This is a genomic window from Pseudovibrio sp. Ad13 (assembly GCF_001623225.1).
In the GTDB taxonomy this organism is placed as follows: domain Bacteria; phylum Pseudomonadota; class Alphaproteobacteria; order Rhizobiales; family Stappiaceae; genus Pseudovibrio.
In genome coordinates this window covers 692,060-737,290 of record NZ_LMCC01000013.1, presented here as the reverse complement: position 1 = coordinate 737,290, position 45,231 = coordinate 692,060, and the positions used below count along the sequence as shown (strand labels likewise).

37 protein-coding genes and 1 pseudogene (1 of these 38 running past the window's edge) are annotated in these 45,231 nt (G+C 50.5%); 22 read left to right on the top strand and 16 right to left on the bottom strand.

The genetic code is table 11. The features are described 5' to 3' along the window. Positions 1 to 866, top strand: an 866-nt coding sequence (locus PsAD13_RS17060) for an HlyD family type I secretion periplasmic adaptor subunit (protein ID WP_063318913.1), incomplete at its 5' end; no start/stop codon positions are given. Between the two features lie 113 nt (positions 867 to 979). Here PsAD13_RS17060 and PsAD13_RS17055 read toward each other — a convergent pair. The 3 genes from PsAD13_RS17055 to PsAD13_RS17045 all read right to left on the bottom strand — a co-directional run bounded on the left by PsAD13_RS17055 (position 980) and on the right by PsAD13_RS17045 (position 7,512). Then, positions 980 to 1,612 carry a tyrosine-type recombinase/integrase gene (locus PsAD13_RS17055; protein ID WP_063286833.1) on the bottom strand — a complete coding sequence of 211 codons (633 nt, stop codon included), beginning with the start codon at positions 1,610 to 1,612 and terminating at the stop codon, positions 980 to 982. 419 nt (positions 1,613 to 2,031) lie between these two features. Next, positions 2,032 to 6,351, bottom strand: coding sequence for a hypothetical protein (locus tag PsAD13_RS17050; protein ID WP_063318912.1), 4,320 nt, complete (start codon positions 6,349 to 6,351; stop codon positions 2,032 to 2,034). 864 nt (positions 6,352 to 7,215) lie between these two features. Next, a complete protein-coding gene (locus PsAD13_RS17045; RefSeq protein WP_206599776.1) occupies positions 7,216 to 7,512 on the bottom strand; it encodes a helix-turn-helix transcriptional regulator in 297 nt (98 codons plus the stop codon). Between the two features lie 52 nt (positions 7,513 to 7,564). Here PsAD13_RS17045 and PsAD13_RS17040 point away from each other — a divergent pair. After that, a pseudogene (locus tag PsAD13_RS17040) lies at positions 7,565 to 8,182 on the top strand (IS6 family transposase). On the opposite strand, the gene PsAD13_RS27840 reads toward PsAD13_RS17040, so the two are convergent. Both PsAD13_RS27840 and PsAD13_RS27835 read right to left on the bottom strand, forming a co-directional pair. Next, positions 8,154 to 8,759, bottom strand: a complete 606-nt coding sequence (locus PsAD13_RS27840; RefSeq protein ID WP_084404746.1) for an IS630 family transposase — start codon at positions 8,757 to 8,759, stop codon at positions 8,154 to 8,156. The pseudogene PsAD13_RS17040 and the gene PsAD13_RS27840 overlap by 29 nt on opposite strands. Further along, positions 8,726 to 9,112: a hypothetical protein gene (locus tag PsAD13_RS27835; RefSeq protein WP_057461539.1), complete on the bottom strand. Its 387-nt coding sequence runs from the start codon at positions 9,110 to 9,112 to the stop codon at positions 8,726 to 8,728. The genes PsAD13_RS27840 and PsAD13_RS27835 overlap by 34 nt, the downstream gene beginning before the upstream one ends. Before the next feature lie 851 nt (positions 9,113 to 9,963). Here PsAD13_RS27835 and PsAD13_RS17020 point away from each other — a divergent pair. Beyond that, entirely contained in the window at positions 9,964 to 10,335 is a 372-nt protein-coding gene (locus PsAD13_RS17020) for a hypothetical protein (protein ID WP_063318910.1), read from the top strand. A gap of 695 nt (positions 10,336 to 11,030) precedes the next feature. On the opposite strand, the gene PsAD13_RS17015 is transcribed toward PsAD13_RS17020, so the two are convergent. Continuing rightward, positions 11,031 to 15,182, bottom strand: coding sequence for a VCBS domain-containing protein (locus PsAD13_RS17015; RefSeq protein ID WP_084404745.1), 4,152 nt, complete (start codon positions 15,180 to 15,182; stop codon positions 11,031 to 11,033). 460 nt (positions 15,183 to 15,642) lie between these two features. On the opposite strand from PsAD13_RS17015, the gene PsAD13_RS17010 reads away from it, so the two are divergent. Next, complete coding sequence (locus tag PsAD13_RS17010) at positions 15,643 to 16,665, top strand: prolyl oligopeptidase family serine peptidase (protein ID WP_063318908.1); 1,023 nt, start codon at positions 15,643 to 15,645, stop codon at positions 16,663 to 16,665. Between the two features lie 416 nt (positions 16,666 to 17,081). Beyond that, a complete protein-coding gene (locus PsAD13_RS17005; protein ID WP_063318907.1) occupies positions 17,082 to 17,756 on the top strand; it encodes an HAD-IA family hydrolase in 675 nt (224 codons plus the stop codon). 361 nt (positions 17,757 to 18,117) lie between these two features. Here the strand turns inward: PsAD13_RS17005 and PsAD13_RS17000 are convergent, their stop codons facing one another. After that, a complete protein-coding gene (locus PsAD13_RS17000; protein ID WP_057466196.1) occupies positions 18,118 to 18,471 on the bottom strand; it encodes a YbaN family protein in 354 nt (117 codons plus the stop codon). 279 nt (positions 18,472 to 18,750) lie between these two features. Between PsAD13_RS17000 and PsAD13_RS16995 the strand changes: the two genes are divergently transcribed. Beyond that, positions 18,751 to 19,500 (top strand): DUF502 domain-containing protein, encoded by a 750-nt coding sequence (locus PsAD13_RS16995; protein ID WP_063318941.1) that lies wholly within the window; start codon positions 18,751 to 18,753, stop codon positions 19,498 to 19,500. A gap of 1 nt (position 19,501) precedes the next feature. On the opposite strand, the gene recG is transcribed toward PsAD13_RS16995, so the two are convergent. After that, on the bottom strand, positions 19,502 to 21,604 hold the full coding sequence (recG, locus tag PsAD13_RS16990) for an ATP-dependent DNA helicase RecG (protein ID WP_063318906.1): 2,103 nt from the start codon (positions 21,602 to 21,604) through the stop codon (positions 19,502 to 19,504). A gap of 177 nt (positions 21,605 to 21,781) precedes the next feature. Between recG and PsAD13_RS16985 the strand changes: the two genes are divergently transcribed. The 10 genes from PsAD13_RS16985 to lipA all read left to right on the top strand — a co-directional run bounded on the left by PsAD13_RS16985 (position 21,782) and on the right by lipA (position 34,138). Beyond that, positions 21,782 to 22,087 carry a succinate dehydrogenase assembly factor 2 gene (locus PsAD13_RS16985; RefSeq protein WP_063318940.1) on the top strand — a complete coding sequence of 102 codons (306 nt, stop codon included), beginning with the start codon at positions 21,782 to 21,784 and terminating at the stop codon, positions 22,085 to 22,087. An 83-nt stretch (positions 22,088 to 22,170) separates the two neighbouring features. Beyond that, positions 22,171 to 25,659, top strand: a complete 3,489-nt coding sequence (gene mfd / locus PsAD13_RS16980; RefSeq protein ID WP_063318905.1) for a transcription-repair coupling factor — start codon at positions 22,171 to 22,173, stop codon at positions 25,657 to 25,659. Positions 25,660 to 25,914: 255 nt separating this feature from the next. Beyond that, a complete protein-coding gene (locus PsAD13_RS16975) occupies positions 25,915 to 26,181 on the top strand; it encodes a septum formation initiator family protein (protein WP_063318904.1) in 267 nt (88 codons plus the stop codon). Positions 26,182 to 26,366: 185 nt separating this feature from the next. Then, entirely contained in the window at positions 26,367 to 27,416 is a 1,050-nt protein-coding gene (gene pdhA, locus PsAD13_RS16970) for a pyruvate dehydrogenase (acetyl-transferring) E1 component subunit alpha (protein WP_063290883.1), read from the top strand. Between the two features lie 17 nt (positions 27,417 to 27,433). Next, complete coding sequence (locus PsAD13_RS16965) at positions 27,434 to 28,828, top strand: pyruvate dehydrogenase complex E1 component subunit beta (RefSeq protein WP_063318903.1); 1,395 nt, start codon at positions 27,434 to 27,436, stop codon at positions 28,826 to 28,828. A gap of 16 nt (positions 28,829 to 28,844) precedes the next feature. After that, positions 28,845 to 30,179: a pyruvate dehydrogenase complex dihydrolipoamide acetyltransferase gene (locus PsAD13_RS16960; RefSeq protein WP_063318902.1), complete on the top strand. Its 1,335-nt coding sequence runs from the start codon at positions 28,845 to 28,847 to the stop codon at positions 30,177 to 30,179. 117 nt (positions 30,180 to 30,296) lie between these two features. Next, the gene (locus PsAD13_RS16955) at positions 30,297 to 31,160 is read left to right on the top strand and encodes an N-acetylglucosaminyltransferase (protein WP_063318901.1); all 864 of its coding nucleotides are present in this window, start codon (positions 30,297 to 30,299) and stop codon (positions 31,158 to 31,160) included. 24 nt (positions 31,161 to 31,184) lie between these two features. Beyond that, positions 31,185 to 32,627: a dihydrolipoyl dehydrogenase gene (gene lpdA / locus PsAD13_RS16950; protein WP_063318900.1), complete on the top strand. Its 1,443-nt coding sequence runs from the start codon at positions 31,185 to 31,187 to the stop codon at positions 32,625 to 32,627. 93 nt (positions 32,628 to 32,720) lie between these two features. After that, positions 32,721 to 32,990 carry a hypothetical protein gene (locus tag PsAD13_RS16945; protein WP_244271761.1) on the top strand — a complete coding sequence of 90 codons (270 nt, stop codon included), beginning with the start codon at positions 32,721 to 32,723 and terminating at the stop codon, positions 32,988 to 32,990. Positions 32,991 to 33,142: 152 nt separating this feature from the next. Beyond that, positions 33,143 to 34,138 (top strand): lipoyl synthase, encoded by a 996-nt coding sequence (gene lipA, locus PsAD13_RS16940; RefSeq protein ID WP_057466208.1) that lies wholly within the window; start codon positions 33,143 to 33,145, stop codon positions 34,136 to 34,138. Positions 34,139 to 34,218: 80 nt separating this feature from the next. Here the strand turns inward: lipA and PsAD13_RS16935 are convergent, their stop codons facing one another. Beyond that, the gene (locus tag PsAD13_RS16935) at positions 34,219 to 35,133 is read right to left on the bottom strand and encodes an EamA family transporter (protein WP_063318899.1); all 915 of its coding nucleotides are present in this window, start codon (positions 35,131 to 35,133) and stop codon (positions 34,219 to 34,221) included. Positions 35,134 to 35,253: 120 nt separating this feature from the next. On the opposite strand from PsAD13_RS16935, the gene PsAD13_RS27380 reads away from it, so the two are divergent. After that, positions 35,254 to 35,829 (top strand): Ada metal-binding domain-containing protein, encoded by a 576-nt coding sequence (locus PsAD13_RS27380; protein WP_084404742.1) that lies wholly within the window; start codon positions 35,254 to 35,256, stop codon positions 35,827 to 35,829. A gap of 37 nt (positions 35,830 to 35,866) precedes the next feature. Here the strand turns inward: PsAD13_RS27380 and PsAD13_RS16930 are convergent, their stop codons facing one another. Then, the gene (locus PsAD13_RS16930) at positions 35,867 to 36,658 is read right to left on the bottom strand and encodes a crotonase/enoyl-CoA hydratase family protein (protein ID WP_063318898.1); all 792 of its coding nucleotides are present in this window, start codon (positions 36,656 to 36,658) and stop codon (positions 35,867 to 35,869) included. Between the two features lie 79 nt (positions 36,659 to 36,737). On the opposite strand from PsAD13_RS16930, the gene PsAD13_RS16925 reads away from it, so the two are divergent. After that, entirely contained in the window at positions 36,738 to 37,319 is a 582-nt protein-coding gene (locus PsAD13_RS16925; protein ID WP_063318897.1) for a TetR/AcrR family transcriptional regulator, read from the top strand. A 53-nt stretch (positions 37,320 to 37,372) separates the two neighbouring features. Here PsAD13_RS16925 and PsAD13_RS16920 read toward each other — a convergent pair whose 3' ends face one another. Then, the gene (locus PsAD13_RS16920; protein ID WP_063318896.1) at positions 37,373 to 38,326 is read right to left on the bottom strand and encodes an alpha/beta fold hydrolase; all 954 of its coding nucleotides are present in this window, start codon (positions 38,324 to 38,326) and stop codon (positions 37,373 to 37,375) included. A gap of 258 nt (positions 38,327 to 38,584) precedes the next feature. Here PsAD13_RS16920 and PsAD13_RS16915 point away from each other — a divergent pair, with 258 nt between their 5' ends. After that, positions 38,585 to 39,037, top strand: a complete 453-nt coding sequence (locus PsAD13_RS16915) for a type II toxin-antitoxin system RatA family toxin (RefSeq protein ID WP_082597188.1) — start codon at positions 38,585 to 38,587, stop codon at positions 39,035 to 39,037. Between the two features lie 93 nt (positions 39,038 to 39,130). On the opposite strand, the gene PsAD13_RS16910 is transcribed toward PsAD13_RS16915, so the two are convergent. The 5 genes from PsAD13_RS16910 to PsAD13_RS16890 form a co-directional block, all read right to left on the bottom strand. Then, positions 39,131 to 39,355: a hypothetical protein gene (locus tag PsAD13_RS16910; protein ID WP_063318895.1), complete on the bottom strand. Its 225-nt coding sequence runs from the start codon at positions 39,353 to 39,355 to the stop codon at positions 39,131 to 39,133. 179 nt (positions 39,356 to 39,534) lie between these two features. After that, entirely contained in the window at positions 39,535 to 40,011 is a 477-nt protein-coding gene (locus PsAD13_RS16905) for a hypothetical protein (protein ID WP_063318894.1), read from the bottom strand. Between the two features lie 456 nt (positions 40,012 to 40,467). Beyond that, positions 40,468 to 40,980 carry a hypothetical protein gene (locus PsAD13_RS16900; protein WP_208980785.1) on the bottom strand — a complete coding sequence of 171 codons (513 nt, stop codon included), beginning with the start codon at positions 40,978 to 40,980 and terminating at the stop codon, positions 40,468 to 40,470. Positions 40,981 to 41,096: 116 nt separating this feature from the next. Further along, positions 41,097 to 41,597: a CinA family protein gene (locus PsAD13_RS16895; RefSeq protein ID WP_063288840.1), complete on the bottom strand. Its 501-nt coding sequence runs from the start codon at positions 41,595 to 41,597 to the stop codon at positions 41,097 to 41,099. Positions 41,598 to 41,628: 31 nt separating this feature from the next. Then, positions 41,629 to 42,843 (bottom strand): bifunctional 2-C-methyl-D-erythritol 4-phosphate cytidylyltransferase/2-C-methyl-D-erythritol 2,4-cyclodiphosphate synthase, encoded by a 1,215-nt coding sequence (locus PsAD13_RS16890; protein ID WP_193775957.1) that lies wholly within the window; start codon positions 42,841 to 42,843, stop codon positions 41,629 to 41,631. A gap of 229 nt (positions 42,844 to 43,072) precedes the next feature. Between PsAD13_RS16890 and dusB the strand changes: the two genes are divergently transcribed. The 3 genes in view from dusB to ntrC are tightly spaced (at most 4 nt apart) and all read left to right on the top strand, a layout consistent with a single transcriptional unit that may run on beyond the window. Beyond that, positions 43,073 to 44,068, top strand: coding sequence for a tRNA dihydrouridine synthase DusB (dusB, locus tag PsAD13_RS16885; protein ID WP_063318893.1), 996 nt, complete (start codon positions 43,073 to 43,075; stop codon positions 44,066 to 44,068). Continuing rightward, positions 44,068 to 45,216 carry a nitrogen regulation protein NR(II) gene (locus PsAD13_RS16880; RefSeq protein ID WP_082597189.1) on the top strand — a complete coding sequence of 383 codons (1,149 nt, stop codon included), beginning with the start codon at positions 44,068 to 44,070 and terminating at the stop codon, positions 45,214 to 45,216. Before dusB ends, PsAD13_RS16880 begins: the two co-directional genes overlap by 1 nt. 4 nt (positions 45,217 to 45,220) lie before the next feature. Beyond that, positions 45,221 to 45,231 carry the start of a nitrogen regulation protein NR(I) gene (gene ntrC / locus PsAD13_RS16875; protein WP_057466218.1) on the top strand. Its footprint extends 1,429 nt past the window's final position, so only the first 11 of its 1,440 coding nucleotides appear in the window; it begins with the start codon at positions 45,221 to 45,223; the stop codon falls past the right edge of the window.

The following is a 45,231-nucleotide window of genomic DNA, read 5'->3' as shown; positions in this document are numbered from 1 at the left end:
TTGCTGCTCGTCAGCAGGGCATCAAGGGCCGCAAGAAGCAGCTTGGCGAGCAGATTGCTCAGCTGGAGCAGCAGATTGAAGGCCTAAAGGTGCAGCGCGATGCGAAAGCCGAAAGCATTGATCTTGTCACGCAGCAACTCGCCGACTTTGCTTCTCTTTTGGAAAAGCGCCTGATCAACGCCTCTCAGGTCACCGCCATCAAGCGGGAACGGGCCGAGCTGGTTGGTGATCGTGGCGGGCTGATCTCTCAGGTCGCTCAGACCAAGGAAGCCATCAGCGAAAAGCGCGTGCAGATCCTGCAGCTGGACGAAGAGTTTTTGGAAAAAGTTCTGTCTGACCTGCAAAACATCCGCTCACAGATTGCCGAGCTAGAAGAGCAGGAAGTGGCCGCACAGGACCGCCTGAAGCGCATTGACATCCGCGCACCGCAATCCGGTTATGTGCATCAGCTCAACGTTCATACCGTTGGCGGCGTGATCGCTCCGGGTGACACGCTCATGCTGGTGGTGCCGGAAGACAGTGATCTGGTGATTGAAAGCCGTGTTCAACCGGTTGATGTGGATCAGCTGCAAGTGGGACAGGACGCCTATGTGCGCCTTGCTGCCTTCGATCAGCGCACCACACCTGAGCTGGGCGCAGCTGTGCTCAACGTCTCTCCAGATCTGACCCGCGATGAGGTCACCGGCGAGCCGTTCTATCTGGCACGTCTGAAGATCCTGGAAAGCGAAATGCCAAAGCTGAACGGCCAGACCCTCGTCCCGGGCATGCCCGTCGAAGGCTTCATCCAAACCGGCGAACGAACAGTCCTCTCCTACTTCATTAAACCCATGCAAGACCAAATCGCGCATGCGCTCAAGGAGAAGTAAGGCGGATATACAGAAAATAGCTGGAACATACAGAGAGAAGGCAATCAGTTTATAGGCATCTGGTCAAACACTAAAAGAGGATTTGGAGCTGCTCCCTTCCAGCTCCTTGTCTTCTAAATATCGATCTTCTCTGAAAGCGAGAGTGCATCCTCAAGATCGATACCTAGGTATCTGACAGTACTGTCCATCTTAGTGTGGCCAAGAAGAAGCTGCACTGCACGAAGATTACCTGTCTTCTTGTAGATCTGCGCAACTTTGGTTCTACGCATTGAGTGTGTGCCGTAAGAACTTGGTTCTAGCCCGATTGATAAAACCCACTCTTTCAGCATTCGACCATACTGTCGCGTCGAAATGTGCGGCCTGTCATGAAACCGACCAGGCCATAAATACTCTGACCCGATCATTTCTGGACTGTCTATCCATTTTGACAAGGCTGATCTGGTTCCTTCCATGAGTTCGAACTGAACAGGCTTACCGGTCTTACTCTGTATTATTGAAGTGCGCTCTTTCACTCGTCCTGCAGTAAAGACATCGACAACCTTAAGACGTACAAGGTCACACCCTCTGAGTTTGCTATCGATTGCTGTATTGAACAAAGCTAGCTCACGTACTTTGCCTGCAAGCTCAAGGCGAACACGAATGGCCCAAACGTGCTTTGGTAGCAAAGGGCGCTTTTGCCCGACAATCCTGCCACGATTCCAGGCTGGTTTTACTGGTCGGATCATAGGAAGGTTTGTAATGGTCATAACAGCTCCTCCATGCCATCCCTCAACCACCACATCGAACCGATTTTACTGCATGTAGAAGACGGTTTTGAGATCTAGATCTACAGACGTGGCAGAGTAGTAATATGCTCTGAGGATGAGCTTAGACTTCAATGAGCAAACGACATCTGTTTTGAACGTCAAAGTCTTTAGCTAGTTGGCATTGCTATGAAGTGGGCCACAAACGAACCTTAGGCCTATTCAATCTTTGGTTGAGACAGGCTCGCTTTGGTGATGAGGAGTTTTGTGTTTTGCAAGCTGGTATTGGAGAAAATTGCGTTTGAAAACTCTCCTAGAAAGCATGTCGGATCGTACCGCACAGAACAAGATCTAGATAAGCGCAATGTGTCGCCGTGAAACTACATTAAGAACGCTGATGTGCTTTCTCCGAATAATCAAAACTATTTCTTCACTTTCTTGCGCGTAAAAGTTTCTTTCAACTTCTCCCGTTTTGATTTGAACAAGTCCTGCAAAGCGGCGAGGGCTTTTTCGACGTTAGCAACATCTCCGCGAGCTTCTTTCACTCTGTCCGCTTTAATTGATACCTGAATGTGGGAGAGGCTTTGCCGTGCTTTTTCGTGCTGCGCTTGGAACAGATTAAGCTTCTTCTGTGATTTGAGCGTATTCTGTTTCTCACTCAGTTTCTTAAGGGTTTCTACCGAAATACTGTAAAACTCTTTAAGACGCTCAAACTCCTGAGCGGTAAAACGGCCGAGTTTGTAAAGCTTCTTTCCTTTATCAATACGGGTTTGGCCCTTAAGCAGCAGTTTCTCGCAGCCGGTGAAATCTCTGTTGATCAAACATATCTGGAGGTCTTTGATGATCTCGCTCAGTTCACTCACAAGCTGTTCAAAGGTTTCTCGTTCATAAGGGTCCTTAAACTCATTGACCTGATCACTCATAGTCGTGAGTTCATCTCGCAACGTACCAATCCGGCTGGCAAATATTGTCGTCTTCTGATCTTCCGTTTCCGCTGCTGCTTCCGGATTTCTCGCTGCAACTGCTTTGATTTCATCCAGACTGGTTTTCATCACCTGAATTTGAACATCGATCACCTCAAAGCTGCGTCCGGGGTCTACCGCTTTGCCGGTCTCAAGAGAGGTAAGTGTCTCTTCTGCTGCGTTATAGGCGGTATCAAGTTGCTTCAAGTGCTTCCTAGCCACTGGATCTGCTTCAGCGATGTGCTCAACCTCATTGCGAAGATGATAGACAGAGAGCAACTCTTGTCTGGCCTTCGCAATCCGCGCAATCAACTTGTCGCTTTCTGAAGGCTCTACTTTTTTCTCTTCCGGCTCAAGGCCCAGATCACCATTCAGTGTGAGAATAGCCTCCATTACATCCAGCGTGCTCTCGATGTCATCCAGATGGGTGTCACAATCGAGCTGAGTTGACGTCTCTACCATCTGCGAGGCTGTTTTCAGCAAGTTGTTCGCGAGCTTATCACTCTCCATGAATTTTTTCAGCTCAGTTTCATTGCCAAGCAGACTGTCAGCACGACTGCCCAGCAGAGAATACCGAGTGCTCAGATCTGTGACATTGAGGGAATATTGACTTCGTAGATCCTGTAGGCCGGTAAGGACACCCTCAACTGCAGTGTTAAGCTCAGAAATCGCGCCCTCAATCGCATCGATCTGAAGTTTTGCAACCTCCACATCACGATTCATGACTGCCGTCTTCAAGCCAGTCACCGCTGCCGCTCCCTTACTGTGAGCCGCTTCTGTTTCCGTTAGATCCACACCCCAGTCCACAGCCTCATTCAGCTTTGCAATGCCGATATCAAATCGAGATTGGTGATAGGAAATGCTATCCTTCAAAGACTTCAATAGATTCTCTTTGATCTCCTCAGAGGTCTTAAAGATCTTTTGCATCAATGTGAGTCCGGCTTTTGCTTCTGTCATGAAGACCTTCAGTTGAGGCAATATCTCGAAAGCCTGAACGTCATCTTGGTCAGCTAAACCCTCTGCTTTATCAAGGCTTTGCAGAGTAGATTGATGCGCCGCATTCATGTCGGAAATCTTCTCGGGCATCAGATTAGGAGACCAGATGAGATTGGCTCTCTCAATACCTTCCCGAAGGCGCTTCATATCATTGAGAATCCTGATCACTTTCCGCTCTTCCTGATCAAAGATCGGAGGATCGAGAACTTCTGTCTTTCCGCCATCCACAGACTTGGTTGATTTTGTTTTGAAAATGCTCTGCAACTGCCCATAAAGCGTATACGCGCTTGTTAGAGCAAGCTGTAGATCTGGAATGACTTCATCTTCATCCTCAGTATCCCGTTCAGCGATATCCAGTACATCTGCCGTAAGCTGTTTTGCTTCTTTCAGGATGCCATCGAACTCAACCAGAACCTCATTCTCCAGCGTTGTACGCCACTTGGCCTCGGCCTCATTCAACCCTTTTTGAAGCTTCGCCAAATTGGCAAGCAACTTCACAAGCGTTTTTTGAGAGGTATCGTCATCTCTAACCAGGGCTTCAGAGACATTTAAGTCCGCCGGATCTTCTGGCTGAGGCACTGAGGCAGGTTCATAACTCTCTGGCGTTGCCTTCTTGCCTTTTCTCAAACCTTTAGGTTTAACAAAACAGGCCTCCATATTGGCCAGAGCCAGAGGCAGCTGCGCCAGAATTTCTCTTGCGTCTTTAACACGCCCAGCATTTAGCAGTGCTTCTGCTTCAAAAACAATTTCACCTGCAGCTGTGTTGTAACTGAGAAAATCTGCCGCCTGCCTATCATAGGCAATTTCCCGGCGGCGCTCATAAAGCGCTGCGATTTTGGACTGAGCCTCAACAATATCCGCCATGAACAGATTAACTTTGGCAGATGTGTCTACCCCTCGCTCAAAGGCAACCACCATGCCATCCAAGGCAATCTGAGCATTTTCCTTATGATCGGCGGCTTCCTCCACTTTGTTCGCACCAATGGCTTCATCTGCATCATCAAGGAACTGCTTTGTCTTTTGTGAAAAGTTCTCGAATATCTTGAGTTCTTCATTATCGGTGAAGTCACCAGTATGTGCGGCTAACTTGTCATAATCCGCACGCAACATTGCGATCTTCTTGGCCAGCTTCCCAGCTGCTCCACCTTGGTCCTGCTCTGGCGTGAACTGCACAAAGTCCTGTACACGAAACATCAAGTTGTTAAGGGGCCGACGCGCTTGCGTAATCTGCCCGTCAGCCGCAACAAGTTCTCCAGCTTGTACATGGTGTTCTGCGGTTTTGACAAAAAAGTCAAAGTCCGTCATTTGCTTGGAGAAGCGCTTGAAGGATCTTTGATATTGCTCATTTTCTTGAGCAAGAGCCTGTAACTCAGGAAAAAGGTCGTAAGCAGGCTTTGCAGCGATTTTGAGTTGCTCAACTTGGTCAAAGGCTATGTTTGTTGCAGAAACGGTCTCCTGCCGGATTTCCTCCAGTTTCTTAAGACTGCTTCTGGCCTTATCATTCTTTGCAGCTGCATTCTGGTTTTCACCATGAATAAGGTCAGTTTGTGCGTTTTTCGTCAAAGACATAACATTTTTGAACTCATGCTCAAATTGCTTAACGTTGGATCCACCGGCCTCGACTTTACTTTTGTCTTTGAAAATTTGCTCGGCTTGCCGACGGATTGTCGTCGTTTCTTTGAAAAGTAGTTTTTGCTCAGGATCTTTCAGCTTCGTTTCATCAATACTATCATCCGTTTCGTCACCCAGATCCGGATTTAAGATTTTACGCAAGACAAATCGCTGCATATTCGCTTGATGATCTTCCGCTTCTGTAATGAACTTTTCGACACCAACATAGTCTGCCTTTTGAACTGCTGAGTTCGCCTGACTGAGCGCTTTCTGAGCTGCTTCATGCTCCACATCAAACCATTTTAAGAACAACTTTGAATCTTCAACCACGCCTCTGTTTTCAGCCGTTTTGCTCACATCCCGTTCAACAAGTGACAGCTTGAGCATAGTCGCGTTCAGACGCGAGTCTGCGTCCCGCTTACCTGCCCGCACGGCTGCTGCCAGATCATTTTTACGTGATTGAGTGCGGTCCAGCGCCTCCTCAGCCATTTCTGGTTTTGGAATATTGATACCCGTATTGACGTCACGAAGCGCTTCTCGCGCGATTGCATAGGCTTTATCAACCTCATCAACATTGACGTCAGATTTTACTAGGGCAGCGCGCTCACCATAAAGGATCTCCAACTCTGAGTTGAGTTTAGCAGACTGGGCACGCAAGCCTGTAAGGATCTCATCCATTGATTTGTTGGCTTTATGTGCCAGAAGCTCAACATCCCCATAAAGAGTGTAGGCCTCTAGAATGCCAGCCTCAAGTTTCTCGACTTTCCCTTCATCAGCTCCCTTGGAGGAAAGAGCTGAGTGTTGCGCACCGAGTACATGTACAAAATCAGAGAACTTGGTTTTTACGTTTTCAAACTGGGCTTTATATGGGCCATTGGGAACAGTTTCGCCGAGTTTGTCGGCATGTCCTATTTTGGGTACCAGCCTCGTAATTTCTGTCGCTAGAACATTACGTTTATCTGTCCAGCTTGCTTCTTCTTCGAGGTCAAACAGTGGAATTTCGTAGAACACGTCACCATCTGCGTCATCTCCATTCTCAACGGTCTGAGATGATGGTTCCGGCTCCTTGGGAGATCCTTTGGCATTGATCTCCTGCATCATTCCAATGATCCAGGCCTCTACTTGTGGATCCTGAGACTCATTTTCCTGATCTTCAAACCTAACCTTACCCATCAAGACACTCCATCCAGTCACTCGAAATGGTCTTATGACTTTATTTTCTATCGAGTATGAGTGCCTTTGTAGTAAATCTACTACACCTGTCTTGTTATTGGTGAATACATTACAGTAATTTCATGAGTTTTTTTCTTTACTTGTGCTAAAATTTTCTTTGTCTTGTTGCATTGGGTGGTTGCACAGGCTCAGGACTCTGATGCCTTTTCATTTTGTGCCAAGTTATAAGGTTATCTCGATGCAGATGATTAGGCCTTTTAGGTTTATATCATTCAGCACAGACAATAGTTTGATACTCAGGCAAAACAGCAGTTCAACTTGAATACGGTATCTTCGCTCATCTGACGATCTGATTCCGGAGTAATTTAACGCGGGTGGGAGTTGTATGACATCAGAAACAGTGGCGGAAATGGGCAAAAATACTATTCTAGTGCTAGCTGCTAGATTGGCCAGTTCCAGACTGTATAATATCGACCTAAAGTTGAGAACTCTCACCGATAGAGATTACATCGAGTCAAATCGAATGGCAGCTAATGGTCAATTTGGCATCGGCACTCAACTAGGAAGGTCGCCAACAAACACTTCAGTCTCACAAACAAGCTAGAGGATGTTGGTTGGTGCCCACGAACACTATTGAGTTGACGATCACTTTCTTAGTTCTCCTATGTGTTTAGCCCGCTTGTTTGGCATATCGCGGCCATTCCATGATGACCGATCTTAAATGCTCAGTATCATCAAAGGTGCAAACAGAGCTGAACCTTCTTGACGATGGCGAGTTTGATCTTTCCAAGCTAACTGGCATATCCTGGGTTCTCTCCTCCAATTTTGAGTGAAACGAAAAAGCAATGTGCAACTGGAGGGTACTTATCGCCGCACTCGTTTACGTTTGGGTTTATCGATAACATCTTCAATAGATCGTGGGATTTTGTTCTTGAATAATGTTTCGAAACCGTCTTCTGCATCCAAGGCAAAAGCCAACTTAATTGCGGCTAACAGAGAACCTTTTCCATTAGTCTCTAATAGGCGCACTGAAGAGTATGAAACGCCTGATCGAGCCGCTAGCTCTTTTTGGGTAAGATCAGCGGAGATGCGCCGCTCCTGAATGCGCCGAGCAAGAGCTGTTAGGATTTCATCTGGTGATGTGAGTTTAAATGCTTCCATAATAGCAATTATATCAGATGAGCTATTTAATTGCTAATATACAAGCATTAATATTAGTCACCATAAGTGCTTCGAAAGGCCGCTATTCAGTGGTGAAGTGGCATTATGGGCGGTTCGCTGGTATTGCAGATACGGCATCAGTTATCGTGACCTTGAACAGATAATGGTTGAGCGCGGCGTTTGCGTTGATCATGCTACAATTTACAGATGGATCTAGAGATATGCCCAGGAGATGGAAAAGCGACTGCGTTGGCAATGGCGGTGTCCATCCTCCTGCAGTTGGCGGGTTGAAGAAAACTACATAAAGGTTGGCGGGAAATGGACCTATCTCTACCGAGCCGTAGACAAGTTCGGCAATACTATCAACACCGACAAGGCCCCAACATATGGCCTTGCTATATCCGAGTTGAAAACAGAAGGAAAATGCCCCACGGACATTGAACATCGCCAAGTGAAGTATCTGAGCAATATCATCAAAGCTGATCACGGCAAGCTGAAACAGCTCATCAAACCTGTACGTGGGTTCAAAACCATGAGGGCCGCCTATGCGATGATCAAAGGCTTTGAAGTAATGCGGGCTCTACGCAAAGGTCAGGCTGGTGCCTTCAATTTCTCGAAGAATGTTCTAAAGCGTTTCGAGATTAATTTGAGATGCATCCTGCGGCTTTGAAGTAGTTCCAGCATTCTGTCGGATTGTAGAGGTCGCAGATTTCCCCGATGGCATTAAAGACAGCCGTGAACGAGCGTGCGCCGATCCTTCGCAGGTGGGCTTTGAGCTTCGAGAAGGCCAGCTCAATCGGGTTCAGGTCCGGTGAATAAGGTGGCAGATAAAGGAACCAGCAGCCGTGCGCCTTTAAGGTGGCAGCTGCCTCTTTATTGTAGAGCGTAGCAAGATTGTCGAGTACGACCACGGTGCCGGGTTCGATTTCCGGCACCAGCACCTGGCGGATGTAAGCCGCAAAAGCCGGACCGTCCATCGCCCCCTTAATCACCCATGGCGCAATCAACGCATCTGTTGTCAAGCCTGCGATCAGCGTTTGCGTACCCCAACTCCCGAAGGGCGCGTCCATCACAAGTCGCTCGCCTCGGGCAGCCCAGCCTTTCTGGCGAGTAAGGTTTGTTTTTACGGCGGTTTCATCAATGAAGACAACGCGCTCAGGCAAGGTCTTGATGGCCGGGAGACGATGATCCAACCACTCAGCCCGACGCTGCTTTACTTTGACGTGCTGACGCTCGGTGGCGACCAGCGACTTTTTTTGTGCGTGAAGCCAAGACGCTTCAACAGGTGGGCTATGGCTGAATGATGCACACTCACACCCTCTGCATCAGCGAGCGCATCGCGTAATTCAAATAATGTAATATCAGGGTCTTGTCTCACCAACTCTTTGAAGAACCCGACATAGGCGGCGAGCTTGCCAGTTCCGGAAGGACGTCCCATCGGCGCGATGGGGGCAGAACCACAAACGCGGATTTGCCGCGCCCAACGAGATCCGGTTGCCGCAGATATCTGAAGGCGTCGTGAAGCCTCACGACCCGTCAATCCGCCCATGATCAGACGCGCAAAGCGTTCTCGCAGTTCTGTAGATAGTGGTGCTGGCATGCTGTGATCCTCCCGAACAGAGTGAATCACAAATCGAAGTTTTGGGGAATCTCATAGATTCAAACTTTGATCGAAACGCTTTAGGTGAAGCCCGCCTCGTTGAGCGGGCCTTCGGAATTGGCCCAAGTGCTACTTTGTATATTGTTATTTTAGTTCGTTTTAGGTGGACATAACAAGAATGTTTCAAAGGGGTTATCATGTAAACGTAGGCACCAGTTTTTTGCGCTAACCTAATACTATCAAAGCCAAAACCCCTTATTTGGTCTTGGTTTGCGTTGATCAGTTCATCTCTCTATCGCTCAAAACAAGATTAGTCCCGTTAGCAACAACAGATCGATGCCCAGAAGGCAACGTCAAAGGCATCGCGTTTGTTTCTAAACACCATCTCAACACTTCAATCTGCACGAGAAAGCGGGGAGGATGCGCTCGCAGCGCTGGACCGTCAAGTCGGATGGTTCCAGCTAGAGCAAGCAAAGCAAGGTGTGAGCTCGCTAATAGAGCAAAATGATGCTTCCGTTCTTACTCTGGCTGGGGCTCACTATAGAGTATTACGCAAATACGCCGGTTCTTTCCTTAAGACTTTTGAGTTTCGCTCGGCTCGCCGGTATGATCCGTTGCTTACTGCCATCGACACGCTGCGGAAGAAGTATGCTGAGGGATGGCGCGTTCTGCCTCGGGTTGTACCCAGTTCTCATTTTGGGACTTCGGAGCACCGCTTGATTTTCCACCAGGAAAAGCCGGATTGACGTCTTTATGAAATTGTGACTTTGGCCGTTTTGCGTGATCATCTTCGTTCTGGAGGCGTCTGGGTCGAAGGTAGCCGGTCGTATCGCACTATCAAAGAGCACTTGATGCCGCCTGCTCAGTTTGCCCAGCTCAAAGAGAACAACGATCTTGCCTTTGGCGTTCCGTTAGATAGTGCAGCGTGGCTATCGAAGATGCGAGAGCAGCTTGACTTCAACATTAAGCAGCTGGCCTACCGGGCACGTGATGGCAAACTGAAGGATGTCCGACTGAAAAATGGCACACTCATCGTCACTCCTCAGGCCAGCGATGTTCCTTCAGGCGCTGAGGAGCTGAACGAGGAACTCACGCAGATGTATCCGCATGTGGAGGTGCTCGATCTTTTGCGTGATGTGCATAAATGGACTGGCTTTGCCGATCAGTTCACCCATGTGCGCACTGGGGATGCACCACACAACATTACTACCATGCTGGCCTAAAAGGCCCTAAGCTGCAAAAGTGGCCAAAAATCAGAACAATTAAAGAACATGCTGGGTGACTGTCGTTAGTATCTCGGAGTATGAGATGGTAAGATGCGGACGATGCTACGGGTATCGACCCCAAGTTTGCTCAATGTTCGGCTATCAAATGTGCACTTCCATGCCCACAACTCAGCGGGTCAATTTCTCAAACGTAGCCACGAGAGATAGGCGCCTGATTTCTTCCCAAAAGCGTAGCTACCATAATCATTTAACCCAATAATGTATTTTTGCCAATGTCGATGCCGACGGAGAGAAGTTCTGTGGCCATGGGACTGCTCCCATTTCATAAGATCAGGATCGCTATAGAGTCTACGCCTTAGGTGACAGCGGTCCATCCCACTACTGAACTTCTAGGTGGTTCCGTCAAGGGTTGAAGAATCATCCGAGTGCTGATGCCGTCGAGCGTTTCAAGCCCCCTTGTCACACATCAGTTAGAGTCCCATCAATCCATGAAGAGCTTGTTGCAGCCTTAAACAATACCATCAGGTTTCGCGTATGCAGCAAGTCGCTTGTGACCATTTGCGGACATTCGCCTTAATGCAGAGATCTCCTCAGTTTTACGCTATTGCTATTTCTGATTGTGTGCGTTTCTAACAAAATAGACGTATGAAAGGCCCGCAGCTTCCGCTGCAGACCTTCCGTTCTCAGTCTAATTATACAAACTGGAAATCGTCCTGACGCAAATCTGCTATTGAAATATTCTTCAACGTAACAGAAGTATTCGCATCCAGAGTGATGATAGTGTTGGCACCGCTTTCACTTGCCTCAGCAAGCACCGCATTGAAATCGTCAAATACAGCTTGGTCGAATTCGATTACATCACGTAGTCCTAGACCTGCATCGAAATCCGTGATGACATCGTTCCCAAAATTGCTGCCCTTGAACTGGAAAGTATCAGAAGACGTTCCCCCAGTTAGGGTATCATTACCTTCACCGCCATCTATCCTGTCAGCCCCTTTGCCGCCGTCAATTACATCATGACCGGCAAGACCCTGCATGATGTCGTTAGAATTGCCGCCATTCAAACTATCAGCTTCAGCTGTGCCAACATCATCATGACCATGAATGGTAATCTTCACATCTTTGGTCACTGGGGAACCACTACCGTTGTCGAGTTCAACCGTATATGTCAGCGTGACTGTCTCACCTTCTTTAAGATAATCGAAAACGTTTGCTGGGCTATCAAAGCTAAACTTCGCAGTACGAAATCGAGTGGTATAGCTCCATTCTGTCCCGTCAAAATTCAGAAAGTCAGCGACTTCACCGGTATCTAAACCCTCTGTAACCCCACTGATAGAAATTTCATTAACTGAAACCTCTAGCATGTCGTAGCTAATATAGCGGTCTTCGAAAGTGAAATAGTAGTTGCTGTGAATACTTGCGAGATCCGTCGTCTCATCTAACTGGGCTTCAGATTTGAGCTTACCGTATTCACCAGTTGCATCTGGATGATATTGAACCGGCGCTAAACCATATCCACGCTCATTACCACCGCCAACGACAGTTATAACACCCGTTTCTAATATTTCGATACTGCGAACATGCCTTACGGTTTCAAAGATTTGCAGATCGTAGCTACCATCACCATCTGGAGTGTAAACGTAGACTTCAGATTTCTCATCCCCGAGACGATTAACGGCAATAACCCCCTCTTCGCTGATTGCGATATGGGCCCCAAATTTGCTGTTATTGTCACGGGAGTTTGGTGTGAAAGTGGTTTCTGAATACGACCCATCCTCATTAGGGGTGTAAACAGACACAACTCCTTTGCCAATACCTGAGACATTCTGATCAGGAGTGCTGATCACGATTACGCCTTGATCGTTGACGGCGAGTGAGGAGCGACCATCCACAGCAACAGTTTCAACGAATTTTTCAGTGTATCCAGACTCACTGTCAGGAGACATGATAAATATGCCTTCTTGGTAAGCTCCGTCTTCAAACAAGCGGCGTCCCCCAACATAAATCACACCGTTTGCACCGGGCTCAACAAACTTACCAAAGTTCTCATTCGCTGCTGGAGCGCTTGGAAAAATTACTTCCTCAACATATCCGCCCTGCCCATCTGGTTTGAACAACACCACTTCCCCAGCGTTTAGATCTTGTGTATTGTGAAATGGATTCCCCCATATAATCGTCCCATCATCTTGAATAGCGATTGTCTGATGAAAAAATGCTCGATCATTTGTAATTGGCAGTTCAGTTACACTGTATTCACCGTCTTGTGTAGGTGAATAAACCAACACCTTATTATTATATCTAGACAAGTGATCTTCTTGATGTCCTGTTATTACAATTTGCCCATGATTATTGATTGCGATATCATAACCGAACGTACTACCAGAACTTCCGAACGGATTTGGGAGAACCTTGAGTTCGTAACTTCCATCCTCTTTGGGGGAATAAACATGAACAGCTCCACCTCTGGCAAAAGGGGCTCCGTAAACCAAAGTTCCATCTTCGGAAACGGCATGAGAGGAGCTGAATCGATCTGTAACACTTCCTTGTCGTTTAAGATGTGCCACGTTTGGTAAAAAGCTTCCGCTGATCTCAGAAATTGGATCAGGACGACCTGTTATTGTGATCGTAGCGGTACGTGTGACCACACCACCGTGACCGTCATCAACGGTCACGGTGAAGGTATCGGTTGCGGTTTGTCTTTCCTTCAAATCATCAAATTGTCCATTCGGGTTATAGTGATAGACACCATCAACAAATGTCACGATCCCTTTTGTTGCAGACGCATCAAAGGAGGTTGTGTGTGTATCTGTGAGGTCCACATCACTATATGTTAGTTCAAGATCAGCAGTTTCGTGCTCCAAGATATTAGCGGTTAGCGCTGAGACAACAGGAGCATCGTTTTTCCCCTCAACCACAATAGTCACATTTCTGGTAACTGTTCCCCCATGACCATCATCAGCTGTATACGTGAAGGTTTCAGTTGCTGTTTCGCCTGCTGCAAGATAATTAAAATGTGGAGCTGCTGAGTATTTGAAGTTTTTACCATAAACCTCTAGTTTGCCATTTACATCATCTGCTTCTGCAGTGATGCTAAGTCGATCGGAAAGGTCGGGATCAACCAGCCCTGTTTGTATGATGTAATCACGCGCATCCTCAGAAACAGCAACTTCAACATCCTCAGCTGTTGGGGTGTCATTTGTGCCGATGATTGTGATCTTGGCAGTCCCTTCAGTCTTACCCCCGTTTCCGTCATCCAACTCTACTATATAGGTGAGCTCAACAGTTTGTCCTTCAGAGAGATAGTTGAAAACCTCATATCCAGCCGTAAAATCCAAGTTAACTTTGCCGAACTCGGACTGGTCGGAGCTTTCAACTGAATTAACCGCAACAAGGTCCAACAATTGCTGTTGCGAAAGCCGGTTCAAACCGATGGTCGCTCCTGACAGGCTTACGCTTTTCACAGAAGCTGTGTGGGCACTGTCAGAAATGTCTGAATCAGAAAAGTTGAGCGAGAGTTTGCCTGCTATGTCAGAGGTATCTCTTGTTTCGAAGAGAACAAGCTCATTGGCAGGGCGGGTGTAATTGCCAAGCGGGTCGGGTTCAATAACGTAGACTGCGCCTGTGTCATACCCAGTTTGGATATCATTGCCTGGCTTGCCTATGGTGATTGTTCCATCATCACTTATAGAAACTGCAAACCCGAATTCATCACCATCTTTCAGGTCTGGTACGGCAATCTTGAACTCTTTGTAGGTGCCATCGTCTTGTGGCACAAACACATAAACGGAACCCGCAATGGCCCCGTTTGCGTCGTCGTTTTTAGCACCGACAACCAGAGTACCAGATGCATTCATTGCAACGGAGGAGCCAAACCCATCACCAGCAGTACCATCTGAGGCCGTGAACTCGATTTTCTGAGTATAGCTTCCATCAGCACCCGGCTTATAGAGCACGACCGAGCCGGCAAAAACAACTCCGCCCACCATGTTACCAGGTTGGCTGACGATGACCTCTCCCTTGTCATTGACTGCGACAGATGCACCGAACTTGTCGCCGTCTTGAAGTTGTGCAGCTTCGAGCTTGATAGGTGTTTCATATCCATCTGCGGTCGGTTTATAAACGTAAAGCGCACCTTTAGCAGAGCCTTCGCCTGCAGCGCCAACAACAACAAGACCATCCTTGTTGTTGGATACTGAAGAGCCAAAATTACCTATCACGGAGCTGGTTGGAGCTGTAAGCTTAAGTTCTGAATAGCTGCCGTCTTCTTCTGGGGTAAAGACGTAAACAGCCCCAGCGTCATAAACATCATTTACATCATCAGCCTTGGCAGCTGCAATGATTTGCCCATCATCATTTATCGAAACTGCTGAGCCAAGGAAATCTGCTGGACTGGCATCTACCGCGGTCAATTTGGTGGGAGTGCCATAGTTTCCGTCGGTATCAAGCTGATACACATAGATAGCCCCCCCACTATAAATACCATTTGGCGATGCATTGGGGGCACCGACAATCAGCGTTCCATCATTAGCGATGCTGACAGATTCCCCGAAATGAGCAACGGGAGCACCGTCGGGAGCGGTAACACGAAGTTCTTCAAATCCTCCGTCTTCCAAGGGGCGAAAAACTGTGACGGAGCCGGCTTGATAAGAACTTCCTACAATATCAGCGCTTGCACCAACAGCGATCAGGCCAGGTTCGCTGATGGAAATAGAGTTGCCCAGTTTACCTGAGTTGCTGACACTTGTTGCAGTCAGCTTCAGAAAATCGGAAATTACATCGCCCTCTACGAAAGAAGGTATCTGATTGGTGGTAGCGTTCGAAAATGCGTCGCTCATTATAATCATCTCTATCAATAATTGCAGGATGCACAATTAAAGAAGCTAGGTGCATAAGAGGTTTTATTCAATCAAAAAGTGTATTTGAAAAATTAGTTAACATATTGATTTATTAAATATTTAAGTTACCATATATGCAATCTTTACTTATTCTGAAATCGCCAATCACCGCTATCCTCGAGCACTTATAGTCATCCCTTTTAAAAATGCTTGAATGGCAGTTGAGTAATTCTAGATTGCCCTTAAAAGCTACTTTAGAAGCCTACGGGTGAACGTGCCTCAACCTATGATGGAAACGTCCGAATGTCCGCACATGGCCCGAACTGGCATCAAGCGAGGTCCTTTTCCTTACTTAAAAGGACCTAAATCCTGATCTGCGTGACCTTAAACCGGATTCAGGTCGAATAAAATTCCATCAGCGTCTGAATGAAGGTGTCAACATTCAAACCACTTCGCTGAAAGGCACTCCATGAAACCTACATTCCTTGCGCTCGCTTTGACCCTCTCTGCTGGCACCGAAGTCGCCGCACAAGATGTCGGCCTCGTCGAGCTGACTATAGCGGCTCGCCATCATGACCAAGATATGAAGATGGCTGTCATGTTCCCTGCCGTGGGGCAGCACCAAACCATGTTTGCTGAAAATGCGATATTCTATGGAACATCTGTGTTCAAAGACGCCGAGCCAATACAAGGACAATTCCCAGTCATTCTTCTCTCACATGGATGGGGCGGAAATTACGCGCGCATGGCTTGGCTTAGCGCCGGGTTGGTTTCGAGAGGGGCAATCGTTGTAGCGGCCAATCACCCAAATTCTACAACCTTCGACTTTGACTACGCCTCCGCACTCGACCATTGGACTCGCGCCGAAGACATGTCCACTGCGTTGGACTATGTTTTACAAAATCCGATTTTCGCACCCATCATCGACGAAACGCGGATCTATGCCACAGGCTTTTCCTACGGGGGATGGACTGCCCTTTCACTTGCAGGTGTCCAAGGCAGTCGCGATGGGTTTTTCGACTATTGCAAAGCTGCGGGTACAGGGTCACAGTTTTGCGCTGAACTGACAGCCGAGGGCGTCGACATTACGGCAATCGATCAAGACAGGTATGAGGCATCCTACAAGGATCCACGTATCAGTGGCGTCGCGGCTATTGATCCTGGTCTAACTTGGGATCTTTCACCGCAGGATGTGCAGGATGTAACGGTTCCGCTCCTTCTTGTAGGGTTGGGCGAAGGAACCCATAGGCTCAATGCGATAGACACGAGCGCCATGGGCAGCAATTTTGAGGCTTTGGTGCCACAGGCTTCTGTTAAGACTATCGCACCCGCTACGCATTTTACAGCACTTGGACTGTGTAAGCCTGCAAGTGAAGCCCTTCTGATCGAAGAACAAGACGATCCCGTCTGCACCGACCCGGTGGGGACGGATCGAACTCAGGTGCTTGACGCCATTATCGACGCCTTGGCGGATCACTTTGAATTAAACTGAGGCACTCCATGGGGCATCTGGGCGTGGGGATACAGATGTCCTTGCTATCATTCAATGCGGCACACTGATACCTACTGAATTGGCGTACCATTGCCGACCTGGTTCAACGTTCCATGCCCAACATCTAGCTGAGGCAGCAAACATTGGTGCAAACCGCAGCTATTGGTATAGAGGGCTTAACGAACCCGAGACACATCCAGCTACAGTGGCGCATAGATCCAATTGAAAAGCAATCATGAAAGCGCTAGCAGTAACTTCCAAAAGAATTGTCTCAATCCTTGGTAGAAACAACTGAACGGCAGCTTGGCCCTTTTCCTGTAGGCGCTAAGGTATTTTATACTATCCGGTCTTGCTAAAACCTAAGTGCTTTCTATTATATCTAGTTTCGCCAAATGATTTCGTTCAGAAAGAGCACAATGACTGACCGTCCGACTGCAATTTTCGATCTTGATGGCACGCTTGCAGACACCATTCCAGACCTTGTATCTGCGATGAACCGCGCACTAAACAAATTCGGTGTAGGTCAAGTAATAGCTTCCGAAGTGAGCTACTTGACAGGTAAAGGTGGATTGCGGTCGATGATTTGTCATGCATGCCAATTAAGCGGTGCTTCACCAGAGAAGCGCACAGTAGATGAGATTTTTGCTGCAAGTGTAGAGGATTATCGACTAAACTTGATCTGCGAAACAACCCTTTATCCGGGAGCACTTGCGTCTCTGAACAATTTCATAGCTGAGGGCTGGTTGCTTGGTGTTTGTACCAATAAACCAGTAAGACTAGCCGAAAACTTGCTACGAGGCTTGGGAATTGATGATGTGTTCGCATCTATTACTGGTGCTGACAGTTTTGAATTCAAGAAACCAGATCCTCGACACTTAATCCGGACGATTGAAATCGCTGGCGGAAGACCAACGCGAGCGGTTATGGTTGGCGATACGCAGAATGACATCCTCACTGCGCAGAATGCAAATGTACCTCTGATTGCAGTTGATTTCGGATACTCCGAAAGCCCTGTCGAGGATTTCGGGCCAGATAGTGTGATTTCAGAATATGCGGCTTTGTTCGTTGAGGCCCAAAAACTGATTAACTGAGGGAACTATCTCTATTGCCCAATCTTGTTTCAACCCTCATTCAACCCTTGATGGAAACGTCCGAACGGCAGCAATTAGCCCAATCTGTCTTAAATTTGATCAAAATCTCTGTCTGATGTGCGGTGGTGTTGACCGCAGATATTAAAATGAGTTTCCAGACCTATGATCTGCAGGAGAGGCGAGTATGATACTTTATTATTTGGAGCATATTTTGAGTTGGCGGATTTGTGCCAGTTTTCGTGCGCTTCAGTGTGATACTTTATTACTCTCCCACAGCTTTTCAAAAGCGCGGGGCTCATTGTTCCGCGTTTTTTTGTTCAGGAGGTGTGGTTTCAGAACCTCTTTTACGAAGTCGAGACTTTCAAGTGGCCAGGGGTTTGGAGGGGCGGCTGGCTATGTAGGCGGCTATGGCGCACATCATGAGGGCGACTGCTACGGCGAGCAGGATTGTTGGGTGAGACATTTTCAGGAACATCAGGTAGCCAAAGATAAGGCCTGTGAAGGCAAAAAACTTTGCTCTTTTGGGAATGACTTTATGTTCCTGCCACTGGATGACACTTGGTCCGATCTTTGGATGTGTCAGGATCCAGTTTTCCAGGCGCGGGTTGGACTTTGCAAAGCAACCTGCTGCAAGGATGAAGAAAATCGTTGTCGGCAGCAATGGCAAAAAGATGCCAACAATCCCTGTGGCCACAAGGGCTAATCCAAGCGTCATATAGAATAGCTTCTTCACAGAGAGCTCCACTTCCGGCAAGCATGATATGCCTTATACGCCGTGTTGGTGAGTGCTGACAATAGTGGGAGTTTGGCTATTGGCGCATCAACCGGCGACCATGGCTAACATATCCACCCTCTTAGATGAGATGCATGAATTCTTTTTCAAGAGGAACTTGCAAAACCGACAAAATACACTAGTTCGTAAAGAAGCACGGATATACCTGCGCCTTGTCGCTGATATAAAGCGGAAGGTTCCCGAATTATGAAAGTTTGGCCGATGGGATCTGACGGGGATAAAAAGCCGAAGCGCGTTGGGTTTATGACGCGGCTGCGGAACTATTTCTTTACTGGCCTTGTGATTACAGGCCCGGTTGGCATTACGCTTTACCTGAGTTGGTCCTTGATCCAATTGATTGATGGTTGGGTGAAGCCCTTCCTGCCATCCATATACAATCCAGATAATTATCTGCCGGTGGAAGTTCCAGGTTTTGGTTTGTTTGCGGCGCTGCTCGCAATCACAGTGATCGGCTTCCTGACAGCTAACATTGCAGGGCGTTCGCTTATCAGCGTTGGCGAGTCCATTCTTGGTCGCATGCCGTTGGTGCGTAACCTATATTCCGCGTTGAAACAGATTTTTGAGACTGTTTTAAATGATAGCGGGCGTAACTTTACCAAAGCAGGGCTGGTGGAGTATCCGCGCAAAGGTTTGTGGGCGATTGTGTTTCTAGCCACGGACACCAAGGGTGAAGTTGCCGCGCATCTGGAAGAACAAGCGGATACGGTTTCTGTCTTCTTGCCAACCACGCCGAACCCGACCTCTGGTTTTTTGCTGTTTGTACCGCGCGATGACATCATCGAGCTTTCCATGAGCGTTGAAGATGCCGCAAAGCTGGTGATTTCAGCTGGCCTTGTTAGCCCGGAATATCCGAAGCTGTTAGAGGGCGAGGATAAAAAGGCCGTTGAGGCACATCAGCGTAAGAAAGTTGGCAAAAGTGGTGATGGTCCAGAAACCGTTGCGGCTGAATAGTTCAGCCCGCTCTGAGTAGTTTGATAGCTTCGTCTCTGGCGAAGAGGTACAGGAGGTGGCGCAGGGCGTCGCCTCTTTCTGATTCAAGTTCAGGATCGGTTGCCAGAATAAGCTTTGCATCATCACGAGCGATCTCCATCAAATCCGCATGATCTTCAATGGAGGCGAGCCTGAAGCCCGGTGTGCCGGACTGGCGGGTGCCCAGGAGCTCACCTTCGCCGCGCAAACGAAGGTCTTCCTCTGCAATGAGAAAGCCGTCATTGGTTTGGCGCAGGATGTTGAGGCGGGATGCTGCAGTCTCATTAAGAGGGGCTTTGAAGAGGAGCAGGCATGAAGAGGCTAGACTTCCACGGCCAACGCGTCCTCTGAGCTGATGCAGCTGCGCAAGACCGAAGCGTTCGGCGTGTTCGATCACAATGATAGTTGCGTCCGGGACGTCAACGCCAACTTCGATCACAGTGGTTGCCACAAGTACGCGCGCGTCACCATTTTTGAAGGCATCCATGGCTGCTTGTTTTTCATCGGCCTTCTGACGTCCATGTACAAGAGCGACAACCGGGCCAAGGGCGTTTCGCAGGTCGTTGAAGCGCTCTTCGGCAGCGGCGAGATCGATCTTTTCAGACTCTTCCACCAGAGGGCAGACCCAATAAATCTTCTGTCCCTGCGCAATCATCGCTTTCAGGCGGTCAACAACTTCACCGATGCGATCCAGGGATATGGAGACTGTTTTGATTTCCTGACGGCCCTTTGGCTTGTCGGTCAAGCGGGAGACGTCCATATCGCCGAAGTAAGAGAGGACCAGCGTGCGTGGGATTGGTGTTGCTGTCATCACAAGAACATCCACGTGGGCGCCTTTGGAGGACAGGGCCAGTCGTTGGTGGACGCCGAAGCGGTGTTGCTCGTCTACGATGGTGATGCCAAGGTCTTTGAAGTTGACCGTTGATTGGAAGAGCGCATGAGTGCCGACGATCAGGTCGATCTCACCTGCTTCCAACGCTTCGCCAATCTCGCGTTTAGTTTTTGCAGTGTCTTTACCTGACAAAACGGCAGTGCGGATGCCTGCTGCATCGCACAGAGGCTTCATGGAGGCATAGTGCTGGCGGGCCAGAATGTCTGTTGGGGCCATCATAGCGGCTTGAGCGCCTGTCTCAATAACTGCTGCCATTGCCATGAGGCCGACGACCGTTTTGCCAGACCCAACATCGCCCTGAAGCAGGCGCAGCATGCGGGTTGGCTCTTCCAGATCATCGAAGATCTCTTTCAGCGCTTCTTCCTGACCGCCTGTGAGTTCGAACGGGAGGGCTGCAAGGATCTTTCGGCGTAACGTACCGTCCCCTTTGCGGGCTTTGCCGCCCATGTGGCGCAGAGAGTTACGTACGAGAGCAAGGGCTAGCTGGTTTGCCAGAAACTCATCGTAAGCGAGGCGTTCGCGGGCTTTGCCTTCTGGTGCCAGATCTCTGGCATCTTCTGGTTTATGTATGGACCGCAAGGCAACATCAAACGGCGGGAAATCGCGTTGATCTATGAAGGGCTGGTTTTGCCACTCAGGCATTTGCGGGAGAAATTCAAGAGCGGTGCCCATTGCGCGTTGGAGCGTTTTGGAGGCAAGGCCCGCTGTCATTGGGTAAACAGGCTCCACGAGTGGCAGATTTTCAGCTTCTTCCTCAGAGACCATGTGATCTGGGTGCACCATTTGGGCACGGTCGTTAAACCATTCGACCTTGCCAGAGACGATGCGCTTCTCACCCTCGGGCAGCGTGCGATGTAAGAAATCTCCACGTGCGTGGAAGAATACCAGCTCAATGGCCCCGGTCTCATCATGTGCGAGAACCTTATAGGGAGCGCGGCTGCCGCGTGGTGGTGCGCGGTGCTGGTCTATATGGAGCACAAGCGTCACGATTTCCCCCTCGGGGGAGCCGGAGACACCTGGGCGCAAGCGTCGGTCGATAACATTTACCGGAACATGGAAGAGCAGATCGGAAATGCGGGCGTCGCGGTCCGGGCTGCCGACAAGCAGATTTGTTATGGTCTTCGCAATCTTGGGGCCGATACCCGGAAGTTTGGTGACCGAAGCGAAAAGAGGATCAAGGCGAGTAGGGCGCATACCATATAGACCAGAACGTGAACAGCAGATCTGATCTGTGCCATGTTCCTGTGATTTGTGCAACGCCCTTAAGAAAACACTGACAGATGAAAAGAAGGGTTGTATACAGGCGAAACATTTTGGCCCTATCTATTTGCAGATAGTGACAAGGATCAGCGACCTTCTAAGGAAACAACGATGGATCAGAGTGCGCAGAGCGAAGATCAAAACGAGAACACCGGGCTGGATAACCGCCGTAAACGTATCATTTTCCGCTGTCACCATCGTGGCATGAAGGAAATGGACATCATGCTTGGCGGCTACGTTGAAAAGCATATTGTTCAGATGAGTGATGAAGAGCTGGATGAGCTGGAAGTGTTCCTGCAGCATCATGATCAGGATCTCTTCTCATGGTTTATCGGCACGAAGCCAGTCCCCGATGAAGCGAACACAGATCTGTTCCGCAAGATCCTCGATTACTACAAGGACAGGGCTGGAAGCTGATTGCGCTGTTGTATCTGATTGGCTGTAAATCAGGTGTCTGCTGTTGCCCGACGACGATTTGAAATAATAAGGTTGCCCCTCCCGTGTTTGAAAGTTTGCTCAAAAAAAGTGAAAACATCACGCTTGCTTCCGTTCCTGATGGAGCAGAAGCCTACGTGCTTTCAAAAGTGCTTGCTGAAGTTGAGGAGGGCGGCCTTGCGCTGACTTATGTTGCGCGGGATGCAACTCGTATGGCGGCGCTGACAGAGGCTCTGGGGTTCTTTGCGCCTGATGTGGAAGTGCTTCAGCTGCCTGCATGGGATTGCTTGCCGTATGACCGTGTTTCGCCTCATGGAGCGATTGTTGCGCGCAGGTTGCTGACGTTGCTTCGGCTGGCAAAGGGACTGCCGAAGAAAAAGAAGTTTGTTCTGATCACAACAGTGAACGCAGCTTTGCAGCGGATGCCTGTTCGTGAGTGGACGGCCAATCATATTCTCTCGTTTATGCCGGGCAACCGTATCAATCCCGATAAGATCGTTAAGTGGCTGGAAGTCAACGGCTTTGCCCGCACGCCAACAGTGCGTGAAACCGGGGAATATGCGGTGCGTGGCGGCATTATTGACCTGTTTTCTCCGGCAACCAAAGAGCCTGTGCGTCTGGACTTCTTCGGGGATACGCTGGAGTCCATTCGTTCCTTTGATACGGATAGTCAAAGAACGCTGGCCCAGAAGAAGGGTCTAACGCTTGTTCCTATGAGCGAGATCATTCTTGATCCTGAAACGATTTCGCGGTTCCGCCGTAACTATGTGACTGCTTTTGGGGCCGCTGGGCCTGAGGATGTTCTCTATCAGTCCATCAGTGAGGGACGGCGTTATGCGGGGATGGAGCATTGGTTGCCTCTGTTCCATGATAACCTGTCTACCCTATTTGATTATATTGGTGAAACGCCAGTTGTGCTGGATGCCAGTGCTGAGGACATGATCAAGGAACGCCTTGAGCAGATTGAAGAGCATTTTGGTGCGCGTCAGGACGGGCTCAACAACAAAGCGCTTTCCTCTGGTGTGCCGTATAAGCCTATTCCGCCAGTCGCCATTTATCTTCAGGACACCCAGTTCAGCACATTTGTGGCTGACAGGGCTTCTGCTCAGTTATCCCCGTTCGCTATGCCTCCGGGAACGGGCAAGACTGCGATTGATATGGGGGGGCGTCAGGGACGAAACTTTGCGGCTGAACGTGCTGCGGGTGATGTAAATATTTTTGACGCGCTATCCAAGCATGTGTCAGCTCTTGCCAAGGATGGGAAGAGGGCGGTTCTTTCTTGCTGGAGTGAGGGTTCTCGGGAACGGTTAACCCAGGTTCTGAGCGATCATGGGCTGGACCGGACCGGATATGCTGGCAATTCTGCTGAGCTGGGCAAGGTACCCGCTGGGCTGACGGCATTGATCCTTCTTGGGCTGGAACATGGCTTTGAGATTGATGATCTGGCCTTCATCGGGGAGCAGGATATCCTCGGTGACCGTCTGGTGCGTCAGCGTCGGCGGAAGTCCAAAGGGGCGAATTTTCTCACGGAGGCCTCTGCTCTGGCCCCTGGTGATCTTGTTGTGCATGTGGAGCATGGTATTGGCCGGTTTATCGGGCTGAAGACCATTGAGGCTGTCGGCGCTCCGCATGACTGTCTTGAGCTGCAATATGCGGGATCAGACAAGCTTTACCTTCCTGTTGAGAATATTGAGCTACTGACACGCTACGGCTCAGAAGATCAGGAAGTTCAATTAGATAAGCTTGGCGGCGGGGCATGGCAGGCCCGTAAAGCCAAGATGAAAAAGCGCATTCTTGAGATTGCCGATGGCCTGATCAAGATTGCGGCAGAACGTGCATTACGAACTGCTCCTGCGATTACGGCTCCTGAGGGGGCTTATGATGAGTTCACTGCGCGGTTTGTCTATGATGAGACCGATGACCAGATGAGTGCCATTGAATCTGTGTTTGATGATATGGCATCAGGGCGTCCGATGGACCGGCTTATCTGTGGGGATGTAGGCTTTGGTAAGACGGAAGTTGCTCTAAGAGCTGCGTTTTTGGCGGCGATGTCTGGGAGGCAGGTGGCGATTGTGGTTCCGACCACGTTGTTGGCGCGTCAGCATTACCGGACTTTTGCGGATCGTTTTAATGGATTGCCGATTGAAGTGCGGCAGGCATCGCGACTTGTCCCCGGTAAGGAGTTGTCTGAGACCAAGAAGGGGCTGAAGGAAGGCTCTGTCGATGTCGTCATCGGGACGCATGCACTTCTGGGAAAAGCTATTGGTTTCAGGGATCTGGGCCTTCTCATTATCGATGAGGAACAGCATTTTGGTGTGAAGCATAAAGAACGGTTGAAAGAGCTGAAAAGTGATGTTCACGTTCTAACCCTCTCTGCGACCCCGATTCCTCGTACCCTACAATTGGCACTGACGGGCGTTCGGGAGCTTTCCCTTATTGCGACACCTCCGGTGGACCGTTTGGCTGTACGCTCGTTTATATCCCCGTTCGACCCGATGGTTATCCGCGAGAGCTTGCTGCGTGAGCACTATCGCGGGGGGCAGAGTTTTTATGTGTGTCCGCGCGTGTCTGATCTGGCAGAGGTGAGGGCGTTCCTGGAAGAGAATGTGCCTGAAGTTAAAGTGGTTTCTGCGCATGGGCAGATGCCTGCCGGGGAGCTGGATGACATCATGAACGCCTTCTATGAGGGCAAGTTTGATGTGCTGTTGGCGACCACAATTGTGGAGTCCGGGTTGGACATACCAAACGCGAACACTTTGATTGTGCACCGCTCAGACATGTTTGGTCTGGCGCAGCTCTATCAGATCCGTGGGCGCGTGGGGCGTTCCAAGACGCGGGCTTATGCTTTGTTTACTGTTCCCGCCAACAAGACGCTGACACCTACGGCTGAACGCCGCCTTAAAGTCTTGCAAAGCCTTGAGAATTTGGGCGCTGGCTTCCAGTTGGCATCACATGATCTGGATATTCGCGGAGCGGGTAATTTGCTTGGGGAAGAGCAGTCCGGGCATATTAAAGAGGTTGGGTTTGAGCTTTACCAGCAGATGTTGGAGGAGGCGGTTGCGCAGCTGAAATCTGGCGGTGAGGACTTCCAGGAGGACAAGTGGTCTCCGCAAATTGCCATCGGTACGCCTGTTCTTATCCCCGATACGTATGTGCCGGACCTTCAGTTGCGGCTTGAGCTTTATCGCCGTCTGGCGGACCTTATGGAGCTTGAAGACATCGATGGCTTTGGGGCCGAGATGATTGACCGCTTCGGGCCACTTCCTGAGGAAGTTCAACACCTTCTGAAGATTGTCTACATCAAGGGGCTGTGCCGCAAAGCGAACGTTGAAAAGATTGACGCTGGGCCGAAGGGCATCGTGATTGCCTTCCGCAATGGCGAGTTCAACAATCCGGCGGGGCTGGTATCCTACATCGCGGAACAAACTATCCTTGCCAAGATCCGCCCGGATCAGAAAGTGGTGTTGACCCGTGACTGGCCGTCTGCGGATGACCGGTTGAAGGGCACCGCTGCTGTGTTGATTAAACTCTCACGGCTGGCGGAAAACGCCTGATTTTCCTTCCTGATTGGCTCATTTGCTGGGGTTTCACACAAACCCCAGCCTTGCGTTGCTATGTGCGTTCATTTGCGTTTTTTAGCGATTACATGAAAGGTTTTTGCGAATTAAGAAGATTTCCGGGTTTTCGGAAACTCTTGGTTAAGGGCGTTGTGAAATAGTGCGGGCATGTGACCATTTTTGTAATGAGTAGGTCAATCAGTGCTAGCTACCACACGTCAGCGGAAACACTCCTATCTAAAGAATTTCCTTGTGCCAGGAATTGCCATTGGTGCGCTGTGCTACTTTGCATTTCATGCGCTCAACGGTAAGCTGGGTCTTGTGGGCCGACCACAGATTGAGCATGAGATTCTTGCTCTTGAACTTGAGCTTGATGAGTTGCGGGAAGAACGCCTGCAATTACAACGCCGTGTCATGTTGCTTGACCCGGAGAGCCTTGATCCAGACATGGTGGATGAGCGGGCTCGCGCTTCCCTAAATCTGGCGCACTTGAATGAAGTTGCAATCATGCGCAACTGAAACATCAGCGTGTATTAACTTGAATTGGGTTGATTTGATTGAATTAACCTAATTTGAGTTAACTTGAAAATATCAGTAAAATCAACATCTTAGATAAATCCCCAAGTGTTTCTGCTCATATTGGCATTCAGCGCTATGGGAGATAGTGTGCTTTCACCAATTCACGTCACAAAGAGACGAGGCTCATGGCTGGAACTCAATCCAAGTCTTCAGGCGGTCGCGCTAAAAGTGCTACCAAAGCCCGCGGTGCGATGAAAAACGTACCTGCACTAGTAGAATTCTCCAAAGATGAAGAGCTAAACGCTTATCGCGAAATGCTTTTTATCCGTCGCTTCGAAGAAAAGGCGGGTCAGCTTTACGGTATGGGTCTGATCGGTGGCTTCTGTCACCTTTACATCGGCCAGGAAGCTGTTGTCGTTGGAATGGAGATGGCCAAGGAAAAAGGTGATCAGATGGTCACTTCTTACCGTGACCATGCTCACATGCTCGCTTGCGGCATGGACCCGAACGGCGTGATGGCCGAACTGACTGGTCGTCAGGGTGGTCTGTCCAAAGGTAAGGGCGGTTCCATGCACATGTTCTCCAAAGAACAGGAGTTCTATGGCGGACACGGCATCGTGGGTGCTCAGGTTTCACTTGGTACCGGTCTTGCGTTTGCGAACCGTTATAAAGAGAACGGCAAAGTTTCCATGGCGTTCTTCGGCGATGGTGCTGCCAACCAGGGTCAGGTTTACGAGAGCTTCAACATGGCGAAGCTTTGGAACCTGCCAGTGATCTACGTCATTGAGAACAACAAGTACGGCATGGGTACCTCCATTGAACGTGCTTCTTCCACGACAGACCTTAGCCAGCGCGGTGCTTCCTTCGGCATTCCAGGTGTTCAGGTTGATGGTATGGACGTGCGCGCGGTGAAAGCTGCGACCGACTATGCGATGGAATGGTGCCGTGAAGGCAATGGTCCTTACATCCTTGAGATGATCACCTACCGCTACCGTGGCCACTCCATGTCTGACCCTGCAAAATACCGCAGTAAAGATGAAGTCCAGAAGATGCGCTCTGAGCATGACCCGATTGAACAGGTTCGTGCTCGCCTTCTTGAAAAAGAATGGGCAAGTGAGGACGATCTCAAGGCTATCGATAAGGAAGTGCGCGCTGTTGTTGCTGCTTCTGCTGAGTATGCACAGAACGATCCTGAGCCGGATCCATCTGAGCTCTACACAGATATCGTGCTCTAAGGTCGGGATAATACATTATGGCTGTTGAAATTTTAATGCCTGCGCTTTCTCCGACCATGGAAGAAGGCAAACTTGCTAAGTGGCTTAAGAAAGAAGGCGACACCGTTACTGCAGGTGACGTGATTGCTGAAATCGAGACCGATAAAGCAACCATGGAAGTGGAAGCGGTTGATGAGGGCGTGCTTGGCAAGATCCTCGTTGCTGAAGGCACCGAAGAAGTAAAAGTGAACGCGCCGATTGCAGTTTTGCTGGAAGAGGGCGAAGACGCCTCTGCTGCTGACAACCTGGGCGCTGCCCCCGTTGCGCCGGCGGCTCCTGCAGCTGCTGAAGCACCAGCCGCACCGGCAGCTCCTGCGGCACCGGGAACCGGTGCTTCACCAGTTGTAAGCGTTGCACCTGCTGATCCGGAAATTCCTGCGGGCACCAAAATGGTGAGCATGACCGTTCGTGAAGCTTTGCGCGACGCGATGGCGGAAGAAATGCGCCGCAATGAGAACGTGTTCCTGATGGGCGAAGAAGTTGCTCAGTATCAGGGCGCCTACAAGATCTCTCAGGGTCTCCTGGATGAGTTCGGCGAAAAGCGCGTGATCGACACTCCAATCACCGAGCATGGCTTTACCGGCCTTGCTGTTGGCGCTGCGATGGCAGGTTTGAACCCAATCGTTGAGTTCATGACCTTCAACTTCGCAATGCAGGCGATTGACCACATCATCAACTCTGCTGGTAAGACGCTTTACATGTCTGGCGGTCAGATGGGTGCACCAATGGTGTTCCGTGGTGCAAATGGTGCGGCTGCTCGTGTGGGTGCGCAGCACTCTCAGGATTTTGCTGCATGGTATGCTTCCATTCCGGGCCTTAAGGTTGTTCAGCCTTATACCGCTGCTGATGCGAAGGGTCTTTTGAAAGCTGCCATCCGCGACCCGAACCCGGTTGTGTTCCTTGAAAACGAGATCCTTTATGGTCAGCACTTCGATGTGCCGGATGTTGAAGATCTGGTTCTGCCAATCGGCAAGGCGAAGGTTGTTCGCGAAGGTACTGATGCGACCATGGTTTCCTGGAGCATTGGCATGACCTACGCGCTGCAGGCTGTAGATGAGCTGGCAAAGCAGGGCATTTCTGTTGAGCTGATCGATCTGCGTACCATTCGTCCGCTGGACATGGAGACTGTTCTGGCCTCCGTTCGCAAGACTGGCCGACTGGTAACTGTAGAAGAAGCCTTCCCAATCTGTTCCGTTTCCTCTGAAATTGCTTATCGGGTTCAGAGTGAAGCTTTCGATTGGTTGGATGCGCCAGTTCTGCGTGTGACCGGTAAAGATGTTCCAATGCCATATGCAGCAAACCTTGAGAAGCTGGCTCTGCCAAACACCAAGGAAGTTATCGACGCTGTTAAGGCTGTGACCTACACCGCCTAACCGGGAGACAAGTGGTATGCCAATCAATATTCTGATGCCTGCGCTTTCTCCGACTATGGAAGAAGGCAATCTGGCCAAGTGGCTGGTTAAAGAAGGTGACGCGATTTCTGCAGGCGATGTGATTGCAGAGATTGAAACCGATAAAGCGACCATGGAAGTGGAAGCTGTCGATGAAGGCACCATCGGTAAAATCGTGGTTGCTGAAGGCACAGAAGGCGTGAAGGTGAATGCACCGATCGCGATCCTTCTGGAAGAGGGCGAAGACGCTTCTGCGATGGATGCAGCACCTGCTGCTCCTGCGCCAGCTGCCCCTCAGGCTCCTGCAGCACCTGCCGCTGAAGCGGCACTGGCACCAGTTGCAGCTCCTGCACCTGCTGCTCCGATGGCTGCTTCTGGTGAGCGCGTGTTCTCATCCCCTCTGGCGCGCCGTCTGGCGAAGCAGAATGGTCTGGACATTGCGCTGATCAACGGCACCGGCCCACATGGCCGCGTTGTCAAGCGTGACGTTGATGCGGCGATTGCTGCTGGCACTGGCAAGGCTGAGGCTGCTCCAAAAGCTGCGGATGCACCGAAGGCTGCGCAGGCTCCAAAAGCTGCGCTGGCGTCTGGTCCATCTGATGAACAGACCCTGAAACTGTTTGAGGATGGTTCTTACGACCTCGTACCACATGACGGTATGCGTAAGATCATTGCCAAGCGTCTGACAGAATCCAAACAGACTGTTCCGCACTTCTACGTTACTGTAGAATGTGAGCTGGACGCTCTGCTGGCTCTGCGGGCGCAGCTCAATGCATCGGCTCCTAAGGATAAAGACGGCAAGCCTGCTTACAAGCTTTCTGTGAACGATCTGGTTATCAAAGCCCACGCGCTTGCGCTTAAAGCTGTACCAGCTGCCAACGCTTCTTACCTAGAAAGCGGTATGGTGGTTCACAAGCATGCTGACGTTGGTGTGGCAGTTTCCATCGATGGTGGTCTGATCACTCCGATCATCCGCCGCGCTGAAGAGAAAACGCTGTCCACCATCTCCGTTGAGATGAAAGATCTGGCGAAGCGTGCTCGTGAGCGCAAGCTGGCTCCAACCGAATTCCAGGGCGGAACAACCTCTGTTTCCAACCTTGGCATGTTTGGCGTTAAGGAATTTGCTGCGGTGATCAATCCTCCGCACGCAACCATCCTTGCTGTTGGTGCTGGTCAGAAGCGTCCAGTTGTGAAGGGCGATGAAATCGTTCCTGCGACTGTGATGTCTGTGACCCTTTCCACTGACCACCGTGCGGTGGATGGTGCGCTGGGTGCAGAGCTTTTACAGGCCTTCAAAGGCTACATCGAAAACCCGATGTCCATGCTGGTTTAATCAGGACTTACCGGCAGAAACAGGAACCCTGCTTTTCTGCCGGTAAATCCAAGTGGTAGGTGTGAGTAAACAGAGTGGAGTAAGCTGAAGACCGTTTGAGCAAGGAGACCGTTTGATATGGTCAAAGTTGTCGATGGCTTCACGTTTTTCAACGAACTCGATACCCTGGAAATTCGCTTGGGCGAACTTTTCGATGTGGTGGATGAGTTCATTCTTGTAGAGGCCACCAAGACCTTTACCGGACACGAAAAACCTCTCTATTTTGCTGATAACAAGTCGCGGTTTGCACCGTTTTTGAGCAAGATCCGGCATATCATTGTCGAGGACATGCCAGAGACACCGCAGAACGCCTGGTCGAGGGAGTACCACCAACGCGATTGCATAGAACGCGGCCTTAAAGATCTTGCGGTGAAAGATCTGATCATAGTTTCCGACGTGGATGAAATTCCAAAGCCGGAAGCGCTGCTCAGAGCGAAAAATGACCCCAGGAGCTGTAAAAGCCTGACATTCTTTGGCGCAGATATTTTCCGATACAGACTGAATTTCAAAGACGATGTCTCGGATTTTACCTCATGCCCGCGAATGATCAGCGCGATGTTTTTCAAAGGTGCTCAGGCTTTGCGGCGTGAGCGTGCCTTGCAGAGCAAAAGCCTCTCTCCTGTTCTCGAGGCCGCTTTGTGGCAATGGAAAGCTCTTACACGGCACAGCCGGCTTATGCGACGTCAATTGATCAGGTCTTCCAGCTGGCACTTCAGCTTTTTGGGGGACATGGACAAGGTGGTTACGAAACTTGAGGCTTACTCGCACACCGAACACATGAATGATGCCTATCTGGGCCGTGCGCAAAGAACGCTGGACCGTCTGGATGCGGGCGATGGCAGAGGAAAGCTGATCGCTAAGGACAGCGGAGAACTGCCCGACTACGTTTTGGAGAATTTTTCGAAGTTCTCCCACCTTTATGTGGAGCCTCAAGCTCCTTGATGCCGATTTGGCGAGGTTAAAGAGATGAGTGGCAACGCCTACGACGTGATTATCATTGGTTCTGGTCCTGGTGGCTATGTAACCGCAATCCGCTCCGCGCAGCTTGGTTTCAAGACCGCGATTGTCGAGCGTGAACATATGGGCGGTATCTGCCTGAACTGGGGCTGTATCCCAACCAAAGCGCTGCTGCGTTCTGCTGAGATCTACCATTACATGCAGCACGGCAAAGACTACGGTCTTTCCGCTGAAGGCGTGAGCTTTGACGCTTCTGCTGTTGTGAAACGCTCCCGTGGTGTTTCCGGTCAGCTCAATGGCGGCATCGGCTTCCTGATGAAGAAGAACAAGGTCGACATCATCTGGGGTGAAGCAAAGCTCACCAAACCGGGTGAGATCGCTGTTGGGCCTTCTTCCAAAGACGCTATGCAGCCACAGCACCCAACACCTAAGGGTGTGAAGGGCCACGGCACTTACTCCGCCAAGCACGTTATTGTTGCAACTGGTGCGAAGCCGCGCGTCATTCCGGGTCTTGAGCCTGACAAAGAAAACATCTGGACCTATTTCGAAGCGATGGTTCCAGAGAAAATGCCTAAATCCATTGTTGTGATGGGTTCCGGCGCGATCGGCATCGAGTTTGCATCTTTCTATAAGACAATGGGCGTTGACGTGACCGTTGTTGAAATGATGTCGACCATTATGCCGGTTGAAGATCCTGAAATCTCCGCGATTGCGAAAAAGCAGATGGAGAAGCAGGGTATTAAGTTTGTGATGGAAGCGAAGGTTTCCAAGGTTGTTAAGGGTGGCGGTCAGGTGACTGCGACTGTTGAGACCAAAGACGGCAAGACGCAGGAAATCACCGCTGAGAAGCTGATTTCCGCTGTTGGCGTGGTTGGTAACATCGAGAACCTTGGCCTTGAAGCGCTTGGCATCAAGACAGACCGCGGCTGCATCGTGACTGACGGCTTCAGCCGCACCAACGTTCCTGGCGTTTATGCGATTGGTGACGTTGCCGGTCCTCCAATGCTGGCGCACAAGGCTGAGCATGAAGGCGTGATCTGCATTGAGAAGATCTCCGGCCTTGATGTTCACCCGATGAAGAGCGAGCAGATTCCGGGTTGTACCTACTGTAATCCGCAGGTGGCTTCTGTCGGTCTGACTGAGCAGCGTGCGAAAGATGCTGGTTATGAGCTGCGCGTTGGTCGTTTCCCGTTCATGGGTAACGGTAAGGCGATTGCTCTTGGTGAGCCTGAAGGTCTGGTCAAGACGATCTTTGACAAGAAGACCGGTCAGCTGCTGGGTGCGCATATGGTTGGCGCTGAAGTGACCGAGCTCATTCAGGGCTTCGTTGTTGCCATGGGTCTTGAGACCACCGAAGAAGAGCTGATGCACACTGTCTTCCCGCATCCGACCCTTTCCGAAATGATGAAGGAAAGTGTTCTGGACGCCTACGGACGTGCTCTAAATATGTAAATCAATTCCCTCTCACTGGAATTTTACCAGTGAGAGGGACTTAATTTTTCCCGGGTACTCTTCTTATCAAAAAGGAGAAGAACCGTGGACTTTATGAAATCAATCATATGGCTGGTGACATCAGCCGTTTGTGCCGTTGTAGCTACTGTGCTGGTGATGGCTACAGTTGGCGGAGACTTCGCCGTGTTGATTATCGCCGGATTTCTCGGTGGTATTTCAGGGGTTTACCTGTTCGAATTTGCGGATGTGGAAGTTTCCCTGGGGAATGAATATCTCGACCAGGCGGTCGTTGCGATGGTTGGCGCCATTGCGTTTGCTCTGATTGCCTCACTGATTGGTGGGGATGCAATTGGCTTTGAATAGGCGTGGTCCTGAGGCGCGGAACTGACTGAACACCAGTGTCTGGCATTGAGAGATGCTTCATTTCCTGTTATGGACCACTAAACTTATAAGAGACAGCGACACTGACCCTTAAGGCAAGTGTGACGCAAAGTCTCGGACCTGACGGAACTGATATGGTTACACTGGTAAATACACTCGATCCTAATCATAAAAGCCAAACGGCGTCTGCACTGCAGGAAAAAGAGCGTCCGCGCCATCCGGAAAAAGCACATCGCCCGGATAATCCTGTTCAGCGCAAGCCAAAATGGATCCGTGTTAAGGCGCCCACTTCTCCTGTCTACAAAGAGACCCACGAGCTGGTTCGCAAGAACAACCTCGTCACGGTTTGTGAAGAAGCTGGTTGCCCGAATATCGGTGAGTGCTGGTCCAAGAAGCATGCGAGTTTCATGATCCTGGGTGATACCTGTACCCGTGCTTGTGCGTTCTGTAACGTACGCACCGGGATGCCGGGGCCAGTTGATCAAAATGAGCCGGAAAGCATTGGTAAAGCTGTTGCCTCCATGGAACTGCAGCACGTTGTTATCACCTCTGTGGACCGTGATGATCTTGATGATGGCGGTGCGACGCACTTTGCCAACGTGATTGCTGCGATCCGTAAAGCCTCTCCAAAAACAACAATTGAAGTGCTGACGCCTGATTTCCTTCGTAAGGAAGGCGCAGTTGAGATTGTTGTTGCGGCGAAACCTGACGTGTTCAATCACAACATGGAAACGGTTCCTTCCAACTATCTGAAGGTTCGTCCGGGCGCACGCTACTTCCACTCCATCCGCCTTTTGCAGCGCGTGAAGGAGATTGATCCTGAGATGTTCACCAAATCCGGCATCATGGTTGGTCTGGGTGAGGAGCGCAACGAAGTGCTTCAGCTGATGGATGATCTGCGTGTTGCTGATGTGGACTTCCTGACTGTTGGCCAGTACCTGCAGCCAACCAAGAAGCACCATCCGGTGATGAATTTCCCAACACCAGACGAGTTCAAGGCCTATGAGAAGATCGCTTACGCGAAAGGCTTCCTGAAGGTTTCCGCGAACCCGCTGACCCGCTCTTCCCACCACGCTGGCGAAGACTTTGCCGAGCTGAAAGCAGCCCGTAAGGCAAAACAAGGCAACTAAGCGCCGGTTCCACTCCACGAGTTTTTAAAGAGCGTCACACTGCACGGTGTGACGCTTTTTTGTTTGTGGGTGTTGCAAGATCAAGTTGTCTTCTTCGTTAGTCGCGGAAGTTTTATCTGTCCGGTTGCCAGCGCTACTCCTGTAAAGATAAAGAGCAGACCGGTCAGTAGGTTTGCTGTAAGGGTTTCGCCAAGAAATAGTACTCCCAAGACTACGCTGAAACCGGCCCTGAGATAGCTTCCTGTTGTTACTCCTAAAGGGCCAAGTGTGCGTACAAGGCGGAAATAAAGCACCATTGCAAGTGCAGTGGAGAACACACCCAGAGCAAGGATTGAGGCCAGAGATTCAGGCGATGGTGAAAGCTTCAATGGATGGTCGAGTGTGAAAGCAATCGGTGCCATAAGACAAGCTGCAAGGGTCATCGAGCATGCTGCTGTCAGCAGTGGTGGTTGATCTGAAAAGCGCTTTGCGTTCAGGGCAGCTAAGGCATAACAAAGGCTGGCCCCTGTGATTGCCAGTTGTCCGAGTGCTGAGTTTTGTTCTCCTGCAAAGGCCGCAGGCCCCATGATGACACCAATACCTGCAAATCCAATCAGAATGCCGAGGAGCTTTTTGGCGTCTGCGGTCTTGTCCTGCAAAACAAAGTAGCTGATCAAAAATACGAATAGAGGTGGCGTCGTGTTTAAAAGACCTGCAAGGCCACTGGAAGTATGCAGCTGCCCCCAACTGATGAGCGTGAAGGGGAGCGCGTTTTGCAAAATGCCTTGCACAAGAAGTTCACCCCACCGTTTGGCGGTGTTGGGGAAAACGGTTCCGCTGATCATGACCAGTGTGATGAGGACTACAGCACCAATCAGCAGCCTGAGAAGAACGATGGTTGCTGGAGGAACGGTGGTGTTTGCAACTTCGATAAGTGTGAAGGAAGCTCCCCAAAGGAAGGACAGGATTATGAGAAGGCAGAGCTCCGGAATAAGCTTGGCAGATGTTTGAGGCATAGTTGTCCTTTCAGAAAGCCATAATTTCTTGCCACAAATGATCTGCTGAAACTCGCCGGATACGGACTCCATCGTCGATTAAAGATCGACAGATTCAAATAAAAAGAATTTACTGCTGCAATGATTGATGTGGTTGCAGAGTTCCCAGATTGGAAGACGTGTGATCGAGCGCGGTTAGCTAGAGATCGCAGCTATGATGGGGTGTTCTTCTCGGGAGTTAAATCTACTGGGATTTATTGCCGACCTGTTTGTCCTGTTCGCCCTGCAAAATCAGTAAACGTTAGTTTCTATCCATCTGCTGCTGCTGCGGAACAGGCAGGGTATCGTCCGTGCCTTCGTTGCAGGCCCGAGGCCGCGCCCGGTAGCCCTGCATGGATGGGGACTGCAACGACAGTTGAACGTGCGATGCGTCTCATCCATACGGGGTATCTTGATAGTAACAGTGTTCAGCAACTTGCTGAAACTCTCGGTATTGGTAGTCGCCATTTAGCGCGCTTATTTTCCCAGTATCTTGGGGCAACTCCCAGCCAGGTTGCTGCCACGGTAAGACTTCAGCGTGCCAAGCGGCTGATTGACACGACTGATCTCACGTTGGCAGCGATTGCGTTTGCTTCGGGCTTTGGGAGCATACGACGCTTTAATGCCGTGTTTCAGAATTTGTACGGCAGGCCTCCATCTTCACTTCGTAGGTTATGATTATGTGCGTGCATAGGTTTGCCGTCTGACGCCCAGGCTAATCGCCTGCATAGGCGGGGGTTCTTCGTTCTATCCAGGCGTTGAGGCCTTCGTGGATGTCGTTGGTGGGGACCATTTGGGCGAATTGGGCGGCTTCGATTTGGAGGCCTTCGGCGATAGTTGTGTTGAGGCCGCGGGTGACGGCGGTGAGGATGCGGGCGGCGGCGAGTGGGGAGTGGCGCAGGATACGCTCTGCCAGAGCGAAGGCTTCCGGCAGCAGGTCATCGTGCGGGACGACCTTGTTGATGAGGCCAAGCTCACAGGCTCGGTCTGGACCGAACGGGTCTCCGGTGAGCAGCAGCTCCAGCGCGCGCTTGCGACCGGCGAGACGGGGCAGGCGCTGGGTGCCGCCGAAAGTGGGCGGAATGCCGATATTGATCTCTGGTTTGGCAAAGACGGCACGGTCTGAGGCGATTGCCAGATGGGCGGCCTCGGTGATTTCGCAGCCGCCGCCAAAAGCGATGCCGTTGACGGCGATAATGATGGGCTTGGTGAAGTTTTCTATGCGGCTGGTCATGGTCTGGCCGCGGGCTACGAATTGCTTGACGGCAACATCTGTCCCTTTGGTGATGCTCTGGGAGAACTCATGAATGTCACCACCGGCGGAAAATGCCCGTTCTCCTGCACCTGTGAGGATCACCGCGCTGATTTTCGGGTCATCTTCAATCCGGTCCAGAAGGTCCAGAAGGTGGTCGTTGGTCTGGTAGTTCAGTGCGTTGAGCTTTTGCGGGCGGTTTAGGGTGAGCAGTGCAATGCGGTCTCTGACTTCAAACAGAACGAGCTTTTTCATGGTGTTTCCCTCATTTCAAGCTGGATTGACTCAAGGGTAGGAGTGCTGCATTCTTCAGTAAACTCACTGGTTAGTATATATGGCTCAGAAAACTCAGCGGACGACCCGCGATCGCATCTTAGATGCTGCAAACAAGTTGTTTTACGGTGAGGGCATTCGTGCTGTCAGTGTGGATGCCGTTGCCGAGAAAGCAGGTATCACCAAGAAGACGCTCTACTACCATTTCAAAAGCAAAGATGATCTGGTGACTGAGTATCTTATCTCCCGGGACCAACCCAATCTGGAAACATTTGCGACGTGGTTTGATGAGGCGGAGGGGAGCGCTGCGGACAAGACTGCTGCAATTTTTCTGCGTGTTGCCTCAAACGCCCGGCACCCGAAATGGAAGGGATGCGGTTTCATTCGCACAGCTGCGGAACTGGCGAATATGCCGGGGCATCCGGCGGTTGTGGTGGGGGCAAAGCATAAGAAGACGTTTGAGGCGTGGTTGGTAGAGCGTTACACGCTTGCCGGATTGATGGAGCCTGAGGTTCTGGCACGCCGTGTGGTGTTGCTGATGGAGGGGGCATTTTCAACCATGCTTATCCATCGTGATCCTGCGTATGCCGAGGAGGCTGCTGATACGGCAAAGTGCCTTGTTGAACTGCAAGGTAAGGCTTAGATGGTTCTGGTGTGTGAGCGCCTCACTACGATGGGAGGCGCTTCTTTAGGAGTTTAGCTGGTTGCCAATGCTCTGGTGGTGCTCATGTTCTGCAGCCATGTGGTGATGTAGGACAGGCTTTCCTCCCAATTGTCTTCCAGCATGATGTCGTGCCCGGCATGAGGCACGATTTTATGCGTTGCCTCATAGAGGGCAGAAGAGTGCAGGGAGCGGTTGAAGGGGATGATGGCGTCTTCGCTGGCTGTGAGCCATAGTTTGGGTGTTGCATCATCCAGCGGCGGAAACCATTGCGGTGGGCGATGTTGCAGGAGCACGACGTCGGATTCTGGCCCAAGCTGGCTTTGAATGTACTGGGCAACCGGGTTTGAGCGATCTGCAAGGAACCATTTTGCCACGGTTTTGGGGGATCTGAACTGGAACTTGTATCCCAAAAGAGGTGACAGCGCTGTTCCAAGCCAGTCGATGGACATGGCGTTTCTCAGGCAGTCTTGCATAACGTCAATGGCGGTCCATGAGGCGACAAAAACGGCTGCTTTCAGCCCGCCGACATACTTCAGATACCACTGCACCAAAGCGCCGCCCATGCTGTGGCCGATCAGAACGGCGGGCTGGTCATGGCGTTTAACCTCCTCATGCACAAATCGGAGGTAATAGCCTAATGTGGCTTCTGCTGTGGGGCGTTGTTCTGGAGAGTGACCGTGGCCGGGCAGGCTGATGGCGACACTCTCCCAGCCGGATTCTGCGAGTTTTTCCTGATAGTTCTTCCAGCACCATGCGCCATGCCACATGCCGTGGATGAAGATGAGCAGGGTTTTGTGCCGGGCTTGATGGGGAATGTATCTGATGCGTTCAATTCCGCCTTCGACCACTGTGATTTGATGGTATTTGGCGGTTTCTTCGCGGCTGATGACCTGTACAGGGCTATCTGTAAGAGTATTAGTGGTTTTAATGTAATCTTCTTCTCCGCCTTCTTTGGCGAGGTGGGAAATTTTAAAAGGACTAAGCATTGGGTTTGCTTTCAAAAAGAGCTAAGTATTAGCGCATAGTGTAGAATTGAGTTTTGAGTGCTGACCAGAGTTTTGAGAATGAAACGGTTGCGTTAGATCGTCGCGGTATAATTGCGACTTGAAAATTTCTGATGCTTTTGGCTCACAGGGGCCTGCTTGATGAGAGAAAACCTGAAAATTTTCTTGGCAAATCAAAAAAGGTCGCTTAGAGCATCCTGAAGAATTTTTGAAAAACTAGAAGAAAAAGAACGCGAGCATATGCCGTCTTTCGAAAGCACACACCGGGTTCAGCACAGTGCTGATGATATGTTTGATCTGGTTGCAGATGTGGAGCAGTACCCCCAGTTTGTGCCTTTATGTCAAGCATTGCGTGTGCGCGGACGCCGGAAGATTGATGACCACCGTGAAATGATGGTGGCGGATATGACTGTAGCTTACAAAGTTTTCAAAGAGACATTTGCCAGCCGTGTGACCCTTGATCGTGAGGCTAGTAAAATTACGGTTGAGTATCTGGATGGCCCGTTTCGCCATCTGGAAAATGTCTGGAGCTTCGATCCGGTTTCCGAAAAGGAATGCGATGTGAGCTTCTATATCAATTATGAGTTCAAGAGCCGGACACTCGGCACCATGATGGGTGCCATGTTCGACCGCGCCTTCCGCAAATTCTCCAGTGCCTTTGAAGACCGCGCCGACAAAATCTACGGCACCTAAAAATCTGAAGACTGATGCCTGCTAAAATTGGGCGCATTTAGATAATCTGAATATATTCCATAATCATATGGGTGACTCATATTCTTGTGTGGGCTATCGCAGGACCTCCAGGTGTTGCTTTAATCCTGCAGGGAAGAGGTCAACGCCGTTTGGGGTGAGTTCTTCGGGATCGAACCAGCGTGCGGTGATTTCCGTTCCGCTGTCTTCCCTAAATGTGATCGTTTCCTGGGTGGGGAAGGCATTGGGCGGGAACGTTACATTTGCGATGAACAGAATTTCGTGACCTGTCTGGCCTTCGTGTTCATAGATGTTTTCCATGACCAGAAGGGCGCCTGAAACAGCGGGGGCTCAGGTGGAAAACCCGTTGATTTGCCACATAATTTTTCAGAACTCGTTAACCTCAGCAATGACCAAGTGTGATGAAGTGGGAATAAGAGGAACTACTGCGGTTGGTTTAATAATGTGTGCGCCTAAAATGATAGGATGCTTCTGCATATTCATTTGTCGTACTCCCTATTATGCCAAGTCCAACCTTTGTATTTACAGTACACTTGATACGATGTGGCGGTTACTTTAGTTAACCTAAAGCCTGACAAGCAAATGTCGTTGCTTGCAAAGCTCTGCAAGCGAAGCAGATATCCAATTCTAAGACCATTATATTTTTGCCAAAACGTTAGCCCATGATCATCACGATAATTAAATGAACCACTCTTTTTGCATTTATTTTTTTCTATTTCATGGAAAAACAAGTCAAATATCACTTTAAGCTGGTCTTTGTTTTTGCTGGAAAAACTATAGCCTGATTGGCTGACAGCATTTTCGAGTAACTTTTCATAATCACATGATCCTGCATGTTTTTTGGGGTCCGAGGTGCATCCGCTGATCAAAATAGCAAATAGACAGACGGCCAACACACGAAACGTGGTTTCCCAAAAGAGGGGCATGGCTCCGGGAAATGACTTTTTGGGTTCCATAATCAAAGGAGGTCATTCAAAGGTTGAATTTAAATTTAGAGGTAGAAGTTGATTATGATGGAGCTTCTAATACAACCCTTTAGAATTGCAGGCGGTGTTGGAGATTTGAGCTATTACTCTGCTGACCAATCCCACTTGATTGGTCCAAACTATAAGTTAGTGAATGGCTGGCCTTTGGTCCGTCGAAATGATGATTTCTGGAGCCGGTGGACGCCTTTTGAGGGGGGCAGCATCATCAGAAGCTTCTGCCGCCAGAAGTCTGTTGCCGCGTCAGTGCGGCCCGAGAGACTTCACCTTAATGGTCTGTGCAGGGCGCCATGTGTGTATTTGAGCTTGCTCATGACGCAAAACTTTCATGTATGAACAGCGGGTTCTGAACGTATCTTGAGCGGGCTTTAGGCAATGATTTAAGCCCACTCGTTGTCTTGGAACCGTGAGATTTCTCAGAAATACCGCTTAATTCTTGTCGCGATTGTTCAGGAACTGGCTCAGGCGGGAGCCTCTCTTCTCGTAGTTTTTAGTAATTTCGGCTTCAGCCTGCTCTGGGGTAAGGCCGTTGCGCATGACGAAGGTGCGCCGGATTGCCTGAAAGCGGTTGGTGAGTTCCTTGTCCGGATCACCATGCTCCATGGTCTTTTCAAGAGAAGCGTAAATGCCGACGTCTTTGAGGTTCAACTGTGTGGTTGGTTTGGTGCACAGAACCACCCAGCCATAGCCCTGGTTTACTTCAAGGCGGATCTTGTGGCCAAGCTGTTCTTCCCATTTTGTCCAGGCAACAGAGTAGGGGCGCACCCAATAGGACTGGCCGCACAGGCGCAGCTCCTTATAGCCACCGCGTGGCATTTTCTGCACTTCGTGAGAGCCGATGAACTCGTCATCGAACCCTCGTGAAATGAGGAATACATCTGATGCCGCATAAGCTGAGGTGCTTAAGCACATGCCCAAAAACAAACTAGCAATATATCTCATGGGTATACCGTGACATTCCGTTGTAAATTTAAAACAGATTTTATCTAAGTTTTCTTAGAATGTCATAAGGTAGTAGTGCCTACCCGGTACTCTTTTAACGAGAAGGTAAATTTCGATTAGCTAGTTTCAATAAAATTTTCTAATAATTTTAATGCTTGTACCAGCGCCTGAAAGCGTATTCCCTCGCGTCCGGTGTTCTCGAAGAGGCATTGGACGTGCTTGGTTTCCTCTTGGTCAGCTGCAAAGCCAAAGTGGACAAGTCCGACAGGTTTGTCTTTGGTGCCACCGTCCGGTCCGGCGATGCCCGTGATGGAAACGGCCACGTTGGCATTGGAGCAAAACAGAGCGCCGCTTGCCATGGCTTTGGCAACTTCGCTGCTGACCGCGCCGTAGCTCATAAGCAGGTCAACGGGGACGCCGATCATCTCATGCTTGGCTTCGTTGGAGTAGGTGACGAAGCCACGATCGAGCACGGCAGATGAGCCGGGCACTTCTGTCAGCAGGCCTGCGAGCAGGCCGCCGGTGCAGCTTTCTGCCGTGGTGATCTTGATCTCTTTTTCAGCGTATCTGGAGACGAGAACGCGTGCTCTTTCCTTAAGGCTGAGGATGTCGGTCATGGTTCTCTCTCCCTTGTTTTGGTGGCTTCGTTTAATCTTCAAACGGAAGCCGGATGGTTGCGCAGGCTTGCGCAGCAATGCCTTCCTGGCGACCGGTGAAGCCCAGCTTTTCAGAGGTGGTTGCTTTCACAGCCACGCGGCCAATGGGCAAGTCGCAGATCTGTGCGATCTGTTTGCGCATTTCTTCCCGGTGTGGGCCGATTTTCGGAGCTTCACAGATCAGCGTTAAATCCAAGTGTGCGATCATGCCGCCGCGCTTGTGAACCCGGTCTATTGCGTATTTCAGGAACTGGTCAGAGGCCGCACCTTTCCACTGCATGTCAGAGGGTGGGAAGTGCGAGCCGATGTCGCCATCTGCCAGTGCGCCGAAGATGGCATCCGTCAGGGCGTGAAGGCCAACATCCGCGTCGGAATGGCCTTTGAGTTTCTGGGTGTGCGGGATGGAGATGCCGCCGAGAATGACGGCGTCACCGTCTTCAAATGCGTGTACGTCGTAGCCCGTTCCAACACGAATGTCGCCAAGGTCTGCGAGTTGTTTCATGGCGATCTGTTCCTGTGCGTTCGTCATGTCTTTGAGTGTGGTGAGTTTGATGTTCTGCGGGTCGCCTGTTGTTATGGTGACAGGTTTGCCTTGCCATTCGATGAGCGCCGTATCATCGGTGAAGCTGTCGATGTTCTCATTGATCGCTTGCTGATGTGCCGCCCAAATGAGCGGATACGGGAAGGCTTGCGGTGTTTGTGCTGCCCAGAGGTGGGTGCGATCGACGGTTTCCAGAACCTGCTGGTTTGCATCTGCCTGCTTTAACGTGTCTGCGACAGGTACTGCAGGAAGGGCAGCTTGCGCGCCGTTTTGCAGGGCCGTGATGGCGTCTTCTATCACCGCTGGTGCTATGAAAGGGCGGGCGGCATCGTGGATCAGGACGTAGTCCGGGGCGTGTTCTTTCAGTGCTTTGAGGCCGCAGGCTACAGATGCCTGTCGTGTAGCTCCGCCAGTGACAGGTTTGATCAGGCGATTGTCTGTCAGTGTGCTCGCGGCACCTTGATAGGCCTTAGTGTCTTCTGCGTGGATGACAGGGAGGACAATGTCGACCTGTGTGGCGGATAAAATTGCTTCCAGTGTTCTTTGCAGAACAGTCTTTCCGCCGAGGTCCCGGTATTGCTTTGGGCTGCTGTCATTTTGCGTCGACATGCGTGAACCGCGTCCGGCTGCAACTATGATACATGCAATTTTTTCAGTGGACTGCAAAACTGGATCACCTGAATGAGTTGAAGCTGCTCCCTTATGCCAAGAGGCGTGAGCGGCTGCGTGGAAACCGTGTTGGTGAGGGTTTTGCTCGATTTAAGAGCGAAGCTCAACACTTCAATCTCTTCTCTTTAATATTCCCTTGCCTAAATTTTTAGTTTGGTTAGAATATGTGCAACTTCATATGCTGCTTATCAAATGTGCAACTGGGCTCTTTCAAGAAATATGCGTAATGCTTACGATAGGTAATATCCCTCTCAAAAACAAAGTTATTCTTGCGCCAATGTCCGGCGTTTCGGATTTGCCGTTTCGCCGTATTGCCCTGCGCTATGGCGTGGGTTTAGTGGTGAGTGAAATGGTTGCCAGTGAAGCGCTGTGTACCGGACACCCAGAATCGCTGATGCGGGCCGAAGGTGAGGGCATTGATCCTCATATTGTTCAGCTGGCAGGTAAAGATCCTCACTGGATGGGCGAGGGCGCGCGCATGGCTGAAAAAGCCGGTGCGGGCGTGATTTACATCAACATGGGCTGTCCTGCCAAAAAGGTGACCTCTGGTTATTCCGGTTCGGCTCTCATGAAAGATCTGGACCACGCCATGACGCTTGTTGAGGCGACGCTGGAGGCTGTGTCTGTTCCAGTGACGTTAAAGATGCGTCTGGGGTGGGATGAGACTTCCATAAATGCTCCGGAGCTTGCTAAACGGGCGGTGGATGCGGGTGTGAAGATGATCACCGTGCATGGTCGTACGCGTTCGCAGTTTTACAAGGGCAAGGCGGATTGGAGGGCAATCCGGCAGGTGCGGGATGTTGTTCCGGATGTGCCGCTGGTGGCCAATGGTGATTGCTGCAAGTTTGAGGATGCCGACGAGATGCTGGCGCAATCTGGTGCTGATCTGGTGATGGTTGGCCGTGGTGCTTATGGGCGTCCATGGGTGCCGGGGCGGATTGCGCATTATCTGGAAACGGGTGAACGGCTTGCTGACCCCCACGGGGAAGAGTTGGCCGCGCTTGTTGTGGAGCACTATGACGCCATGCTGGGGCAATATGGCTTTGAGATTGGCGTGCGGGCCTTCCGTAAGCATATGGGCTGGTATCTGGAAGCTGCGGGACGGCTTGATGATGCGCCGCAAGGATTTATGCGAGGGCTTATGACCAGTCTGGATGCCGATCTGGTGCGGAACACCCTTTATGACTGGTTTGTTCAAGTCCCTATGAGGAGCGCTGCCTGATGTTGGAGACGGGAGGAGACACTCTGACAGAAGCCGAGGCTGGTTTGGGCAAAGGTGTGCCGGGACAGGCCGTTTTGGATTCTCTGCCGCACCCTGTTGTGGTGGTTGGAGGAGATGACAAGATCGTTGGGGCAAACAGTGCGGCGGAAGACTTTTTCCATGCCAGTTTGTCGATGCTGAAGCGCCGTGAAGTGTCCTGGTTTGTGCCGTTTGGCAGCCCACTGCTGGGTTTGATTGCACAGGTGCGTGAGCGCGGCGGTGCGGTTAATGAGTATAAGGTGGACATTGGGACACCGCGCATTGGGCAGGAGAAGCTGGTTGATATTCACGCTTCTCCTTTAAGTGATGCTCCGGGCGGCGTTGTGCTGCTGTTTCAGGAGCGCACCATGGCGGAGAAGCTGGATAAACAGCTGACCAGCCGCGGTGCTGCGCGTACCGTGACGGGCCTTGCTGCCATGCTGGCCCATGAGATCAAAAACCCGCTTTCTGGTATTCGCGGCGCAGCTCAGCTGTTGGAGCAGTCAGCCAGTGAAGATGATCGCACTTTGACCCGTCTCATCATGGAGGAGACGGACCGGATCGTGAAACTGGTGGACCGGATGGAGGTGTTTTCCGATGAACGCCCGATTGACCGCGAGCCGGTGAATATTCACGTGGTGCTCGATCACGTGAAACGTGTTGCGGAAAATGGCTTTGCCTCCAAAGTGCGGATCGTCGAGGATTATGACCCTTCCTTGCCACCCGTTTATGCCAACCGCGACCAGTTGGTGCAGATCTTTATCAATCTGATCAAAAACGCGAGCGAGGCGTTGAGCGGCGTGAACGAGCCGGAGATTGTTGTCTCCACGGCCTTCCGTCCCGGTGTGCGTTTGTCTGTGCCCGGCGTGCAGGAGCGTGTGAGCTTGCCGCTTGAGTTTTGTGTGCGCGACAACGGCTATGGTGTGCCGGAAGATCTGCGCCCACATCTGTTTGACCCGTTTATTACGACAAAGACGAATGGCTCTGGCCTTGGGCTGGCGCTGGTTGCCAAGATCGTGGGTGATCATGGCGGCGTGGTGGAGTGCGAGAGCGGCAATCGGGGCACGACCTTCCGCATTCTGATGCCTGCCTTTACCGGGCCTGACGTACATTCTGGAATTGAGGACTAAGAGTATGCCGAGTGG

Excerpts from the sequence above, each read along its gene's own strand:
- PsAD13_RS16995 (WP_063318941.1), top strand. The coding sequence starts at position 18,751 with ATGGGATCTGACGGGGATAAAAAGCCGAAGCGCGTTGGGTTTATGACG.
- PsAD13_RS16920 (WP_063318896.1), bottom strand. The coding sequence starts at position 38,326 with ATGCTTAGTCCTTTTAAAATTTCCCACCTCGCCAAAGAAGGCGGAGAA.
- PsAD13_RS16960 (WP_063318902.1), top strand. The coding sequence starts at position 28,845 with ATGCCAATCAATATTCTGATGCCTGCGCTTTCTCCGACTATGGAAGAA.
- PsAD13_RS17045 (WP_206599776.1), bottom strand. The coding sequence starts at position 7,512 with ATGGAAGCATTTAAACTCACATCACCAGATGAAATCCTAACAGCTCTT.
- PsAD13_RS16965 (WP_063318903.1), top strand. The coding sequence starts at position 27,434 with ATGGCTGTTGAAATTTTAATGCCTGCGCTTTCTCCGACCATGGAAGAA.
- PsAD13_RS17005 (WP_063318907.1), top strand. The coding sequence starts at position 17,082 with ATGACTGACCGTCCGACTGCAATTTTCGATCTTGATGGCACGCTTGCA.
- PsAD13_RS27380 (WP_084404742.1), top strand. The coding sequence starts at position 35,254 with ATGATTGATGTGGTTGCAGAGTTCCCAGATTGGAAGACGTGTGATCGA.
- PsAD13_RS16930 (WP_063318898.1), bottom strand. The coding sequence starts at position 36,658 with ATGAAAAAGCTCGTTCTGTTTGAAGTCAGAGACCGCATTGCACTGCTC.
- PsAD13_RS16915 (WP_082597188.1), top strand. The coding sequence starts at position 38,585 with ATGCCGTCTTTCGAAAGCACACACCGGGTTCAGCACAGTGCTGATGAT.
- PsAD13_RS16900 (WP_208980785.1), bottom strand. The coding sequence starts at position 40,980 with ATGAGATATATTGCTAGTTTGTTTTTGGGCATGTGCTTAAGCACCTCA.
- lpdA (WP_063318900.1), top strand. The coding sequence starts at position 31,185 with ATGAGTGGCAACGCCTACGACGTGATTATCATTGGTTCTGGTCCTGGT.
- PsAD13_RS17010 (WP_063318908.1), top strand. The coding sequence starts at position 15,643 with ATGAAACCTACATTCCTTGCGCTCGCTTTGACCCTCTCTGCTGGCACC.
- PsAD13_RS16895 (WP_063288840.1), bottom strand. The coding sequence starts at position 41,597 with ATGACCGACATCCTCAGCCTTAAGGAAAGAGCACGCGTTCTCGTCTCC.
- PsAD13_RS16905 (WP_063318894.1), bottom strand. The coding sequence starts at position 40,011 with ATGGAACCCAAAAAGTCATTTCCCGGAGCCATGCCCCTCTTTTGGGAA.
- PsAD13_RS16910 (WP_063318895.1), bottom strand. The coding sequence starts at position 39,355 with ATGGAAAACATCTATGAACACGAAGGCCAGACAGGTCACGAAATTCTG.
- PsAD13_RS17055 (WP_063286833.1), bottom strand. The coding sequence starts at position 1,612 with ATGACCATTACAAACCTTCCTATGATCCGACCAGTAAAACCAGCCTGG.
- PsAD13_RS17020 (WP_063318910.1), top strand. The coding sequence starts at position 9,964 with ATGCCGCCTGCTCAGTTTGCCCAGCTCAAAGAGAACAACGATCTTGCC.
- PsAD13_RS17050 (WP_063318912.1), bottom strand. The coding sequence starts at position 6,351 with ATGGGTAAGGTTAGGTTTGAAGATCAGGAAAATGAGTCTCAGGATCCA.
- recG (WP_063318906.1), bottom strand. The coding sequence starts at position 21,604 with ATGCGCCCTACTCGCCTTGATCCTCTTTTCGCTTCGGTCACCAAACTT.
- lipA (WP_057466208.1), top strand. The coding sequence starts at position 33,143 with ATGGTTACACTGGTAAATACACTCGATCCTAATCATAAAAGCCAAACG.
- PsAD13_RS16925 (WP_063318897.1), top strand. The coding sequence starts at position 36,738 with ATGGCTCAGAAAACTCAGCGGACGACCCGCGATCGCATCTTAGATGCT.
- PsAD13_RS16935 (WP_063318899.1), bottom strand. The coding sequence starts at position 35,133 with ATGCCTCAAACATCTGCCAAGCTTATTCCGGAGCTCTGCCTTCTCATA.
- pdhA (WP_063290883.1), top strand. The coding sequence starts at position 26,367 with ATGGCTGGAACTCAATCCAAGTCTTCAGGCGGTCGCGCTAAAAGTGCT.
- PsAD13_RS17000 (WP_057466196.1), bottom strand. The coding sequence starts at position 18,471 with ATGACGCTTGGATTAGCCCTTGTGGCCACAGGGATTGTTGGCATCTTT.
- PsAD13_RS16880 (WP_082597189.1), top strand. The coding sequence starts at position 44,068 with ATGTTGGAGACGGGAGGAGACACTCTGACAGAAGCCGAGGCTGGTTTG.
- PsAD13_RS27835 (WP_057461539.1), bottom strand. The coding sequence starts at position 9,112 with ATGCCAGCACCACTATCTACAGAACTGCGAGAACGCTTTGCGCGTCTG.
- dusB (WP_063318893.1), top strand. The coding sequence starts at position 43,073 with ATGCTTACGATAGGTAATATCCCTCTCAAAAACAAAGTTATTCTTGCG.
- PsAD13_RS16985 (WP_063318940.1), top strand. The coding sequence starts at position 21,782 with ATGGATCAGAGTGCGCAGAGCGAAGATCAAAACGAGAACACCGGGCTG.
- PsAD13_RS16945 (WP_244271761.1), top strand. The coding sequence starts at position 32,721 with ATGAAATCAATCATATGGCTGGTGACATCAGCCGTTTGTGCCGTTGTA.
- PsAD13_RS16955 (WP_063318901.1), top strand. The coding sequence starts at position 30,297 with ATGGTCAAAGTTGTCGATGGCTTCACGTTTTTCAACGAACTCGATACC.
- PsAD13_RS17015 (WP_084404745.1), bottom strand. The coding sequence starts at position 15,182 with ATGATTATAATGAGCGACGCATTTTCGAACGCTACCACCAATCAGATA.